The organism is Streptomyces sp. NPDC001787 (genome assembly GCF_040297465.1).
In the GTDB taxonomy this organism is placed as follows: domain Bacteria; phylum Actinomycetota; class Actinomycetes; order Streptomycetales; family Streptomycetaceae; genus Streptomyces.
This window is the reverse complement of the sequence record NZ_JBEOZE010000009.1, coordinates 115344-173014: the sequence shown is the minus strand read 5'-3', so window position 1 is coordinate 173014 and position 57671 is coordinate 115344. Positions and strand designations below refer to the sequence as shown.

The window sequence follows — 57671 nt, the reverse complement described above, 5'->3', positions numbered from 1 at the left end:
TACACCGTCCCCGAGGGCAACCTGTTCGCCCCGGGCACCGCGAAGACCCGCCCGGAGATCTACGCGATGGGCTTCCGCAACCCGTTCCGCTTCACCGTCGACAAGCCCACCGGCATCGTGTACGTCGGTGACTACGGCCCCGACGCGGGTGCCGCCGACCCCGGGCGCGGACCCTCCGGACAGGTCGAGTTCGCCCGGGTGACGAAGGCCGGGAACTTCGGCTGGCCCTACTGCGTCGGCGACAACAAGCCGTACATCGACTACGACTTCGCGACGAAGACCTCGGGCGCGGCCTTCGACTGCGCCGCCCCGAAGAACGAGTCGGCGCACAACACCGGTCTCGTCGACCTTCCCCCGGCCCAGGCCGCCTGGATCCCGTACGACGGCGGCTCGGTCCCCGAGTTCGGCTCCGGCTCGGAGTCGCCCATGGGCGGCCCCGTCTACCGCTACGACGCGGCCCTCGACTCGCCGGTGAAGTTCCCCGAGGCCTACGACGGCGACTTCTTCGCCGGAGAGTTCGGCCGCAAGTGGATCAAGCGCATCGAGCAGGACGGCGAGGGCGCGGTCCAGTCGGTCAACGACATCCCGTGGAGCGGCACGCAGGTCATGGACATGGCCTTCGGTCCGGACGGCGCGCTGTACGTCCTCGACTACGGACTCGCCTGGTTCGGCGGTGACGAGAACTCCGCGCTCTACCGCATCGAGAACGCCACCGGAGGCCGCTCGCCCATCGCCGAGGCCTCGGTGAACAGGACCTCGGGCACCGCCCCGCTGAAGGCGAAGTTCTCCTCGGCGGGCACCGCCGACGGCGACGGCGACGCCCTCACCTACGCCTGGGACTTCGGCGACGGCGGGAAGTCCACGGCGGCCGACCCCTCGTACACGTACAAGAAGAACGGTACGTACACCGCCACCCTCACCGCGAAGGACCCCTCGGGCCGCACCGGTTCGGCCAGCGTCCATGTGACGGTCGGCAACACCGCGCCGACCGTGGACATGGTGTTCCCCTCGGACGGCCAGCAGTTCGAGTTCGGTGACGAGGTGCCGTTCAAGGTGAACGTCACCGATCCCGAGGACGGGGCCATCGACTGCACCAAGGTCGAGGTCAAGTTCACGCTCGGCCACGACAGCCACGGCCACGACATCACCACCGAGCACGGCTGCGAAGGCACCATCAAGACGGCGATGGAGGGCGGCCACGACCCCAACGCCAATATCTACGGCGGCATCTCGGCCTCCTACACCGACGGCGGAGGCGGCGGCCAGGCCGCTCTGACCGGCCGTGACCAGGCGCAGCTCCAGCCCAAGCACCGTCAGGCCGAGCACTTCGGCGCCTCGTCGGGCGTCAAGACGTACGACAAGGCGAGCGCCCGGGGCGGCAAGACGGTCGGCGACATCCACAACGACGACTGGATCTCGTTCAAGCCGTACATCCTGGCCGGCACCACCAAGCTCACCGCACGCGTCTCCTCCGACGGCGCGGGCGGCTTCCTGGAGGTCCGGGCCGGATCGGCGACCGGCAAGATCCTGGGCTCCGCACCGGTACCGGTGACCGGCGGCTGGGACACCTTCCAGGACATCGACGTACCCCTGCGCGGGGCACCGAAGAAGGCCACCGAACTCTTCCTGGTCTTCAAGGGCGGCGCCGGAGCGCTCTACGACGTCGACGACTTCGAGCTCTCCAGCAGCGCCGTGGACAGGACCGCCAAGCGCGTCCTTGTCTTCTCCAAGACCGGCGGCTTCCGCCACGACTCGATCCCGGCCGGCATCACCGCCCTGAAGGAACTGGGCAAGGACAGCAACATCACCGTCGACTCCACCGAGGCGGCCGGCCAGTTCACCACCGCCAACCTGGCGCGCTACGACTCCGTCGTCTTCCTCTCCACCACCGGTGACGTCCTCAACGCCGAACAGCAGAAGGCGTTCGAGAACTACGTGGCCACCGGAGGCGGCTACATGGGCGTGCACGCCGCAGCCGACACCGAGTACGACTGGGAGTTCTACGGCGGACTGGTCGGCGCCTACTTCTCCTCCCACCCCCAGATCCAGCCCGCCACCGTCCGGGCCGAGGACCACGACCACCCCGCCACCGCCCATCTGGACGAGGCCTGGGACCGTACCGACGAGTGGTACAACTACCGCACCAACCCCCGGGACAAGGCCAATGTGCTGGCCACCCTGGACGAGACCACCTACACCGGCGGCACGATGAAGGGCGATCACCCGATCTCCTGGTGCCAGACCTACCAGGGCGGGCGCTCCTTCTACACCGGGCTCGGCCACACCAAGGAGTCCTACGCCGAACCGGCCTTCCGCCGGCACCTGCTGGGCGGACTGCGCTACGCCACCGGTCAGGTCAAGGCCGACTGCAAGCCCGACACCGGCTACCGCTCCCTCTTCAACGGCAAGACGCTCGAAGGCTGGAAGCAGGCGGGCCCCGGCACGTTCCGCGTCACCGACGGTGAACTTCGCTCCGAAGGGGGCATGGGCCTGCTGACCTACCAGGCCAAGGAGCTGAAGTCGTACTCCCTGAAGCTGGACTGGAAGATGGCGGGCGACGACAACTCCGGCATCTTCGTCGGCTTCCCGGAGTCCGACGACCCCTGGTCGGCGGTGAACAAGGGCTACGAGATCCAGATCGACGCCACGGACGCCGCCGACCGCACCACCGGCGCCGTCTACACCTTCAAGTCGGCCAACATCAAGGCCCGCGACCAGGTGCTGCGCCCGCCGGGCCAGTGGAACAGCTACGAGATCCGGGTCCAGGGCGAACGTCTCCAGGTCTTCCTCAACGGGGTGAAGATCAACGACTTCACCAACACCGATCCGGTACGCAGCCTGAAGGACGGCTACATCGGCCTCCAGAACCACGGAGCCGACGACCAGGTGTCCTTCCGCGACATCCAGCTCAAGGAGCTGCCCTCGACGTAGGGCGGCCACCTCTGCCGACGGCGGGCGGGGGAGGCTCACACACCTTCCCCCGCCCGTCGTCCTCCACCCCTCTTCATCCCCCCAGGGAGGCAGCCCCGTGACCGCACATGCCGTTCGTACCGGAGTCTGGTTCATCGGAGCACGCGGCTCCGTCGCCACCACCGCCACCACCGGCTGCGCCGCCATAGCGGCGGGGCTCCACCCGGCGACCGGCATGGTCACCGAGACACCACCCTTCGCGGACGCCGGACTGCCACCCCTGAACTCCCTCGTCTTCGGCGGCCACGACACCATCGACTGCCCCCTGCCCAAGCGGGCCGAGGCACTGGCCGCCGGAGACGTCATCCCGCACGGTCTGCCCTCCGCCGTCCGCGCCGAACTCACCGCGGCCGACGCGGAGATAAGGACCGGCGGACCGCTGCCCGGCGACACCCGCACCGACGAGGAACTCATCACGGCGTTCACCGCCGACCTCACCGACTTCACCCGCCGCAACGAACTGGCCCGCACGGTCGTCATCAACGTCTCCTCGACGGAACCCGCCCCCGGCGCGGACGACCCCGGGCTCCCCGCCAGCACCCTCTACGCCGCCGCCGCGCTCCGGGCCGGCTGCCCCTACGTCAACTTCACCCCCTCCACCGGACTGCACAGCCCCGCCCTCCGGAGCGCCGTCGACACCTGCGCGCTGCCCCACGCGGGCCGCGACGGCAAGACCGGGCAGACGCTGCTCCGTTCCGTGCTCGCCCCGATGTTCCTGCAGCGCGCCCTGCCCGTACGGGCCTGGTCCGGCACGAACCTGCTCGGCGGCGGGGACGGGGCGGCGCTGGCCGACCCGGCCGCGGCGGCCGCCAAGAACGCGGGCAAGGAACGCGTCCTGGCCGACACCTTCGGAACGGCCCCCGAGGGCGAGGTCCACATCGACGACGTCCCCGCGATGGGGGACTGGAAGACGGCCTGGGACCACATCGCCTTCGACGGCTTCCTCGGCTCCCGGATGATCCTGCAGACCATCTGGCAGGGCTGCGACTCCGCCCTGGCCGCACCGCTGGTCCTGGACCTGGCCAGACTGCTGGCCCGCGCCCACGAGGCCGGGCTGACGGGCCCGCGGCCGGAGCTGGGCTTCTACTTCAAGGACCCCGACGGCGGCGCCCCGGCAGCCCTGGCCGAGCAGTACGCGGCCCTGCTGGCCTTCGCCGGACGGCTGCGGGGGCAGCGGTGAAGTGGCGACTGCCGGGCGCCCCGGCAGCCCTGCTGACCGCGGTGACCGGACTGCGGTCCGCCGCTGCCGCGACCGCTGCCGGGGCCGTGCGCGCGGGTGGGACCACCGCGCCCGCAGACAGCCTGTCCGGTGCGGGCGGGACTGCGCCCGCACCGGACAGGCGTACGAGGCCACCCGGTGGCCGGGCCCGTGCGTGGGCGGAACTCCTGCGGGTGTCCGCACTGTTCACGGTGCCCGGCGACGCGCTGGCCGGCACGGCGGCGGCGGGACTGCGCCCCGGCCGGGGCACCGCGCTCGCGGTGGGCGCCTCGCTGTGCCTGTACGAGGCGGGGATGGCCCTGAACGACTGGGCGGACCGCGACGAGGACGCCGTGGACCGCCCGCACCGCCCGATCCCCTCGGGCCGGATCGCGCCCGCCGCGGCGCTGGGCGCGGCCGGTGCGCTGACGGCCGCCGGGCTGGCCCTCGCGGCCCGCGCGGGGCGCCCCGCGCTCCTGGTGGCATCGGGCCTCGCGGCCACGGTCTGGGCGTACGACCTGCGTCTGAAGCACACGAAGGCGGGCCCCGCGGCGATGGCCGCGGCACGCGGGCTCGATCTGCTCCTGGGCGCGACCGCGAGCGCGGGGGCGGCCGGCCACGTCGCCGGACGGGCCCGGGACACCGGTCCCCTCGCGGTGCCGCCGCACCCCGGTGCCACCGCACCGCGCCCCCTCGCCGCCGCCCGCTCCGCGGCGCCCGCCGCCGCGCTGCTCGGGGCACACACCTACGCCGTCACCGCCGTATCCCGCAACGAGGCACAGGGCGGATCCACCGCGGCGCCGCTCGCCGCGCTCGGCGCCACCGCGGCCTTCGGCCTCGCCGTGGCGGGCGGGCGCCACCGGTCCGGGGGACCGCCCCCGGCCCCCGGCCGATCCGGTCCGGGGGACCGCCCCGGCGGGCCGCCCCGCACCTCCCCGGCCCCCGGCTCCGTACCCGCCCCGGACCGGGTGCTCGCCGCCGCCCTCGCCGCCGCCTACCTCCGTACCGCCGCGCCACCCCTCCTGCACGCGGCCCTCAACCCGTCCCCGGCCCTCACCCAGCGCGCGGTCGGCGGCGGTATCCGGGCCATGATCCCGCTCCAGGCCGCACTGGCCGCACGGGCCGGGGCACCGGCCGCCGCACTCGCCGTCATGGGCCTCGTCCCCGTCGCCCGGAAGCTCGCACGGAAGGTGAGCCCCACATGACCCTCCACCTCGGCTACGGCACCAACGGGCTCACCGACCTCCGGCTCGACGACGCCCTCGCGCTCCTGGCCGACCTCGGATACGAGGGAGTCGGCCTGACGCTCGACCACATGCACCTCGACCCGCTCGCCCCGGACCTCGCCGCCCGCACCCGTCAGGTGCGACGCAGGCTGGACGCCCTGGGACTGCGCGTCACAGTCGAGACCGGTGCCCGCTACGTCCTCGATCCCCGCCGCAAGCACGGCCCCTCCCTCCTCGACCCGGACCCCGACGCCCGCGCGGCCCGCACCCGGCTGCTCGTGCGGGCCGTCGACGTGGCCGCCGGCCTCGGCGCGCACGCCGTGCACTGCTTCAGCGGAATCACCCCACCGGACACGGGGGAGGACACCGCCTGGAAACGGCTCGCCGAGGCGCTCACCCCCGTCCTCGAAGCCGCGGAGCGCGCGGGCGTCCCGCTCGCCGTCGAACCCGAACCCGGGCACCTCCTCGCCACGCTCGCCGACTTCCATCACCTCCGTACGCTCCTCGCAGACCCCGATCCCCTCGGACTGACCCTCGACATCGGCCACTGCCAGTGCCTGGAAGCGGCCTCGCCGGTGGAGTGCGTCCGCGAGTCCGCCCCCTGGCTCCGCCATGTCCAGATCGAGGACATGCGACGCGGCGTCCATGAACATCTCCCCTTCGGCGACGGCGAGATCGACTTCCCACCGGTGCTCGCCGCACTCGCCGAAGCGGACTACCGCGGCCTCACCGTCGTCGAACTGCCCCGCCACTCGCACGCGGGTCCCGAACTCGCCCGCACCTCAATCGACTTCCTCCGCGAGGCCATGGCGAAGGGAGCCACCCCGTGCTGAGGTCCCGCGAGGAACTGGAGGGCGAGCTGGGCGGCGCCGCCAGGGCCTGGCTCCACGAAGCGCTCGCCGAGGCCGCGCACGACGCCGCCACCGGCCGGACCCCGGACAGCGGCCCGTACACCGCACCGCCGCCCTGGGAACTGCGGTACGCCGCCGCGGGCCGGCACTGCGGACTCGAACACGCCGACTCCGTACGCTCCCTCCTCCTGACCGAGGCACGGGCCGGCCTGCCGTCCGTGACCCGGCTCTACGAGCAGGGCACCGCGGCGGAACGGCGGGCCGTCCTGCTCACCCTGCACCGGCTGACCCTCGGCGCCCTCGCCCTCCCGCTCGTCGAGGACGCCCTGCGCACCAACGACACCCGGCTGGTCGCCGCGGCCGTCGGCCCGTACGCGGCGGAACACCTCGACCCGCACGGCTGGCGGCACGCCGTTCTGAAATGCCTGTTCACCGAGGTCCCCGTCGAATCCGTCGCCGGACTCGGCCGCCGCGCCCGCGGCGACGCCGAACTCGCCCGCATGCTCGGCGACTTCGCCGCCGAACGCACCGCCGCCGGACGCCCCGTCCCCGCGGATCTGCGCACCGTCCTCGCCCTCGCACAGACCGCGGCCCCCGGGCCCTGTGCACCCGCCGCCCCCACGGAGGAGTCCTGATGCGCATCTTCGACCCCCACATCCACATGACGTCCCGGACCACCGACGACTACCGGGCGATGTACGACGCCGGGGTGCGCGCGCTCGTCGAACCCTCCTTCTGGCTCGGCCAGCCCCGCACCTCGCCCGCCAGCTTCTTCGACTACTTCGACGCCCTGCTCGGCTGGGAGCCCTTCCGCGCCGCCCAGTACGGCATCGCCCACCACTGCACACTCGCCCTCAACCCCAAGGAGGCGAACGACCCCCGCTGCACCCCCGTCCTGGACGCCCTGCCCCGCTACCTCGTCAAGGACTCCGTCGTCGCGGTCGGCGAGATCGGCTACGACTCCATGACCCCCGCCGAGGACACCGCCCTCGCCGCCCAGCTCCAGCTCGCCGCGGACCACGGACTGCCGGCCCTCGTGCACACCCCGCACCGCGACAAACTCGCCGGTCTGCACCGCACCATCGACGTCATCCGCGAATCGCACCTCTCCCCGGAGCATGTGCTGCTCGACCATCTCAACGAGACCACCGTCGCGGCGGCCGTCGACAGCGGCTGCTGGGCGGGCTTCTCCATCTACCCGGACACCAAGATGGACGAGGACCGGATGGTCACCATCCTCCGGAACCACGGCACCGAGAAGATCCTCGTCAACTCGGCCGCCGACTGGGGCCGCAGCGACCCGCTGAAGACCCGCAAGGTCGCCGACGCCATGCTGAAGGCCGGATTCACCGAGGACGACGTCGACCAGGTCCTCTGGCGCAACCCCGTCGCCTTCTACGGGCAGAGCGGCCGGCTCCAGCTCGACACCCCCGCCCCCGACCCGCTCCACGAGGGCAACTCCATCCTGCGCGGCGGGGAGTGAGGCGATGCGCTTCCGCCACCCCGACGGCTCCACCGTCCACCTCTCCTACTGCACCAACGTGCATCCCGCCGAAACGCTCGAAGGCGTCCGTGCCCAGCTGCGCGACCACAGCGAACCGGTGCGCAGACGCCTGGGCCGCGACCGTCTGGGCATCGGCCTCTGGCTCGCCCGGGACGCCGCGCGGGCGCTGATCAACGACCCCGCCGAACTGCGCTCGCTGCGCGCCGAACTGGACCGCCGCGGCCTCGAAGTCGTCACCCTCAACGGCTTCCCGTACGAGGGCTTCGGCGCCGAGGAGGTCAAGTACCGCGTCTACGCACCGGACTGGACCGACCCCGAGCGGCTCGCCCACACCACCGACCTCGCGCGCCTGCTCGCGGCCCTGCTCCCCGACGATGTCACCGAAGGCACCATCTCCACCCTGCCGATCGCCTGGCGCACCCCGTACGACGGGGACACCGCCGCGCCCGCCGCCGCGCGCAAGGCCCTCACCACCCTGGCCCAGCGCCTGGACGTCCTCGCCGAACTGACCGGCAAGTCGGTCCGGATCGGGCTGGAGCCGGAACCGGGCTGCACCGTGGAGACCACCGCCGACGCCATCACCCCGCTCACCGAGGTGGGCCACGACCGCATCGGCATCTGCGTCGACACCTGCCACCTCGCCACCTCCTTCGAGGACCCCGGCACCGCGCTGGCCGCCCTGGCCGCGGCCGGAGTGCCCGTCGTCAAGTCCCAGCTCTCCGCCGCCCTGCACGCGGAGCACCCGCACCTGCCCGACGTGCGCACGGCGCTCGCCGCCTTCGCCGAGCCCCGCTTCCTGCACCAGACCCGGACCCTCACCGCCACCGGGCTGCACGGCACCGACGACCTCGACGAGGCGCTGACCGGCCGGACCCTCCCCGACGGCACCCCGTGGCGCTCCCACTTCCACGTACCGCTGCACGCCCCGCCCGCGCCCCCGCTCACCTCCACCCTCCCCGTGCTCCGGGACACCCTCGCCCGGCTGGTCGGCGGCACACAGCCCCTGACCCGGCACCTGGAGGTCGAGACATACACCTGGCAGGCACTGCCCGCCGAGCTGCGGCCCCGCAACCGCACCCAGCTCGCCGACGGCATCGCCGCCGAACTCACCCTCGCCCGCGACCTCCTGGTCGACCTCGGCCTCAAGGAGCTGCCATGAGCACCCCCGCGAAGGACAGCGCCCCCACCCCGCTCCTCGTCATCGACGTCGTGGGCCTCACCCCCCAGCTCCTCGCCCACATGCCCAATCTCAGGGCCATGGCCGCGTCCGGTGCCCAGGCGCCGCTGTCCACCGTCCTGCCCGCCGTCACCTGCGCCGCCCAGTCCACCTTCCTCACCGGGACCACCCCCGACGAGCACGGCATCGTCGCCAACGGCTGGTACTTCCGCGAACTCGGTGACGTCCTGCTCTGGCGCCAGCACAACGGACTCGTCGAGGGCGACCGGCTCTGGGACGCCGCCCGCCGCGCCCACCCCGGCTACACCGTCGCCAACATCTGCTGGTGGTACGCGATGGGTGCCGACACCGACTACACGGTGACCCCGCGCCCCGTCTACTACGCCGACGGCCGCAAGGAACCCGACTGCTACACCCGGCCCCCGGCCCTCCACGACGAGCTCACCGACAAGCTCGGCACCTTCCCCCTCTTCCACTTCTGGGGGCCCGGGGCCGACCTCGTCTCCTCCCGGTGGATCATCGACGCCACCCGGCACGTCCTCGCCACCCGCACCCCCGATCTGGCCCTGTGCTACCTGCCCCACCTCGACTACGACCTCCAGCGCTACGGCCCCGACGACCCGCGCTCCCACCGGGCCGCAGCCGACCTCGACCGGGCCGTCGCCCCGCTGCTCGCCGACGCCCGCGCCGAAGGCCGCACCGTCGTCGCGCTCTCCGAGTACGGCATCACCCGCGTCGACCGCCCCGTCGACATCAACCGGGCCCTGCGCCGGGCGGGTCTGCTGGAGGTTTACACCCAGGACGGCATGGAGTACCTCGACCCGATGGCCTCCCGCGCCTTCGCCGTGGCCGACCACCAGATCGCCCACATCTACGTGCGCCGCCCCGAGGACCTCGAAGCGACCCGGGAAGCCCTCGCGGACCTGCCCGGCATCGAGCGGCTCCTGGACGACGAGGGCAAGAAGGCCCACCACCTGGACCACCCCCGCTCCGGCGAACTCGTCGCCGTCGCGGAGAAGGACGCCTGGTTCACGTACTACTACTGGCTCGACGACGCCCGCGCCCCCGACTTCGCACAGCTCGTCGAGATCCACCGCAAACCCGGCTACGACCCCGTCGAGCTCTTCATGGACCCCGAGGACCCCTACGTCCGGGTCAAGGCCGCAACGGCCCTCGCCCGCAAGAAGCTCGGCATGCGCTACCGCATGGCGGTCGTCCCGCTCGACCCCTCACCCATCCGGGGCAGCCACGGCCGCCTCCCCACGAGCGACGACGAAGGTCCGCTCATCCTCTGCTCCACCCCCCACGCCCTCCCCGGCCGGGTCCGGGCCACCGAGGTGAAGTCCCTGCTTCTCCGGCTCGCCGGACTGCACTGACAGTCCGCCGGACCCACTCATCCACCAGGTCTCATCAAGGGAGTCACACGACCATGAGCCGCACCCCCAAGGACGTCGAACTCGCGAGCAGACTCAGCCGCCGCAACATCCTGGGCGTCGCCGCGGGAGCCACCGCGGCCACCATCGTCGGCGCCGCCGGCGCCTCGGCCGACAGCCGGGTCCCGTCCGCCGCCGACGGCCCGGGCAAGGGCCACGACCACGGCCACGGCGGCCACGGCAGGGGCCGGGCCGTCCTGCCCCCCGGCCGTCTCGGCATCCAGCTCTACAGCCTCCGCGACAAGATCTCGTCACTGGGCTTCGCCCCCGTCTTCGCCGAGCTGGAGAGGTACGGGTACGACGAGATCGAGTTCGCCGGATACACCCAGGCCACGGGCGGTGCCCTCACCCTCGCCCAGCTGAGGCGGCTGGCCCGGGACCACGGGCTGAACCCCATCGGCAGCCACGTCGGCCACTCCGACGACAACAACCCGGGGGCGTACACCTTCGCCCAGAACCTCACCAAGGTCCTGGACGACGCCCAGGCACTCGGACTCAAGCACATCGGAACGCCCTCCGGCCCCTTCCGGTACGGCTCCACGGTGGACGGCTGGAAGCGCGTCGCCGAGGAGTTCAACACCTACGGCGCCGCCGCCCGCGAGCGCGGCATGAAGTTCTACCAGCACAACCACGCCGAGGAGTTCTCCTTCGCGACCGACAAGCCGGACGTACGCCTCTACGACGTCCTGCTCGCCGAGACCGATCCCGACCTGGTCTATCTGGAGATGGACATCTACTGGGCCTACTGCGCCCAGTTCCGGTTCTCCAGGAGGGCGGACGGCACCCCCGCCCCGCTGGACCCGCTCGCGTACGTCCTCAAGCACCCCGACCGATACCCCCTGTTCCACGTCAAGGACGGTGTCCGCGACGACACCGCGCGCGACGGCTACCGCATGTCGGACGTCGGCGACGGAGACATCGACTACCGGTCGTTCCTGTCCGAGGTCACCCATCGGACCCACCGGGGCCGCACCTACCACCACTGGCAGACCGAGCACGACAACCCGGCCGACTCGATGGCCTTCGCCCGCAGGTCCAGCGAGCACCTGCACTCGCTGCGCGAGGGACGCTGCGGGGACTGACGGCCGGGCGCACACACCGGCACACGGGCCGGTCCTCCCCGTACGCACGGGGAGGACCGGCCCGCCGCGAACCGCTCAGCCGGACCGCCCACCCGGCGGATCCGGCAGTCCCGGCCGCTTCAGGAACAGCGCGAGGAAGGCGGAGGCCACCCCGACGGACCCCGCGATGACGAACGCGCCCCTGTAGTCCCAGGCCCCCACGACCACGGCGCCCATCCCGGAGCCCACGAGCCCCGAGATCAGCTTGGAGCTGTAGACGATGCCGTAGTTCGACGCGTTGTGGTTCTCCCCGAAGTAGTCCGCGGTCATCGCCGCGAAGAGCGGGAAGATCGCGCCCCCGCCGAACCCGGAGACCATGGAGCAGAACAGGAAGAACGGCATGCTGCCCATCGACCCGGAGGCCAGCACCCCGAACTGGGCCGCGCCCAGCACCACACAGACGATGACCAGGGTGCTGCGACGCCCGCAGCGGTCGGAGATCCAGCCGATCACACCGCGCCCGGTCCCGTTGACGATGGCCTTCAGTGACATCGCGGTGGCCACGATCCCGCCCGTGAACCCCATGTCCTTGCCGAACGGCACCTGGAAGGCGATGCCGAAGATGTTGATGCCCGCCGTGCAGAGCAGGCAGAACCACATCATCCACATCACCGGCGTACGGGCGGCCTCCCGCGGGGTGTACTGCTTCACGGCCGGCGGGTTCCTCTCCAGCGCACGCCTGATCCGCGGATCGTCCGACACCGTCAGCGGGTCGACATGGCCGGGCCACCAGTACTTCGGCGGGTCCCGGAAGAACCAGCCGGCGACGGCGACGACCAGAGCGCAGATCACCCCGGCCGTCACGAGAACCGTCCGGTAGTTGCTCAGCGCCAGACCGGACGTGAAGACGAAGACGAACGGCACCGAGCCGTAGGCGAAACCGCCGTTGACCATGCCGGTCTTGCCGCCCTTGCGCTCCGGATACCACTTGCCGACCATGTTCACGCAGGTCGCGTAGACCAGACCGGCTCCGATACCGCTGCACGCCCCGAAGCCCAGATACGCCCACAGGACACCGGGGGCGTACGCGAGCGAGACATAGCCGAGCAGGGTGCCCAGGGCGCCCAGCATCATCGCGTACCGGGCGGGCAGCCGCCCGCTCTCGCGCAACTGCCCGGCCGGGAAGGCGATGGCGGCCTGGAAGAACACCCAGACCCCCATCAGCCAGAAGATGTGTCCGCTGCTCCACAGATGTGCCTCGTGCAGGGTGTCCTCGGCGGATGTGAAGGCGTACTCCGAGGAACTGATGCCCATCATCCCGATCCAGGGGAACAGCACCATGGTCCAGCGCGGCCGGCCCAGGATGCTCCGGTCGCTCCGGCCGATCCGGTAGACGCGCCCGTTGCGGTCCGTGACTTCCCGGTACGGGACGGGCGTGGTGATCCCGGTGGTCCTCATGCCGCAGCGGCCCCCCTCGCGTCGGAAACTCCCGGCCGGCGTCCCCTGTCCGACGCCCTTCGCCCGCGAGCGCGGCCGGCCGCCCGGCCACCGCCCCCGGCACACCGGTGTGCTCCGGGGCACACCGCGCTCACAGCAGACCCGCCGCGCGCGCCCACCGGTACTTCGCCCCGAGCACGGCGACCGGCGTCTCCGTGGTGTACGGGTAGGCGACGACCCCCCGTTCGTAGAGATACGCGCAGGCCTCCTCGACCTCCGTGTCACCGGCCAGCGACGCCACCACCGGCTTCTCGATCCCGCGCTCCCGGAACTCCCGCACCACCCTGGCCGTCAGCTCCGCGAAGACCATCGGGGGAGTGACGACGGTGTGCCAGTAGCCCAGCACCAGCGCGTGGACGCGCGGATCCTCCATCCCCAGCCGGATCGTCGCCCCGTACGTGGACGGGGGCTCCCCGCCCGTGATGTCGACCGGGTTCCCGGCCGCCCCGAACGGTGGGATGAACGCCCGGAACGCCGCGTCCAGATCCGGCGGGATCTCCATCAGGGACAGCCCGTTGTCCACGACCGCGTCCGACAGGAGCACCCCGGAGCCGCCCGCCCCGGTGATGACGAGGACGTTGTCGCCCCGCGGCACCGGCAGGACGGGCAGGGCCCGCGCGTACTCCAGCATGTCGCGCAGCCCCGGCGCCCGGATCACCCCGGCCTGCCGCAGGATGTCGTCGTACACCGCGTCGTCACCGGCCAGCGCGCCCGTGTGCGAACCCGCGGCCCGCGCGCCCGCGCCGGTCCGGCCCGCCTTCAGCACCACGACCGGCTTCTTCGGCACGGTCGCCCGCGCCGCCTCCACGAACGCGCGCCCGTCCTTGAGATCCTCCAGATGCATCGCGACGCACCGGGTGCGCGGGTCCTCGCCGAACCAGGTCAGCAGGTCGTCCTCGTCGAGGTCCGCCTTGTTGCCGAGCCCGACGATCGCCGAGACCCCCATCCCCGTCGAACGGGCGAAACCCAGGACGGCCATCCCGATGCCGCCGGACTGCGAGGTTAGTGCCACCCCGCCCCTGACGTCGTACGGCGTGCAGAACGTCGCGCACAGGCTGTGCCAGGGGGAGTAGTAGCCGTAGATGTTCGGCCCGAGCAGCCGCAGGCCGAAGCGCTCGCCGATCGCCACGATCTCCTCCTGCAGACCCGGTTCACCGGCCTCGGCGAACCCCGAGGGGATGAGCACGGCATTCGGTATCCCCTTGCGCCCCACCGCTTCGAGCGCCGGGGCCACGAGCCCGGCGGGGATCGCGAAGACCGCCACATCCACCTCGCCGGGAATGTCCGTGACACTCCGGTACGCCTTGCGGCCCAGAATGTCGCCGCCCTTCGGATTCACCGGGTGGATCTCACCGGCGAAGCCCCCGTCGACGAGGTTGCGCATCACCGAATTGCCGATCTTCCCCCGCTCTTCGGAGGCACCGATGACGGCGACCGAACGGGGCTCCATCAGCCTGCGCATCGACGCCAGGATCTCCTCGCGGCCGTGGCGGCGCCGGACCTTCGCGCTCTCCCGCGACAACAGCACCCGGACGTCCGCGGCGACGGCACCCTCCGGCGTGGCGATCACGGGATTGAGGTCCATCTCCGCGATCTCCGGGAAGTCGGTGACCAGCAGGGAGACCCGCCGGATCTGCTCCGCCAGCGCCCACCGGTCCACCGGCGGCGCGCCGCGCACGCCGCGCAGGATCTCCGCGGCGCCGATCGAGTCGAGCATCGACCGCGCCTCGCCCGCGGTGACCGGTGCCAGCCGGAAGGTGACGTCCTTGAGGACCTCCACCAGCACACCGCCGAGACCGAACGCCACGACCTTCCCGAACGCCGGATCGGTGACCGCCCCGATGACGACCTCCCGACCGGGCCCCACGAGCCGCTGCACCTGGACCCCGTCGATCCGGGCGCCGGGCGCGAAGGACTCCGCGTTCCCGATGATCCGGCGGAAGGCGGACCGTACCTCCGCCGCGCCCGACACCCCGGTCACGACCCCGCCCGCATCCGTCTTGTGCGGGATGCCGCGAGAGACGATCTTCAGCACGACGGACCCGCCGAGCCGCTCCGCGCACGCCACGGCCTCGTCGGCGTCCCGCGCCGTGGCCTCGTCCGGCACCGCGATTCCGTACGCCTTCGCGAGGACCCCGCCCTCCGGGGCGGTGAGCGCGGTGCGGCCCTCGGCCCTGACCGCTTCGAGCAGCGCCCGGACCCGCTCACGGCCCTCCGGTTCCACCGGTCCTTCCACGGTCAGATCACCCCGTCCGTCTTGAGGGCCCGTAACTCCTCGGCTCCGATGCCCAGTTCACCGCTGTACACCTGCGCGTTGTGCTCGCCGAGCAGCGGGGAGGCGACCACGTCGACCGGGGAGTCGGAGAGCTTCAGCGGGCTGCCGACCGTGGTGAACGTGCCGCGCTCGGGGTGCTCGACGCGTACGACCATCCCGTTGGCGACGAGCGACTCGTCCTCGACGATCTCCTTGGTGGACAGGATCGGACCGCAGGGGATCCCGTGCGCGTTGAGCCGCTCCAGCACCTCCCACTTGGGGAGCGTGGCGGACCATTCCTCGATCAGCTGGAACATCTTGCCGAGCTTCGGCAGCCGGGACTCCGGCGTCGCCCAGCCGGGATCGTCCGCCAGTTCCGGCCGGCCGATCAGCGCGGACAGCGGCCGCCAGCCGGCCGGCTGCACGATGACGTACACATAGTCGTTGGGCCCGCCCGGCGAGCACCTCACCGCCCATCCCGGCTGTCCGCCGCCGCTGGCGTTGCCGCTGCGCGGCACCTCGGCGGCCCCGGCGGTGCCCCGGGCGTTCGGGTACTCGGCGAGCGGTCCGTGCGCCAGGCGCTGCTGGTCGCGCACTTTCACCCGGCACAGGTTGAGCACGGCGTGCTGCATCGCCACATTGACGCGCTGCCCGCGCCCGGTCCGCTCCCGCTGGAACAGGGCGGCGAGAATCCCGGCCACCGCGTGGACGCCGGTGCCCGAGTCCCCGATCTGCGCACCCGTGGCGACCGGCGGCCCGTCCTCGAACCCGGTGGTGGACATCGAGCCGCCCATCGCCTGCGCGACGACCTCGTACGCCTTGAAACCGGTGTACGGGCCCTCGCCGAACCCCTTGATGGAGGCGTAGACGATCCTGGGGTTGATCTCCCGTATCCGCTCCCAGGTGAACCCCATGCGGTCGACGGCACCGGGGCCGAAGTTCTCCACCATCACATCGCTGCGCCGGACCAGTTCGGCCAGGATCTCCCTGCCGCGCTCGCTCTTCGTGTTGAGGGTGATGCTCCGTTTGTTGCAGTTGAGCATCGTGAAGTAGAGCGAGTCGACGTCCGGCAGATCGCGCAGCTGCCGGCGGGTGATGTCACCGCCCGGTGCCTCCAGCTTCACCACGTCCGCACCGAGCCAGGCGAGCAGCTGGGTGGCGGAGGGACCGGACTGCACATGCGTCATGTCGAGGACGCGCACGCCCTCCAGAGCTTTGGTCATGCGGAAGGCCCCTTCGCTACTTGTACATGGTCTGGTTCATCGTTCCGGGGGCGTACGCGTCGGGGTCCACCCAGACGTTGATCAGCGACGGGAGTCCGGATTCGCGGGCCCGCCGGAGCGCGGGGGCGATGTCGGCGGGGTCGCGCACCTCCTCGCCGTAGCCGCCCAGCATCCGGGCGAACCTGTCGTAGTGGACGTCACCGAGGGTGTTGCCGACCCGCTGGCGCGCCTCGCCGTACCTGGCCCTCTGGCCGTAACGGATCTGGTTCATCGAGGAGTTGTTGCCGACGATGCCGACGAAGGGGAGGTTGTAGCGCACCAGCGTCTCGAAGTCCCAGCCGGTGAGGGAGAACGCGCCGTCGCCGAAGAGCGCCACGACCTCCTTGTCGGGCCTGGCCTGCTTGGCGGCCAGGACGAACGGCACACCGACGCCGAGCGTGCCGAGCGGGCCGGGGTCCATCCAGTGGCCGGGGGTGCGGGGCTGCACCACCTGACCGGAGAAGGTGACGATGTCGCCGCCGTCGCCGATGTAGATGGAGTCCTCGGTGAGGAAGTCGTTGATCTCGCCGACCAGCCGGTACGGATGGATGGGGGAGGCGTCGGAGCGGAGCTGCGGCAGCCGCTTGTGGATCGCGGCCCGCTCGGCGGCGCGCAGCTCCTCCAGCCACGCCCTGCGGCGGACGGACCCGCCGTCGATCCGTCCGCCCGCCGCCTCGGTCACCGCCTTCAGCACCAGCGAGGCATCACCGACGATGCCCAGGTCGATGTCGCGGTTCCTGCCCACGGTGCGGTAGTCGAGGTCGATCTGGACGACGGCCGCCCCGGGCGAGAGCCGTTTGCCGTAGCCCATCCTGAAGTCGAACGGCGTGCCCACGATCACGATCAGATCGGCGTGGGAGAACGCGTGGCGCCGCGAGAGCTGGAAGTGGTGGGGGTCGCCCGGCGGCAGGGTGCCGCGCCCCGCCCCGTTCATGTACGCGGGGATGTTCAAGGTCCGTACGAGCTCGACGGCCCGGTCCGTGGCCCGTGTCGTCCAGACCTGGCCGCCCAGCAGGATCGCCGGTCTGTCGGCGTGCACGAGGAGATCGGCGAGCTTCTCGATGGCGGCGGGGTCGCCCGCGCTCCGGGTGGAGGCCCGGTACCGCCCGGCCCCGGGCACCCGTGCCTCGCCCACCGGCACCCTGGCGTCGAGGACGTCGCGCGGGATCTCCAGGAAGGACGGTCCGGGCGCGCCGTGGTAGCACTCCCGGAAGGCCATCGAGACCATGTCCGCCGCGCGCGCGGTGTGCGGCACGGTGGCCGCGAACTTGGTGATGGGCGTCATCATGTCGACGTGCGGAAGGTCCTGGAGGGATCCCATCTTGTGCTGGGTGTGCGCCCCCTGACCGCCGATCAGCAGCATGGGCGACTCGGCGCGGAAGGCGTTCGCGACACCCGTGACGGCATCGGTCGTGCCCGGCCCGGCGGTGACGACGGCGCAGCCCGGCTTCCCGGTGATCCGGGCGTAGCCGTCGGCGGCGTGGGCGGCGACCTGCTCGTGCCGTACGTCGACGACGTCGATGCCCTCGTCGACGCACCCGTCGTAGATGTCGATGATGTGGCCGCCGCAGAGGGTGTAGATGCGCTCGACCCCCTCGGCCTTGAGCGCTCTGGCGACCAAGTGCCCACCGGAGACGAGTTCCTGACCGCCGCGGTCGTCATGGCTGTCCTCGGGCATGGCGATGACCTGTCCCTTCGTGGGGGAACGCGGGAGCCGCTGTGCCGCTCTCGCGGTATATTGCATACAGTCGACGAATACTGTATGAGGCCGTTATCCCGCATCCGCCGGGCGGTGTCCAGAGGGCGGGCGGCAATTCGGCCACCGCCGCGCGACGCGGCGGAGCGGCCGGTCCGGACCCCGTCCGGCCGGGCGCCCGGCGGGCTCCCTCAGCCGATCCCCTGATGGTCCGGGAGCAGTGCGAACGCCCGCTCCGCGGCCTCGGGCGCCGAGCGCTCCACCGCCTGTGCCAGCAGCGCGCGGTGCCTGAGCAGGGGCTTCCTCCGGTCGGCGGGAGCGAGCAGCAGAAGATCGTCGATGCCGGCCAGCAGCCGTCGGGACACCTGCGGGGTGTCCGTCGAGCACCGCCGGATCTCCTCGAACGCGAGGTCCACCAGATCCGTCCACTCCGGCACGTCCTGGACGAGCCGCACGTGCCCCGCGCCGTCCCGGTGGTGCACGGCGCCGAGCGGCAGGTGGACCACGGCCGCGAGGAACTGCACGACGCGGTCGAGGCACTGCACGGCGGTGGTCGGGTCGTTCACGGCGGCCGACAGGGCCCGCAGCGCGATGTCCGAAAGCTGTCGCAGTCCGAACGCGAGGTCCTGGTGCGGGGTGCGCTCCACCCCGACCGACACCGTGTACGCCAGCGCGTGCCGGGGCGGCGCGGCACCGCCGTGGACGGCCAGGACCGGAGTCCCCGGCACCACGAAATCCCCGATCCGCGGGATGAGCCGCAGGACGATGCCCTGTCGCCGCGCGGCCCGCACCAGCCGCGCCACGTTCACATCCCGCAGGACCCCCGCCCGCCCCGTGTGCATCACCCGCGTGGTCTCCGGCGCGAGGGGTTCCCCGGACAGGGGCCCGCGGGGCATCCGCCGGAGCACCCGCAGCGCCTCGCGCGTGATCCGGTCGGTGACCGGGCCCACCTGCATGAGCCGCAGGGTGGCCGACACATAGGCGATGAAGAGCAGCAGGCTCAGCCCGACCATCGCCAGTGTCAGCATGCTCTGCACCAGTGGCACGGAGGTCACCCGGCGGGGGTCGGCCTCGCTCTCGTACGAGGTCAGGACCAGCAGGGAGAACAGGAACGTCGCCAGGAACACCGTCAGGGTGAGCTTGCTGATCCGGCTCCTGACGAAGATCCGCACCACCCGGGGCGTGAGCTGCCCGCTCGCCATCTGCACGGCCACCAGCGAGATGCTGAAGACGACACCGATGAAGGTCATCATCGCCGAGCTGATGGTGGTGACGATCGTCTTCGCGTCCTGCGCGAACGACATCAGGTCGCCCAGCTCGGTGTACGCCCGCTCGTCGCGGAGGTGCGCGACGATCTCCGTGTCCAGCGAGGAGGCGGCCCACCACAGGGCGAAGACGCCCACGAGCCCCAGGGTCGGCGCGAACCAGAACGTGTCGCGCAGATGCTCGCGCAGGGGGGACAGTGCGAGGGGCCTTCGGTAGCCGCGATCACTCATGAACGCGAAGGTAACGGCGCCGGCCCCGCGTGCGGCGGACATCGGCGGGCAACCGGCAAGCCGCACGGCGCACACGGCCGGGGTGACCTTCCGTGACTGCCTGGTGACGGAACGGCCCGAGCGTGCCCCGAAGGCCCGCGGCACCGCACTGACCACCGGATATGCAGGTGAGAGGCGCGCCAAACCCCTGGTATTGTTTTCTTTGTCGCCGCGGGGAACACACCGCGAACGGCAGACACCTTGTCCGGGTGGCGGAATGGCAGACGCGCTAGCTTGAGGTGCTAGTGCCCTTTATCGGGCGTGGGGGTTCAAGTCCCCCCTCGGACACCAGCAGGAGACCCCAGTTCATCTGGGGTCTTTTCGCGTTCCGGGGCCACCCCGGGCGTCCCGGCGCTCGCGGGCGAGTTCGCCCACCCGGGCGCGGACGACGAACCAGCCGCCGACCAGTGCGGCCGCGATCAGTGGCAGGAGCGTCACGGTGGTGCGGCCCACCCCGCCGCCCCACCACATCAGAAGGGCGACGCAGAGCAGGAAGAGCAGGGTGACGAGCTGGGTGTACGGGGCCCAGGGCAGCCGGTACGAGGGGCGTGTGACGCGGCCGTCCAGTGAGCGGTGCCAGAACAGCAGGGAGCAGAGCATGATCATGCCCCAGGTGCCGAGGATGCCGATCGACGCGAAGTTGAGGACGATCTCGAACGCCTGCCCGGGCATGACGTAGTTCAGCCCGACACCGAGGACACCGAAACCCGCGGTCAGCAGAATGCCGCCGTAGGGCACCCGGCCCTTGTTCATCCGGCCGGTGAACGCGGGCGCGGAGCCCGCCAGGGCCATGGACCGCAGGATGCGGCCGGTGGAGTACAGGCCGGAGTTCAGACTCGACAGGGCCGCGGTCAGGACGACCAGGTTCATCACACCGGCCGCCGCCGGAACACCCAGTCCGTCCATGACCGTGACGAACGGACTCCGGTCGGCCGAGTACGAGGTGTAGGGCAGCAGCAGGGCGAGCAGGACCACCGAGCCGACGTAGAACAGACCGACGCGCCACATGATCGAGTTGATCGCCCCGGGCATGATCCTCTCGGGCTCGCGGGTCTCGCCCGCCGCGACGCCGCACAGTTCGACGGAGGCGTACGCGAAGACGACCCCCTGGATCACCAGCAGCATCGGGAGCATGCCGACGGGGAAGATCCCGCCGTTGCCGGAGACGGTGGCGAATCCCGGGGTGTGGCCGTCCACCGGGTGCCGGGTGACCACCAGGACGATGCCGATCAGCATGAAGGCGACCAGGGCGGTGACCTTGACGATCGCGAACCAGAACTCCATCTCACCGAAGTACCTCACCGAGATGAGATTGGCGGCCAGGACGACGGCGAGGGCGGTCAGGGCGAGCATCCACTGCGGGATGTCGCTGAACACGCCCCAGAAATGCGCGTAGGTGGCGGCCGCGGTGATATCGGCGACCGCTGTGGTCGACCAGTTCAGGAAGTACAGCCAGCCGGCCGCGAAAGCGCCCTTCTCGCCCATGAACTCACGGGCGTACGAGACGAAGGCGCCGGAGGAGGGGCGGTACAGGACGAGTTCACCGAGCGCGCGGACGACGAGGAACGCGAAGACCCCGCAGACCGCGTAGGCGAGGGCGAGGGAGGGGCCCGCCCCGGCCAGCCGCCCGCCCGCGCCCAGGAACAGTCCCGTGCCGATCGCGCCGCCGATGGCGATCATGTTGATGTGGCGGGAGGTGAGGTCCTTGCTGTACCCGGCGTCGCCGGCGTCCACATGGGGGGAGCCGCCCGCCGCCGGTGGGGCGGCGGACGGACCGGCCGCGGGGGTGCGGTCATCCATGGACAGGATCCGCCTTCGTGAGGGGAGGGTTGGCGTTCCCGGCCAGGTCCGGCGTGGGGTCGTCACCGTGGCGGGCCCGATGGCTTCGGGCCGGGGAATCCTGTGATTCTGGCAGTGCGCCATGCCGTCGAGGAGTCGATCCGTGGCACTTCCGAGGTTGTGCAGAGGTGAAGCAAGGCGATGGTCACACCGGGGTGCGCCGGAGTGCGGCTATGCCCCGGCGACCAGTTCGGCCAGTGCCGCAGCCAGTTCGCGCAGGCCCGGACCGGCGGCGCCGCCCGGCTCGGACATATAGACATCGCGCCGGATCTCGATCATCAGCGCGCTGACCCGCGGGTCCTTCCCGTAGTGCTTCAGCGGTACATAGGTACCGGGGAAGGGACTGTCGAGCCCCGTCCCGCCGAATCCGGCGAACGCCGACTCGGCGCGGGCCAGCAGCTCCGGCGGGGTGTGGAAACCGTCGGTCCCCAGGCAGACCGGCGGGCGCGGTCCCTCGCCGTGGAGCTCGTAGGGGAGCGGTGCGCTCGGGTACGAGTGGACATCGATCACGACGGCGCGCCCCGCGTCGGCCAGGCGCGCGTCGACCGCCGCGGTCATCGCCTCCGCGTACGGGTGGAAGTAACGGTCGATCAGGGGCTGGGGATCCATGCCGCGCGGGCGCAGCCGCTCGCGGTGCGTGGTGTGGGTGTAGACGGCGCCCATGCCCACGGCCAGCATCTCCTCCCGATCGTCCGGGAACCGTTCCGGATCCACCACGAGCCGGGAGAGACCGTTGACGAACCGCCACGGGGTGAGCGCGCAGCCCGCCGCGGCCCGCGCCGCCAGCTCCGCCGTGTGGGAGTCGGTGATGTGGTCGAGTTCCCGCTCCAGGGCGGCCCGGTCCAGGACGATTCCGTCCCGGACACTCGGCGGCAGCACCCGCGAGGAGTGCGGTACGTGCAGCAGCACGGGTGACCCGGCCGCTCCGGGGATCAGGTCGAACGGGTGGGGAGCGCCCATGGGGAGGTTCCTTCGGCGGGACGGCAGGCGGACGGCGGCGAGGAGCCCGCCCGTGCGGGCCGGTCCTCGCCTCCGTCCGATTGTCCTCCGGAGGGGTTACCGGCCCGAAGCGACCACCGGGTAGTGGTCGGAGAGGTTGGTGTAGGTGTAGTCCTTGCCCCAGCTGGAGACGGTCCAGGGCGCGCTCCGCTCCTCGACCACCTCGTTCGTCCACCCGGAGGGCTTCGCGTGCCCGGCGCGGTGCAGGACGTGGTCGAGGTCCTCCCGGGGGTCGTCGGGGTAGCGCTCGGAGGCGATCGAGTTGTCCCTGGTGTCGAAGGAGTACGGGTGCCCGGTCCGTGCGTCGGCGGCGGTGAGCCCGGCGTCGGTGAGCAGTGAGGCGTACTCGGAGGAGTGGAAGTCGACGTTGAAGTCGCCTGCCACGATGACCTGTTCGGAGGCGGGGATCCGCTTGGCGTCGAGGAAGGCGTCGATCTCCTTGAACTGCCGGCTGCGCATCTGCGCCGCCTGTCCCGCCGTGCACCCGGGGTCCGTCGACTGGGCGTGGGTGCCGACGATGTGGACGGGGGTGCCGTTCACGTCCAGCTCGGCGTAGGCGAAGCCCTTGTTGGAGAACCAGTCGCCGCCGCAGGCGTCCTTGAACACGTACTGCTCCTTGCGGACGATCGGCCAGGTGCTCAGCACGCTCACCCCGCCGTCCTCCGGTGTGGTGGCCGAGTACGATCCGCCGGTCGCGTCCCAGCCGCTCTTGCTCCGGCCCACCACCGGGGTCTGGTACGGGTACTGGGCGGACGCGTTGCGCAGCAGGGCGTCGGAGGCCGAGTTGTCGAACGCCTCCTGGAGCACGACGACGTCGTTGCCCCGGAAGAACGAGGTCTTCGGTATCTCCGCCGCCCGGTGGTCCTGGCCCCAGTTGGGGTACAGGGCCTTGCTGAAGATGAACGCGTTGTAGGACAGCACCCGCAGTGACGGCGTTTCGGCGGCGGCTGCCTGCGGGGTGCCGACCGCCAGAGTGACGGCGGTGAGCGCGGCGGACAGGGTCACGCCGGAGAGGCGGCGGAGCGCGGTGTGCGACACGGGGTCTCCTGGTTCTGCTGAGGGGGTGGGCCGGTGACACCCATCAAAGCAGGGCTGGTTACTCGTCGGTAGACTCGGGATGCCGGCAATCTTGACGTCCGGCCGACATCCGGAGTCAGCGCAGATCGGCGTAGACGATCAGGTTGTCCACGGGGTGCCCGTCCGCGTCGAAGTCGCCGTCACAGGTGATCAGACGCAGTGTGCTGCCCTTGGTGGCTCCGTAGACCTTGTCGGTCGGGAAGGCCTTCTTGTCCACGGTCTCCGTACCGGTGACCGTGAAGTGCACGGCCTTTCCCGCCTTGTCGCGGACGACGACATCGGCGCCCTCGCGGATCTTCTTCAGATCGTGGAAGACGGCCCGGCCGAACCGGGTGTCGTTGTGGCCTATGAGCACGGCGGCCCCGGGCTCCCCGGGAACGGCGCCACCGGTGTACCAGCCCACGGTCATGCCCCGCTCGGCGGGCGGGACTTCGACGGTGCCGTCCGCCTGGAGACCGAGCCGCATGACGGTGCTGTTCACGCCGATGGAGGGGATGGAGACTCCGGCGGGATGGGCCTGCCCGGCCTTCTCCCCCCGCGCACGGCCGCCGGACGGCTCGGACGCCGTGCCCGTGGAGCCGGTGGAACCGGACGACCCCGCGGACGGGGACACGGTGACGGTCGGCGGCGCGGCGTCCGAGGGGGTGGCGGAGCAGCCGGCCAGCGCGACGCAGACGGCGACGGCGGGCAGCAGTCGGGCAGTTCGCCGGAAGGGGCGGTGCGCACGGGACGACACGCGGCGCGTGGCGGAGGCCGGAAGGCGCGCGGGGGAGAGCGGGTGGTGCGTACGGGACACGGGGACTCCAGTCGGCGGGACAACGGCCGACCGTGGCGCCGTCCGGAGAGGACGACGCCACGGTCACTGGTGAGTGGCGGGGCGGATCAGCCGTTGCGGTGGGCCGCGGACCGGCGGCGCAGCACGATGGTGCCCGCGCCCGCGAGCAGCACCGCGCCGGCGGCCGACCCGACGAGAGCGGTGGTGCTGTCCCCGCCGCCGGCGGGGCGTTCACCGGCGGCCACGCCACCGCGGGGCGGGACGGCGGGCCGCGCGGTCCGTGCCTCCTTCACCGCCGGGGCGGGCCGGTCACCCGCGGCGACACCGCCACGGGGCTTGACCGACGGCCGCGGCGCGTCCTTGGCGTCCACGCCGGCCCTCGCAGGGGCGGGCGACGGCGCCTCGACACGCGGGGAGGCGGGCTTGGGCGTGCTGTCCGCGAAGGCCGCGGCCGACGGCGCGAGCACCGCGCCGGCCGCGACGGCGACGAGCACGGCGGCACGCAGGGAGAGACGAGCGGTCATACAGATGGCTCCATTCCAGCTCGGCCCCGTGACGTATCCGGACGGCGGTTCGCACCGGGTACGGGGCATGCGGCCAGGCTGGCGTGAAGTTATGAAGAAGCTGTCAGAGCGCTGTGGTCATCCCATCAGCCCTCCGGTCGGCCGGCTCTCCCGCGCCCTTCTCGTGAGCACCCGCCATGCCGGCCCCTGACACAACGGCCCCCGCCATGCCGGGGCGCGTCGGACCGGCCCCTGTCACGGGCAGCCGGAGTGTGAAGACCGAACCGGCTCCCTCGGTGCTCGCCGCGCTCGCCGTGCCCCCGTGGGCCTCGGTGAGCTTGCGGACGATGGCCAGCCCGAGGCCGCTGCCGCCGGTGCGGCGGCTGCGGGACTTCTCGGCGCGCCAGAAGCGGTCGAACACATGGGGAAGGTCCTCGGGCGCGATGCCGTTGCCCGTGTCCACGACCTCGACGACGAGGTGCTCCCCGGACTCGGAGCCGGACGAACGCAGGGTGACTCGCCCGCCCGCCGGGGTGTGGCGTACCGCGTTGGAGACGAGGTTGCCCACGGCCTGCCGCAGCCGGACGGGATCGGCATCGGCGGTGAGGCCGGGGACGGCGTCCACCGTCAGCGTCACACCCGCGGTGTCGGCCTGCACCTGGTGTGCGGCGGCCACCTGACCCAGCAGCTCCGCTACGCGCAGCCGCTCGGGGTGCAGCCGCAGCACACCGGCGTCGGCCGCGGACAGGTCCTGGAGGTCGTCGATGATGTGCTGCAACTGCACCGCCTCCTCCAGGAGCGAGGAGACGAACGCCGGATCGGGATCGGCCAGACCGTCCTGGGCGGCCTCCAGCCAGCCCCGGATGTTGCTCAGCGGGGTGCGCAGCTCATGGGCGACATCGCTGACCATGGCCCTGCGCTGTTCCTCCAGCCGCGCCCGGTGCGCGGACATGTCGTTGAAGGCGCTGGCCAGCCTGCCTATCTCGTTGTCCGCGGTGACGGGAACCGAGGCCGGTTCCTCGCCGTCGCGCATACGCTGCGCGGCGCCGGTCAGCGCGCGCAGCGGTCGCACGAGGCGGGCGCCCGCGAGCACCGAGGCGCCCACGGTGAGGGCGAGCACCAGGGCCGCGGCACCGGCGATCTTGGCGGTGTTCGCCGGGGAGAGGTCGAAGCCGGGAACCGTGGTGCCGCCCTCGTCGCCGATGAACAGCAGGGCGGGCGAGGCCACATAGGAGCCGAGCTGTTCGCGGCGCGCCGTTCCCACGCACGAGGCGATGGCCCGGTCGCCCTCACTCGTGTGTGCCGTCGGCCGCACGGCGGGGGCGGGCAGTTTCACATGGCCCCCCGGGGGCATGGGCCGGGGAGCGCCCGGAGCTTCGGAGTCCTGGGCCCAGGAGAGATCCTGGTTCAGCCGCACAGCGGCCCGGCCCTGACGTTTCAGGCAGGCGTCGGCCAGCTGGTTGAGGGCCCTGAGCGCCTGCTGTTCGGTGCGGGTGGGTTCCTCCAGCGTCCCCGGGTCGCATCGGGCTTCCCGCACCCGTTCGGGGTCGTTGCCCACGACCTGGATACGGGGCCGGCCGCTCGGTTCCACGACCACGTCCGAGGCGATCCCCGCCCGGCTCAGGCACGCCACCCCCCGGTCGGCGGTCCGCCGCAGCTGTGTACGCTCCGCCGCGGACAACCGGAACGGGCCGACCGCACGCGCGTCGACCCGGTCGTCGGCCGTGCCGGAGCGGCCGGCGCTCTCGGGCGCCAGCACCGTGTCCACGGACAGCGGGTCGACGACCGCGGACGCCTGGGGAGGCAGCGCGGGCGGGGTCCGGCCGGTGGCGGAGTCGGCGAGGGGCTGCCGTCCCTGGGTGGTCAGCGCCACCCTGCGCCCGGACTGTTCGGCCAGCCGCTCCACGGTGGGCCCGACGCCGTCCCAGGTGGAGTTGAGGGCCGCGTATCCCAGCAGCGTGTCGTAGATCCGTGCGTCGGCGGTGAGGTTCTGCCCCTGTTCCTGCTTGATCGCCCCGGAGGTGGTCTGTACGGCCAGCCACGCGGTCGCCGCCACCGAACAGGCCGCCACCAGCGCCGACACGCCGAGCAGCCGTCCGAACAGGCTTCTGCGCAGCGGCAGCCGGTCCGGGCCCCGCCCACTAGCCACGCCGGATTCCCTTGTCGGGGTCCGTCAGCTTGTACCCGACACCGAAGACCGTGAGCAGTCTGACCGGCCGGCGCGGGGTGGGCTCGATCTTCTTCCGCAGGTTCATGATGTGCACATCGACGGTCCGGTCCCCGATGTACCGGTCGAAACCGTGCAGTTCCTCCAGGAGCCGCTGCCGGGTGAAGACCCGGTCGGGCTGGGCGGCCAGAGCGGCCAGGATGCGGAACTCACCGGGGGTGCACTCCACCCGCCCGCCGCCGACCATCACCTCGTGCCGGCCGGGATCCACCGCCAGCGCGCCCACCCGCAGTACCGGGTCCCGCGGAACCGGGGCCGCCCCGGGCCGCCGGGTGCGGCGCAGCAGCGTACGGACCCGCGCCATCAGCTCGCGCGGACTGTACGGCTTGGTCATGTAGTCGTCCGCGCCCAGATCGAGCCCGAGCAGCAGATCGTCCTCCGTGGTGCGGGCCGTCAGCATCAGCACGGGCAGCTCGCGGCACTCGGCCCGCAGCACCCGCACCACGTCCAGACCGTCGGCCCGCGGCATCATGACATCGAGCACGAGCAGGTCCGGCTCCTGGTGCCGTACCTCGTCGAGCGCGGCTAGCCCGTCGCCCACCACCCGCACACAGTGGCCCTCCCGTTCGAGGTAGCGGCGTACCAGTTCGGCCTGCTTCGGGTCGTCTTCGGCGACTATGACGTTTGCGCACACGCGCTCGATCGTAGGTGAGTGCGAAGCGCGGCCCGGAATCCGGGCGTCCGCACCATCCCTCCCGCCGTCACCACCCGTGCTCCGCCCCCGTGTACGAGGACCGGGGCGCGGCAGACCGGCTCCCGCACCCGTCCGGTTCCCGCCTGCCCCATCCCGCGCCCCTCCTTCGCCCGGTCCACCCGGGGCCGAGGCCCGGCCCGGCCGTGCGTTCCGGTGTGGAGCGTCCGACCGGCCACGATGACCAGCCGTCGGCCGCGCGGGCGCGTGCGGTGCGTCAGGCGGCCATCGCCACGGCCGACCTGCCGAGCGCGGAGGGCTTCGCCGCAGGCCGCTCGGCGAAGACCACGATCCGCAGCAGCGCGAACCGTCCGACCCCCGCCAGCGCCGACGCCGACAGGTAGACGGTCTGCTCGACGGGTGCGGAGGGCGTGGGGTCGAGGGCGTACAGGGCGAACAGCGCCCCGGTGGTGAAGGCGTAGCTCACGGCGGCCGTCAGGCCGGACTGGAGGTGGACCCCCCAGCCCCCGCGCCCGCTGCGGAAGGAGACACGGCGGTGCAGTTCGGTCGCCATCACGGTGGAGACGACCGTGACCAGGGCGTTCGCCACCATCATCGGCAGGTGTCCGTTGAGCAGTACGAGCACGCCGCTGGAGGCGACCCCGACCCCGCCGCCGCACACCACGAAGCGCACGAAGGCCGCCACGAGCGGGTGGGCCGGGAGCGGCTGCCGGTGCGGACGGTGCGAGGGGGCGGTCACGGGGTTCCTCCGGAGGGGATGGTGTGCGGTGCGTTGATTCCACCTCAGAATCTATGGACCGGGCGTCCACCGTGCGACCCAAATAGACCCCGACTTCGCTGAGGGTTATCCCCCAGAGGGACCTGGTAGCCAGCTACCCCCCTGTGCCGATCTTGTGGTCAATGATGGGCAGTTGTCGCCCCCGCCCGATCGGAAGCGTTCAGGAAAGGATCCGGCAGACACCCCGAAACTTCACCTAACCTCCTTATAGTGGTGCCGCGTTGATCGTATGGTCGCAACGCGCGAAGCCGTCGCCACTGGAGTCCGTACGATGACGAACCCCTCACCCACCGCGCCCGCTTCCACGGCCGGCGGCTGTCCCGCGGGCGGTGCCCCGGGCGCCGTTCCGCTCGGCGGAGCCGATTCCGGCACCGAGCCCCAGGCCCTCTACCGCACCATGCGGCGCGAGCACGGACCGGTCGTTCCCGTCGAACTGCCCGGAGGCATACCGGCCTGGCTGGTCATCGGCTACCGCGAACTCCATCAGGTCACGAGTGACGGGGAACTGTTCCCCCGGGACGTCTCGCTGTGGAACCAGTGGGGCCGGGTCCCCGAGGACTGGCCGCTGCTGCCGATGGTCGGGCAGCCCATGCCGTCCATCTACTTCACCGCGGGCGCCGAGCACCGGCGGCACGCAGAGATGGTGGGTCCCGCGCTCGAAGGCGCGGATCCCTTCGAAATCCGTTCCCACTGCGAGCAGTTGGCCGACCGGCTCATCGACGGAATCTGCAGCCGGGGCACGGCCGATCTCATCGCCGAGTTCGCCGTACCGCTGCCCGTCCTCGTGCTCGCGCGGCTGGTCGGCTTCCCGGACGCGGAGGGCGCGGACATCGCCCGGGTGCTGGGGGACCTGGCCGACGGCGGAGCCGGGGCCCAGGAGGCGCACGCGCGATTCGGCGAGCACATGCGGCGGCTGGTCGCGGCCAAACGGTCGATCCCGGGGGAGGACGTGACCTCCCGGATGCTCGCGCACCCCGAGCGGTTCACCGACGAGGAGTACGCGCTCGATCTCATGGCCATCACGGCGGCGGGTCACCTGACCACCGCCGACTGGATCGGCAACTCCATGCGGCTGATGCTCACGGAGGACCAGTTCGCCGCCGCCCTGTCCGGCGGGCGCCACAGCGTCGCCGAAGCCATGAACGAGGTCCTGTGGGAGGACGGCCCGACCCAGATCCTCGCCGGGCGGTGGGCGGCCCGGGACACCCATCTGGGCGGGCGGAACATCCACCGGGGTGACATGCTGCTCCTGGGGCTGGGCGCGGCCAACGCCGATCCGCACATCCGCCAGCAGTTCCCCTCGCAGGGAGGCAGGCCGGGGCAGGGCGGCAACAGCGCGCATCTCGCGTTCAGCCACGGTGAGTACCGATGCCCGTTCCCCGCCCAGGAGATCGCCGAGACCATCGCCCGGACCGGCATCGAGATCCTGCTGGACCGGCTGCCCGACCTCGAACTGGCCGTCCCCGCGCGGGACCTGGTCCGCCGGCCCTCCGCGTTCCTGCGGGGGATGACCGCGCTGCCCGTCCGCTTCACCCCCGTACGTACGACAGGAGACCCGTCGTGAAATGCCCGCACGCTGCCGACCGCCAGGCCTCTTCGGGCGGTGGGGCCGTCGTCGTCGACCCGATGGTCCAGGACCTGGACGGGGAGACCGCCCGGCTCCGGGAGGCCGGGACGCTCGCCAGGATCGAACTGCTCGGCGTGCCCGCCTGGACCGTCACCCGGCACGCCGAGGCCCGCAGGCTCCTCGTCGACCCGCGGCTGGTGAAGGACATCGATGTCTGGGAGCTCTGGCGGAGCGGGGCGGTGACCCGGGACTGGCCGCTGATCGGAATGATCGACGCGGGGCGTTCGATGTTCACGGTGGACGGCGACGAGCACCGCCGGCTGCGGACCAAGACCTCCCAGGCCCTCACCCCGCGCCGGCTCGAAGCGCTGCGCCCCGACATCGAGAGGTTCACCGCGGAACTGCTCGACGATCTGGAGGAGCGGGGCAGGGACGGCGTCGTCGACCTCAAGTCCGTGTTCGCCCAGCCGCTGCCCATGCGGGTCGTCGGCATGCTGATGGGGGTGGACGAGGACCGGCACCCCATGCTGATGCGGCGGTACAAGGCCTTCTTCTCCATGCTCACCCCGCAGGAGGAACGCCTCGCGCTGCTGGAGGAGTTGGACGTCTTCTACTACGCCCTGGTCCGGGAGCGGACGGCACGGCCGGGCGACGACCTCACCAGTGCGCTGATCCTGGCCGAGGAGGGCGGGGAGCCGCTCACCGAGGAAGAGGTGGTGGGCAACCTCAAGGCGATGGTGGCCGCCGGGCACGAGACGACCATCGGCCTCATCCTCAATGCCGTACGGGCGTTGCTCGCGCACCCGGACCAGCTGCGGATGGTGCTGGACGGGCGGATCGGCTGGGAGACGGTGATCGAGGAGACGCTGCGCTGGGACACCCCGACCACGCATCTGCTGATGCGGTTCGCCACCGAGGACATCCAGGTCGGGGACCAGGTGATCAAGCGGGGCGAGGGGGTCGTCATCTCCTACCGCGCCATCGGGCGGGACACCGAGCAGCACGGCGCCGACGCCGACGCCTTCGACATCACCCGGCCCACCCCCATCCGTCATATGACCTTCGGTCACGGCCCGCACATCTGCCCCGGCGCGGCCCTGTCCCGGGTGGAGGCGGCCATCGCGCTGCCCGCCCTGTTCGGGCGCTTCCCCGGGCTGAGGCTCGCCGTGCCGGACGAGGAGATCCGCAAGCTGCCCGTGATGACGCAGAACGACATGGAGTCCTTCCCCGTGCTGCTGGGGTGAGCGGACGGCGTCCGACGCCACGACCCACTCGTCCGGGTGAGAGGTCCGGTGGGCGGTACTTGTCGCGGAGTGCTGTATCTGTGCGGCGTAACCGGTCCGAAGGGGTGGAATGGTCCCAACGGGCCTGCGGTCCAACCTGGTTGCGGAAGATCCCGCGTGATAACTTCGCGATCGATCGTGGAAGGTTTACCGGCGCAACGGGGGATGGTCGGTGGTGGCACTCGCGCCGAAAGGACCGCGCGACATCGATCCGCGTCTGGTCGGTGCGCTGGTCGACGAGTTGTGCGCGCTGGACTGCGTGCGCGACCCGGAGCAGTGCATTCACTTCGTGGCGCTGGTGGCGTTCCAGCTCCGCGCCGACATCAACTACGCGCGCAAGACGCCGCGGGTCGACATGCTCTCGCTCGTCATGGACGTCCTCAAGCGTGACGGCGGGCTGGACGCCCTGATCTTCGGCGTCAGTGTCGCCTCCGGTCCCGAGGACTCCGCGCGGCTGGCCAGGCTGGTCGGCAGCTCCTACCCCGCCGAGACGACCGCGGACCTCGCTCCTGTCTTCAGTGACAGCGCCTTGCGGGAGATCGGGCGGCTGCTCGGCGAGGTGCGCGACGCCGACGACGGCCGGCTGCACACGGTGCTCGGCCGCGAACTGGGGATCGACGTGCCCTACGGGCTGTCCCCGATGCAGCGCTTCGACTATCTGCGCGAAGTCAATACGCAGGCCGACGGGCTGCCCCCGGCCCTCGTGCTGGTCGAGGTGATCGCCCATCAGTCCAAGCCGGTGGGCGACAAGTTACGGGAGTGGTCGGACCGCTGGGCCCGGGAGGCGGGCGCGGACGCCGTGGAGGCGCTGGCGGTACGACGGCAGGGGATCGCGAGCCCGTCCGGGGCGGACCCGGAGGTACCGCGCGCCCTCGTCGTGATGGTGGAGCCCGCCGACGACGGATCGGCGGACGTCTTCGTACGGCATTGGGTCAATCCGGCGCCCGGCTACTGGGAGCCGGTGGCCGGTGACGTGGAGCGCACGACCCTGGACACCCTCGCCGTGGCGGTGGACCGGGCGATCGGCAGCGGTGAGGCGCACTGGGCGGATGTCCCGGAGCTGGAGAACGAGCCTCCCGTGCAGGTGGAGTTCGTCCTTCCGTACCCATTGCTCAATCACGACATGGCCCGCCTGGAACTGGGTACGGAGTCTTTCGACCCGCTGCCGATCGGCCTTCGGTACCACATCCATCTGCGGAGCCTCGAACGCATGAGGAATCGCGACCCCGCCCAGCTGAGGCGCTGGCGGGCCCGCTGGAAGCGGCTGAAAACAGCCGGAGCCGCCGAGCCCCACCGCTGGCGTTCCGGAGAGAACGCGCAACTCGACCGCTGGCGTGCCACGCTGGCATCCGAGCCGCGGCTGACCGCCGTCATACTCGACGTGCCCGCTCTGCCGGGGCACGGCCTGGAGGCGCTCACCGCCGCCATCGCGGAGGGAGTGGGCCTGGCCGCATGGGACCGGCGGTCGGACAGCCCGGCCCAGTCGGGTGAGGTACTGACGGTGCTTCTTGGACACAATCCAGCCCAACTGCCGTCAAAAGTACGACAGTTGCGTAAAGGGGCTGAAGAATTGGATGGCGGAAGCCTGCTTCTGGGAAGACATATTGCGTTCTTCTGGGACGACCCCAACAGGCTGGTCGACTGCGAGGAGGAGTTGTCGGCATGACCGAGCAGGACACATCCGCACCACCCGTGCCGCCGCCCGCCTGGAGGGTGTTCCACGCCACCGGGAAGTCGCCCGCCGGGGATCCTCCCGCGCTTCCCGAGCCGCCGCCCTGGCGGGTGTTCGCCGGCAGCCCCGTACAGCCGGAGCCGCCCGACGACGCCCAGGCCACCCGACGCCGCCTCGGCGTCGTGCAGGAGGGCCCCCAACTGCGTGAGGAGGAGATCGACGCGGTCAACGCGGCGCTCCTGCTGCGCCGTCCGCTGCTCGTCACGGGGCCGCCGGGGGTGGGCAAGTCGACCCTCGCCTACCTGATCGCCCATGAGCTGGGGCTCGGCCGGGTACTCCCGTGGAGCATCGTCAGCCGTACGACGCTGCGCGGCGGTCTCTACGAGTACGACGCCATCGGCAGGGCCCAGGCGATCGCCGCCTGGCGTGCGGGCGGCGAGACCGGAGCCGCCGCGGACGGGGCGGGCGCACCCGACCTGGGGGACTTCGTCACCCTGGGGCCCCTGGGAACCGCGCTGCTCGCCCACGCCCGCCCGCGGGTGCTGCTGGTCGACGAGCTGGACAAGAGCGACATCGACCTGCCCAACGACCTGCTCCACGTGCTGGAGAACGGCAGTTACGACATCCCGGAGCTGGTGCGCAGCAGCGTGGGGGAGGTGTCGGTCTTCACCGACGACCCCCAGCGCCGGGCGGTCATCGAGGCGGGCCGGGTCGAATGCGCCGAGTTCCCCGTCGTCGTGATCACGAGCAACGGTGAGCGCGAGTTCCCGGCCGCGTTCCGGCGCCGCTGTCTGCCACTGGAGATGCGCCCGCCCGGCCGGGAACAGCTGATCTCCATCGTCGTCAGCCATCTGCGCCGTCGGCCGGAGGGCGTCTCGGCGCTGGTGGACGAGTTCGAGCAGCGGCTGCACAGCGGCGGGACCCAGTCGGTCGACCAGCTGCTGAACGCCGTCCAACTCACCACGGCCGATGGATTCCAGGACGACGAGGACGGGCGTAAGCTGATTGAGATGCTGCTCCGCGACCTCTCGAAGGGCCGCTGATGAACGGCTTGCCCCGGGAGCGTGCTCCGGACACGCCGTCCACAGCGGGCGGTGACGCCACCGCGCGTGACACGGGCGGTGACACGAGCGGCGACCTGGGCTGGCAGGATCTGGCCGACGCGGCCTGGCTGGCAGCGAGCTGGCAACTGGCCGGACGCGGCTCCCCGCGGGCGGCGGACGTACCGGCGCTCCTACCGGACGGGCCGGAGGCACTGCCCGACGCCGTTCCGCCTCCTTCGGGTGACATGGCGCCGGAGGTGCCGCCCGAGGGGATCGCGGACGGCCAGGAGCCGCGCGAACTCGTCCTGAGCGCGGTCGAGGAGACCCGGACCGCCCGGCCGGACACGGCCGTCCCCACGGTGAAGCCTCCCGTGCGGCGCGTGGCGCCCCTGCGGCTGGCCAGATCGCTGCGCGGGCTGGGGCGGCGTGTCCCCTCGCGGCACCGCAACCGCCTCGACGAGGCGCGCACCGCGGAGTGCGGGCTGAGCGACGGGCTGTGGATTCCCTACCTCCGGCCCGTGCGGGAGCGCGCCTTCGATCTGATGCTCCTCGTCGACAGCGCGCCCACCATGCCCGTGTGGGACAGCACGGTCCGCCGGCTCACCGACGAGGCCGTCCGCAGCGGAGCCTTCCGCGACGTCCGCACCGTCGAGGTCGCGCTTCCCGGGCAGGGGGCGCCGGTGCTGCGCTGGCCCGGTGACCGGCACGCGGACCCGGCCGAGCTGCTGGACGGACGCGGCTCGCGGCTGTTCCTCGTCGTCACCGACGGGCTGGCCCGGGGCTGGGCCGGCCGGGGCGCGGACGAACTGCTGGGCCGGCTCACCTCCGGCGGGCCCACCGCACTCGTCCATCTGCTGCCCCCCTACCTGCGCCACCGCTCCTCGCTGTACCCCTTCCGCGCCGAGCTGGACGCGGCCGGCTTCGGGGCGCTCAACCGGCACTTCGGCTGCCGTCCGCCGCTCGGGGCGTGGGACCGCTCGCGCCGGCTCGCCGACCCGGACGACGGTTCCGTACCGGTCCCCGTACTGAGCCTGCGCGCCGGGTCGTTCCGCTCGTGGGCCGATCTGATCACCGGTGAGCGCGGTGTGCGGCGCACCCTTCCGGTGGTGCTGGCCGGAGCCATGACCAAGGGGGTCGCGGCGCCGGGGCTGCGCAGCCCCCGGATCGACGGACCGCGCGCGGCGGTGGCCGCCGTACGGAAGTTCGCCTCGCTGGCCAGTCCGCTCGCCCGGCAGCTCGCGGTGCTGCTGGCGGTCGCCCCGCTGAGGTTCGACGTCATCGAGGAACTGCGCGACCGGGCCTTTCCCGAGTCCGGCCCCGACCACCTGGCCGAGATCATGATGGGCGGGCTCATCGACTGGGAGCCCGAGGGCGAGGGCGGACCCGACTTCGCCGAAGGGGTGCGTGAGGCGCTGCTGGCGACCGGCAACCGCACCCAGCTGGCCCGAGCGGTGGGGCTGCTGGCCGAGTCGCGGGCCGGGCAGGCGCAGGGCATCAGGCTCAGGGCGGCACTGCGGGACCCGGTGCGGGCCGCGCTCCCGGACGGTGGAGCCGGACCTGCCTGGCTCCGCATCGAACTGGCCGTACTGCGTGCTCTGGGCGGACTGCCGTACAGACACCGTGCGGCTCGCCTGGCCGACCGGCTGCTGCACGGCGAGGGATCTGCAGCGGAGGCGATCAGGGATGATAAAGAGGCATTTGATGTGAATGCTCCAGCTCTCCGGTCGCATCCGGCCGCTTCACCAGGAGGATCTGTGTCGCCCACGACACCCGTAACAGCTGACAAGGATGTCCGGAGGGACGAGCAGAGCATGGACGGCACAGCACCGGAGCTACGATTCGTCCGCACCGGCCAGCCGAAGATCATGGGCAATGTGCCGCCGAAGAACCCCAACTTCACCGGTCGGGAGAGTCTTCTGGCAGCGGTGGAGCGGCAGTTGCAGGAGGACGAGACGACCGCCGTCCTTCCGCACGCGCTGCACGGCATGGGCGGCGTCGGCAAGTCCCAGATCGCCGTCGAGTACGTGTACCGGCACAGCGCCGAGTTCAACGTCATCTGGTGGATTCCGGCGGAGCAGGAGAACCTGATCCTCGGCGCGCTCGCCGATCTGGCCCGCAGCCTCGGCCTGGAGGTCGGACCCCAGGCCAACGCCGCCGTACCGGCCGTGCGCGAAGCGCTGCGCACCGGCAAGCCGTTCGACAACTGGCTGCTGGTCTTCGACAACGCGGAGGACATCGAGGCCGTACGGTCGTACTTCCCCAACGGCGGCCCCGGCAAGATCATCGTCACCTCGCGCAACCGCGAGTGGGAACGGGTGGCCACCCCGCTCAGCGTCGACGTGTTCGACCGCGACGAGAGCATCACCCTGCTGCAGCGCCGGGCGCGCGGCATGAGCGCCGACGACGCCGACCGGCTCGCCGCCGCACTCGGTGACCTGCCGCTCGCCGTCGAGCAGGCGGGCGCCTGGCACGCCGCCACCGGCATGCCGGTGAACGAATACCTGGACCTGCTGGAACAGCGCCGTCCCGAGATCCTTGAGCTCGACCCGTCCCCCGACTACCCGCTGCCCGTCGCGGCGGTCTGGGACATCTCGCTCGGCCGGCTCTCGCAGGACAACCCGGCGGCACGCCAACTGCTGGAGATCTGCGCCTGCATGGCGCCGGAGCCGATCCCGCTGAACATGCTCCGGGGCGGCCGGAACGTCGAGATCACCCCGGAACTCGACCCGGTGCTGCGTGACCCGCTGCTGCTCGCACGCGCCACCCGCGACCTCAGCAAACTGTCCCTGGTACGGCTGGACCACAAGTCCGGCACCCTCCAGATGCACCGCCTGATGCAGAACGTCATCGTGGCCAGGCTCGATGAGGAGGAACGGGCGAAGATGACCCGGGCCGCCCACCTGCTGCTGACCACCGCCAAGCCCGGCGCCCCCGCCTCCCCGGACCAATGGCCCGCCTACCAGGCGATCCTGCCGCATGTGATCGCCTCCGGAGCCGTCGAGAGCTCCGACGCCTGGGTCCGTGACCTGGTCTACGACATGGTGTTCTTCCTCTACTACTGGGGAGCCCACGAATCGGGGGCGGCACAGGCCAGGCTCGCCTGGACCGCCTGGCGCGCCCAGTCCGGCGACGAGGACCTGCATGTCATCCGGGTCACCAAGCTGCTGGGCTTCTACCTCCGGCTGCTCGGCAGGTCCGAGGAGGCGGCGGCCCACAACGAACGGGCGCTCGCCATCTCGCGCGGGGCCCAGATCCCGGACGAGGAACTCATCGACTCCATGTGGCAGATGGCGGGAGCTCTCCGCCAGCGCGGCGAGTTCCAGGCCGCCTGCGACCTCGACGAGGAGGCGTTCACCCGGGCCAGCGACCTGTTCGGCCCGGAGGACCCGGCCACGCTCAGCGCCGCGCACGACTACTGCGTCTCGCTGCGGGCAGGCGGGCGCTTCGTCGAGGCGAGGGAGATCGACGAGGAGACGGCACGCCAGCGCGAACTGCTGTACGGACCGGCCAGCGGCCTCACCCTGAACACGCTGAACGGTCTGGCCATCGACATCCGCGAGAACGGCGACTACCTCGGGGCGCGCGCCCTCCAGGAGTCCAACCACCAGGCCTACGTCACCCACTTCGGGGAGAGCAACGCGGCCACCATCCGTTCCGCGCTGCTCCTCGCCGTGTGCCGGCGCAGGGCCGGTGTGGTCGAGGGCGGGGCCGCGTTCGCGGAGCAGAACCTCGAACGGTTCACCACCCGCTACGGTCTCAACAACCTGGACGCCCTGGCCGCCGCGATCCACACCATGGTCGAGCGGCGGCTCAACGGCGACCTCGCGGGCTCCCGGGAACTGGGGGAGCAGGCGCTCGCCGGGCTGCGCACCGTGGTCGGCGCCCGGCACCCGCACACCCAGTTCGCCAAGGTCAATCTGGCGGCGACCCTGCGCGCGCAGGGCGACATCGACAAGGCCGAGGCCCTGGACATCCAGGCCTGGCAGCTGCTGGAGAGCACCCTGGGCGAGCGGCACGTCAACACGCTCACGGCGGCCATGAGCCGGGCCAACAACCACTACGCCCGGCTCGACTTCTCCCGGGCCAAGGAAGCCGACGCGGGCATCCTGGCCAGGCTCACCGAGAGCGTCGGCGCCGAACACCCCCTGACCCTCGTGTGCACCGCCAACCTGGCCCTGGACCAGCGCGGTCTGGGACAGTCGGCGGAGGCCGACCGCCTCAACGCGGTCGCGATCGAGGGCTTCTCACGGGTGCTGGGGGACGACCACCCCTGGCAGACCGCGGCCCGGCTGCACCAGCGCATCGAATGCGACATCGCCGCGCTGCCGCTGTGAGCGGGTAGCGGAGTGATCGACCTGTCGTAGCGGAGTGTCGTTCCCGGCCGGCCGGCCGAAGGTCGGCGGGCCGGTCCGGGGACCAGGGACCAACGGGGGCGGACCCATGACCACAGTGCTCTTCATCCACGGCACGGGAGTGCGCGAACCGCGTCTCACCGGCCTGCTCGACCGGATCGCCCGGGGCCTGGGCACAGTGGCACCCGGTGTGCCCCTGGCCGCCTACCGCTGGGGCGAGCGGTACGGCGCCGCGCTCGCGGCGGGCGGCGCGAGCATCCCGTCCGGACCGGGCACCGGGACGCACCGGAGCGCCGGGGGTCCCGGAGACCCGGAGGACGTGACCGAGGCCTGGGCCCGGCTGTACGAGGACCCCATGGCCGAACTGGCCCTGGCCGCGGCGGGGGCCGCCGCACACGTCACACCGCCCGGAGTGGCCTTCCCCGACGAGCGGCCCCGGGCCCTGCTCACCGGCCTCGCCGCACGCGGCGAGGAGCGGGCCGGACAGCTCGGGCCGGGGCTGGAGCGGGCCGCCGCCGAACTGGCCCGCAGCCCCCTCCTCTCGCCCGCGGCCGAGGCGCTGGACGCCGGGGAACTGCCCTGGGTGCTGGCCCGCGCGCTGACCGCCACGGTCGTCGCCGCGGCCCTCGACGCCGGTGAACCGGTGCTGGCGGACGGGGACACCAGGGACGCGGCGGTCGAGGCGCTCGCCGCGCGGCTCGGTGCCGTCCCGGCGGGAACGGAGCGCGGCGCGGTCCTCGGCCTGGTCGCCGGGCCCTTCGTCCGCCTGGGCTCCCGCTACGCCGTCCGGCGGCGCCGGGCACTGACGGACGCCGCCCACCCGGCTGCCGGGGACATCCTGAAGTACCTGGCCCGGGGTGAGGAGACGCGCCGGGGACTGCGCGACCTCGTCGCCGCCACCGAACCCCCGGTGGTCCTGCTCGGCCACAGCCTGGGCGGCATCATCGCCCTGGACACCCTGATATCGGGCCCGCTGCCGGGTGTGGAGCTGCTGGTGACCGTGGGGTCGCAGGGCCCGTTCCTGTACGAGACCGGCGCGCTGCCGACGCTCGTCCACCCCGATCCGCTGCCCGCGCACGTCCCTCACTGGCTGAATCTGCACGACCGCCGGGACCTGCTCGGGTACGCCGCCGAGCCGCTCTTCCCCAACCGCGCCCAGGACATCGCGACCGACAGCCGGCAGCCCTTTCCCGTCGCCCACAGCGCGTACTGGAGCGATCCGGCGGTCTACCGCGCGATCGGGGAGCGGCTCCCGTGACCCGGGGAGGGACCGCACCGCACCGGGTGCTCGCCCTGGTGGTCGGGATCGAGCGGTACGCCGCCGGTGACGGCTGGAACCTGCCGGGACCGGTCAGGGACGCCCTGCGGTTCCGTGACTGGCTGCTGGCCCGCGGCGTACCGGAGACCAACATCCTGCTCCACCTCGCTCCGCTGGACGGCGAGGACCCGGGCGTCCCCTTCCGCCCGGCCGACCACAACTCCCTGCGCAACGCCTTCGTCACCGACATCCCCGCCCGCAGCGGCGACGCGCTGTGGGTGTGGTGGGGCGGGCACGGGGTGCTGGACAAGGACGAGCGTCTGCGGCTCTACTGCGCCGACGCGACCGTTCCCGACCGGCGCAACATCGATGTCGAATCGGCCCGCGGCACCCTCAGGAGCGACACGCTCACCGGCTTCGCGCGGCAGACGTGGATGGTCGACGCGTGTCAGACGTTCGACGAACGCCACAACTTCCCGCACTCGCTGCCGGACGAACGGCTCCCGGCGGGGCAGCGGGTCCAGGCCCATGAGCAGGTCCTGATGTTCGCGGCCACCAGGGGGCAGCGCGCGGCCAACGATCCCGAGCGCCGGACAGGGGTGTTCTCGGACATCGTGCTGCGGGAACTCCCCGCCGACCCGGTCCCCGACCCCGATGTCCTGTTCGAGGCGGTACGCGCCCGGCTGGACGCGCTCCGGGCGGCGGGCGGCACCGACCAGCTGCCGACCCTCCACCTGCACAGACCCGGCCGTACCGAGGCTTCCGTCGCACCGCGGGGACCGGCTGAGGCCCGTGCGACGGGGGCCCGGCCGCTGGCCCGGCTCGTCGAAGCGCTGTTGGCCTACCCCCTGATGAACGACCGCGAGGAACGGCAGGCGCTCGTCCGTGAACTGCCCGCCGCCGTCGTCGGGCGGATGCCGAGGCACTCGATGCCGCGGACCGATGTCATCGGCATCGTACGGACTCTCGGGGCGCATCCGGACAGACTGGGAGAACTCTTCGACGCGGTCACCCTGTTCGACGTCGATCCGGAACGTGCCGCCGAACTCCAAGAGGCCATACAGGAGTTGATCGCTTCCCAGCGGGCAGGAAAATGATCGACTGGCGTGATCACACGGGTTTCCGGAAGGGGTCCCGTTCGTCATGATGGAGTAAACGGTGGCATCGTGTGCCACCGCTCGCGAAGGGGGAGCGCGCCTTGTACCAGCCGGTACCCGCCGACCGCACCAATGACCACGTCGAGAGCGACGTCATGGACCTGGCGGCCGTGAGCATCGCCGACCTGCGCCGCCTCCCGGCCCCCGACCCGGGCCCACGGCTGCTGGCGGAGATCCGGCGCGCCCGGGGCAACGCCATGGTCGGCGGTTCCGAACCAGGACGGGCCGAATAGCCGCATCGCCGCGGGACCGCACGGCCGAACGGAGGACACCGGCAGGGAGCCGGCCGCCAACGACAGGGAGCGATGTGTACGCCCCGATCCGCATGCCCGGCCCGCTGTTCGACGAGATCGCCTCGGGCGGCGGTTCGCGCGAGGCCGTCGCGTTCCTGGTCGAGGGCGAGCGGACCCGCCGCCTCCTCTTGCTGCGCGAGCTCCTGGACCGGCTCGACGAACACCCCGGTGTTCTCGGCCCCTTGGAAGCGCCCGCGATCTGGCCCGTGCTGGAGACCGCCGCCGAGCGCGCACCGGACGCCGTGGACGCGCTCCTGCTCAGCCCGCAGGTCGGCAGCTGGCTCGCCCACACCCTGCGCCGTCTGCACGGCACCACCTCGGGGCCGCCGCTGTGGGCGGACGCCGGACAGCTCGCCGCCGTCGCCGCGACGGCGGCCCTGCGCGCCGGGACGGACGCCGCACTGCTGCTGCCCGCGCGCTCCGCGACGCTCAGCCTCCCGGCGCTGGGGCTCATCAGGCTGCCGCACCCCCCGGCGGACGCCTTCCACCCGGTGCACGCGGCCGTGTCCGGGGGAGCGATCACGGTCCGGTGCCGGAAGAGCGGCGGGGGATACGGCGACCCGGTCGTCGTGCGGCCCCTCACCGACCCGGAATCCGCCCGCTGGCAGCCGGTGCACCGACTGCCCGTGGGCGACGGGGCGCGTCACGTCCAGCTGGACGACATCGATCCGTACCGGGACCTGGACGAACCGATCGCCCCCGCCCGCCTGCTCCCCGGGGAACTGGACTCGTGGCAGGCCCTGTTCCGGGACGCCCTGACGGTCCTGCGTCCCGGCGGCGCGGAAGCGGGCGCGCTGCGCCCCGAGGAGATCGGCCGGATCGTCCCCTGGCGCCCGCAGGGCGACGGCCGGCGGCTTCCCGTGCCGGCCGCCGGACTCAGCGCCTCCACCGGCGACGCGTTCGGCTCCATGGTGGTGGCCAGGCCCGGCGACGGGCTGGCGCTCGCCGAGACCCTCGTGCACGAGTTCCAGCACAGCAAGCTCGGCGCCCTGCTCCATCTCTTCCCGATGCTCGACGACGACCGCGAGGAGCGGTACTACGCGCCCTGGCGCTCCGATCCGCGCCATCTGCCGGGGCTGCTCCACGGCGCGTACGCCTTCGTCGGCGTGGCCGGATTCTGGCGGGACCGGATCGGCGACAGGTCCGCCGATCCCGAGGAACTGGCGCCCTTCCAGTTCGCCCTGCGCCGTGTCCAGACCCGTATGGTGCTCCGCACCCTCGCCACGCGGGCGCGGCTCACCGGCCCCGGGCGGCGCCTGGTCGCCCGGCTCTCGCACACCGTGGACGGCTGGCTGCGGGAGCCCGTGGACGAAGCGGCGGTGGCGCGGGCCAGGGCCGCCGCGACCAGCCACCGGGCCGAGTGGCGGCTGCGCAACCTGCGCTGCCCGGAGGGCGAACGCACCGCGCTGCTGGCCGCGTTGGGCTCCGGGGCCGGTCCCGTACCGCCCCGTCCGCCCCTGATCGCCCCGGCGGCCGGGGGGCGTACGCACTGGACCGACGGCCGCGGCAGCCTCTATCTGCGTCCCCGTCCGGCGTCCGCCCCCCGGCGCACGGCCGACGAACTGCTCGCCGCGGGCGACGCGCGGGCGGCCCGCGAGGGGTTCGCGGACGGGGCGCGTGCACACCCGGCCGATCCGCACCTGACGGCGGGCTGGCTGCTCGCCCACGCGCAGATCCACGCCGGGCACCGGCGGCTGCTCGCCCGGCCCGAACGGTTCGCCGCCGTGGCGCGGGAGCACGACCCCGGAAGCTGGGAACGGATCGCCCGGTGGCTGGCACGGACGGAGCCGGGGAGCCGGGCCTCGGACTGAGACCGGGCGGGTCGCCCGACGTGAGGCATGTCACCCGGAGTGAGGATCCCGGCATACATTCCCCCACACCGGGGAGGGGTCCAGGCCGCTGGTGCGACCGCGCCCCCGGTCCGCCGCGCACAGGACGCTCCCGGCCGACCCGCGGGGAGCTTTTCGGGCACGGAAGGCAGAACGCGACATGTCGGCGCTCAGCACCATCCACATCGACGGCACCTGGCGGGCCGCCGGATCCGGCGCGACGCGCGAGATCCTCGACCCCGCCGACGCCACCGTCCTGGCGGTCGTCGCCGAGGGCGGTGTCCCCGACACCGACGACGCCGTCGCGGCAGCGCGCCGCGCCTTCGACGACGGCCCGTGGCCGCACAGACCCGTCGCCGAGCGGGCCGGGCTGCTCCGCCGGGTCGCGGACCTGCTCGGGCGCGACCGCGAGGAGATCGCGCTCACCGAGAGCCGCGACACCGGCAAGACCCTGGAGGAGGGCCGCGTCGACGTCGACGACGTGACCCGTGCCTTCCGCTACTTCGCCGACCTCGTCATGAACGAGAGCGGCGGCCGGGTCGTCGACGCGGGCGACCCCGACGTACACAGCATCGTCGTGCACGAGCCGGTGGGTGTCTGCGCACTGATCGCCCCCTGGAACTACCCGCTGCTCCAGGCCAGCTGGAAGATCGCCCCGGCGCTCGCCGCGGGGAACACCTTCGTGCTCAAGCCCAGCGAGGTCACCCCGCTCTCCACCGTCCATCTGATCCGGCTGCTCTCCGAGGCCGGACTGCCCGACGGCGCGGCCAACCTCGTCACCGGCGCGGGCGACCCGGTCGGGGCCCGGCTCTCCGAACACCCGGACGTGGACCTGGTCTCGTTCACCGGCGGCCTCGCCAGCGGCACCAAGGTCGCGCGGGCAGCCGCCCCCACCGTGAAGAAGGTCGCCCTGGAGCTCGGCGGGAAGAACCCCAATGTGGTGTTCGCCGACGCCTGCGCCACCGAGCAGGGCTTCGACACCGCGGTCGACCAGGCGCTGAACGCCGCGTTCTTCCACAGCGGCCAGGTCTGTTCGGCCGGGGCCCGGCTCATCCTGGAGGAGTCCGTCAGCGAACGCTTCGTCACCGAACTGGCCCGCCGGGCCGACGCGATCCGGCTCGGGCGCGGCACCGAGCCGGGCGTCGAGTGCGGCCCGCTCGTCTCCGCGCAGCAGCTCGCCAAGGTCGAGGCGTACGTCGCCTCCGCCCGCGAGGAGGGCGCGGTCGTCCGCTCCGGAGGCGCCCGCCCCGAGCCCTCCGCCGTGCGGCCGGCGGGTGGCTACTACTACCGCCCGACCGTGCTGGACGGCTGCCACCGGGGGATGAGGGTGGTGCGCGAGGAGACCTTCGGCCCGATCCTCACGGTGGAGACCTTCCGTACCGAGGAAGAGGCCGTCACGCTGGCCAACGACACGGACTACGGTCTCGCGGGCGCCGTCTGGACCACGGACGGGGGACGCGCCCGGCGGGTGGCGGGGCGGCTGCGCCACGGCACCGTATGGATCAACGACTACCACCCGTACCTTCCGCAGGCCGAATGGGGAGGCTTCGGCAAGTCCGGTACGGGGCGTGAACTGGGTCCCACCGGACTGGCGGAGTACCGCGAGTCCAAGCACATCTACCAGAACCTCAACCCGCGCCCGCAGCGCTGGTTCGCCGGCTGAACCGGTCGGGCCGACCGGGTCCGGCCGACCGGTACGGCTGATCCGGCCTTCCGGCGGCCGGACAGGAACAGCGCCACCCGCGCCCGTCCGCACCCGCGCCCGCCCACCGGCCCGCGCGGTGCCCGCACGCACGTTCCCGCGCCCGCCCCGTCACCGTTCCGCGCCCCCACCCCCCACACGCACGTCGCCGTTGTCGCACGAACTTCCCCTCTCGTACGCGCATTTCGCAGAAGGAGCAGTGAAGCCGATGCCCCCGTCCCCCCACAGCACCGCACTCCCCGAACCCGTCGACTACGTGATCGTCGGAGGCGGCACCGCCGGTTCGGTCATCGCCTCCCGGCTCACCGAGGACCCCGAGGTCACCGTCACGCTGGTCGAGGGCGGTCCCACCGACATCGACCGCGACGATGTGCTCACCCTGCGCCGCTGGCTCGGGCTGCTCGGCGGCGACCTCGACTACGACTACCCCACCACCGAACAGCCGCGCGGCAACTCCCACATCCGCCACAGCCGGGCCCGGGTGCTCGGCGGCTGCTCCTCCCACAACACGCTGATCAGCTTCAAACCGCTGCCCGGAGACTGGGACGAGTGGGCCGAGGCGGGCGCCGAGGGCTGGGACGCGGCTTCCATGGACCCGTACTTCGCCCGGCTGCGCAACCACATCGTGCCCGTCGACGAGAAGGACCGTAACGCCATCGCCCGCGACTTCGTCGAAGCGGCACGGACGGCGGCCGGGGTGCCGCGGGTCGACAGCTTCAACAGCGAGCCGTTCCACGAGGGCGTGGGCTTCTTCGACCTCGCCTACCACCCCGGGAACAACAAGCGCTCCTCCGCCTCCGTGGCCTACCTCCATCCGCACATCGAGGCCGGTGACCGCCCCAACCTCTCGATCCTGCTGGAGACCTGGGCCTACCGCCTGGAGTTCGACGGCAACCGCGCCACGGGCGTGCGCGTCCGTGCGAAGGACGGTACGGAGACCCTGCTGCGCGCCGGGCGCGAAGTCCTGGTCTGCGCGGGTGCGGTGGACACCCCGCGGCTGCTGCTGCACTCCGGGATCGGGCCCGCGAAGGACCTGGCGGAACTGGGTATTCCGGTCGTCCACGACCTGCCGGGGGTCGGCGAGAACCTGCTCGACCACCCCGAGTCGGTCATCGTCTGGGAGACCGACGGGCCCATACCCGAGAACTCCGCGATGGACTCCGACGCCGGACTCTTCGTCCGCCGCGACCCCGACTCCCGGGGCCCCGACCTGATGTTCCACTTCTACCAGATCCCGTTCACCGACAACCCGGAGCGGCTCGGCTACGAGAAGCCCGAGCACGGGGTGTCGATGACCCCGAACATCCCCAAGCCGCGCAGCCGCGGCCGCCTCTACCTCACCAGCGCCGATCCCGAGGTCAAACCGGCCCTGGACTTCCGCTACTTCACCGACGAGGAGGACCACGACGGCCGCACCCTCGTCGACGGCATCCGGCTCGCCCGCGAGATAGCGAAGACCGAACCGCTCGCCCACTGGCTCAAGCGGGAGGTGTGCCCCGGCCCGGAGGTCACCTCGGACGAGGACATCAGCGCCTACGCCCGCAGGGCCGCGCACACCGTCTACCACCCCGCGGGCACCTGCCGGATGGGCGCGCCCGAGGACCAGGGGGCCGTGGTCGACCCGCGGTTGCGCATCCGGGGGCTCGACGGCATCCGGATCGCCGACGCCTCCGTCTTTCCGGCCATGCCCGCCGTGAACCCGATGATCGGTGTCCTGATGGTCGGCGAGAAGTGCGCCGAACTGCTCGCGGCCGACGCCCGGACCGGGGGCGAGGGCCGATGAGCGGAGCCGATACCCCCGTCTTCGCCGTCCGGGACCTGTGGAAGGTCTTCGGCCCCCGCGCCGCCCGCGTCCCCGGCGGCGAGTACGCGGCCCTGCCCGCCGCCGAACTGCGCGAGCGCACCGGATGCACCGTCGCCGTGCGCGAGGTGTCCTTCGACGTCCGCAAGGGCGAGGTGTTCGTCGTGATGGGCCTGTCGGGCTCCGGCAAGTCCACCCTCGTACGCTGTCTCACCCGGCTGATCGAGCCCACCGGCGGCACCATCGCCATCGACGGCGAGGACGTCCTCGCGATGGACCGCGCCCGGCTGCGCGAACTGCGCCGCCACCGTGCCGCGATGGTCTTCCAGCACTTCGGGCTGCTGCCGCACCGCAACGTCCTCGACAACGTCGCCTACGGCCTGGAGATCCAGGGCCTGGGCAGGGCCGAGCGCCGGGCCAGGGCAGCCGGACTCGTCGCCAAGGTCGGCCTGTCCGGCCTGGAGGACCGCCGCCCCGCACAGCTCTCCGGAGGGCAGCAGCAGCGTGTCGGACTGGCACGGGCACTCGCCGTCGACCCGTCCGTCCTCCTCTTCGACGAACCGTTCAGCGCCCTCGACCCGCTGATCCGCCGGGAGATGCAGGACGAAGTGGTCAGGCTCCACCGCGAGGAGGGCCGCACGATGGTGTTCATCACCCATGACCTCGGCGAGGCGCTGCGCCTGGGAACCCGGATCGCCCTGATGCGCGACGGCGGCATCGTGCAGCTCGGCACCCCCGAGGAGATCGTCGGATCGCCCGCCGACGACTACGTACGCGAGTTCGTCCGGGACGTGCCGCGCGAACAGGTCCTCACCGTCTCCACCGCCATGCGGCCCCCGGCCGCCGGGGAGGGCGGACGCGGTCCGGCCCTGCGCCCCGACGCCACCGTCTCCGAGGCCATCGAAGCGGTCGCCCGCACCGGTGAGCCCGCCGCCCGGGTCATGGCCGACGGCAGGCTGGTCGGCGTCGTCGACCACGCGTGCCTGCTCGCCGTCGTCGCGGGGACCGGGACACGCGCGGAATCCTCGGGCGGGTTCCCCGCGCGCGACCGAACCCCTGCGGCCCGTGAGGTCCCCTTCGACGGCACCGCCGGAGAGGCCCCGGACGGCGGCCACGAGGTGACCGCCTGATGGCCACCGTCAAACCCGCACCCGTACCCGCGCCCCCGTCCCTCACCGCCACCGGCCCGGCCCCCGGGAGTCCGCGCCGGGGGCCGGTGGCCGCGCTGCGCCGCCGGCCCGCCCTCGCCCGGCTCCTGCTGCTCGCGGTGCTCGCCGTCGTCGCGGTGCCGTTCGTCCACGCCCGCTGGGGCGGGGGAGCCTGGCCCGGTGCGCTGACCGTGGACCTGTCGGCGCCGCTCGGCGAGGTGACCGACTGGATCGTGGGAAACCGTGACAGCCACCCGCTGTTCCTCCACTTCTTCGGCCACATCAGCAACGCGGTCGTGGTCTGCGTACGCGCTGTCTACCTCTTCCTGCTGGCCCTCGGCTGGGCGGGTGTCACCGTGCTGGCCGCCGTCGTCGCCCGGCGCGCGGCCGGGCTCCGGCTCGCCCTGACGGCAGGGGTGTCGTTCCTCGTGTGCGGGCTGCTGGGCATGTGGGTGCCGACCCTCCAGACGCTCGCGCTGATGACCGTCGCGGTGCTCGCCTCCGTGGTGCTCGGCCTGCTCCTCGGGCTCGCGGCCGGGCTCTCGGACCGCGCCTTCCGGATGCTGCGCCCCGTGCTCGACACCATGCAGGTGCTGCCGGCCTTCGCCTATCTGCTGCCCGTGGTGCTCGTCTTCGGCATCGGCGTGCCCGGGGCCGTCCTCGCCACCGTGGTCTACGCGGCTCCGCCGATGGCGCGGCTCACGGCCCTCGGCCTGCGCGGCGCCGACCGGGGGGTCATGGAGGCGGTGTCCTCGCTCGGCGCGACCGGCCGGCAGCGCCTGCTGACCGCCCGGCTGCCGCTGGCCCGCAAGGAACTCCTGCTGGGCCTCAACCAGACGATCATGATGGCGCTGTCCATGGCCGTCATCGCGTCCGTGATCGGTGCCGGGGGCCTCGGCGACCGCGTCTACCAGGCGCTGTCCTCGGTCGATGTCGGCGCCGCGCTCGCCGCGGGCATCCCGATCGTGCTCCTCGCCGTCGTCCTGGACCGTACGACGGAGGCGGCCGGACGGCGGATCGGTACCGCGCCCGCCGGCCCCGCCGGTCTGCGGGGCGCGCGAGGCTGGGCACCGGCCGCCGGGATCACGGTGGCCGTCGTCGTGGCGGGACGGCTCATGGACGGCCGGGTCTGGCCCGAGAGCCTGACCGTGGCCATCGCCCAGCCGGTCAACACCGCCAAGGAGTGGATGGTCGACCACCTCTACACCGGCGTGCCCGTCGTCGGCGGCACCGCCGACTGGGCCGCCCGCTTCACGGACTGGATCCTCAACCCGCTGCGCGGCGGACTGCAGGGCCTGCCCTGGTGGTCGGTGCTGCTGATCGTCGCGGTCCTCGCCCGGACCCTCGGTACCTGGCGGACCGCGGCCACCGCCGTCCTTGCCATGGCGGCCATCGGCGTCCTCGGCGTCTGGGAACCGTCCATGGACACGCTCAGCCAGGTCATCGCGGCCGTCGCCGTCACCCTCGTCCTGGGCTTCTCCGTCGCCGTCGCGGCGGAGCGCGGCGAACGTCTGGAAAGGCTGCTGCGGCCCGTGCTGGACATCTGCCAGACCATGCCGCAGTTCGTGTATCTGATCCCCGTCGTCGCCCTGTTCGGCGTCGGCCGCGCCCCCGCCGCAGCGGCGGCCGTCGTCTACGCGCTGCCCGCCGTCGTCCGCATCACCACCCAGGGACTGCGGAGCGTCGACCCGGCCGCCATGGAGTGCGCCCGCTCGCTGGGGGCCACGCGCGGCCAGCAGCTGCGTCAGGTCCAACTGCCCCTGGCCCGGCCCGCCCTGCTGCTCGCCGTCAACCAGGGAGTCGTCCTCGTCCTCGCGGTGGTCATCATCGGCGGACTCGTCGGATCCGGTGCGCTCGGCTACCAGGTGGTGCTCGGCCTCGCCCAGGGCGACCTGGCCACCGGACTCGTCGCCGGGGCCGCGATCGTCTGCCTCGGCCTGATGCTGGACCGGGTCACCCAGCCCACCGAACGCCGCCGGCACCAGGAGAGCTGACATGACGCGCACCCGAACCCGTACCCGTGCAAGTACCCGTGTCCGTAACCGAATCCGTACCCGTGTCCGTACGTTCGCGGCCGTCTCGTCGGCCGCGGTGCTGCTGGCCGTCACCGGCTGCGGCGCGGCGGACATGACCCGGCAGACATCGCCCTTCGCCGCGCCCGCCGGAATCAGGTCCGTCACCCTCTCCGTGCAGTCATGGGTCGGCGCGCAGGCCAACGTCGCGGTCGCCCAGCGGCTCCTGGAGGACGAGCTGGGCTACCGCGTCGACCTCGTGCAGACGGACGAGGTACCCGCCTGGGACGCGCTCAGCCAGGGCCGCGTCGACGCGATCCTGGAGGACTGGGGGCACCCGGACCAGGAGAAGCTGTACGTCGACGGGAAGAAGACCATCGTGCGCGGCGGGGACCTCGGCGTCACCGGACACATCGGCTGGTACGTACCGAAGTACTGGGCGGACGAACACCCCGACATCACCGACTGGAAGAACCTGAACGCGTACGCGGACGACCTGCGCACCGCGGAGAGCGGTGACAAGGGCCAGCTGATGGACGGTTCACCGTCGTACGTCACGAACGACACCGCGCTGGTGAAGAACCTCGGCCTCGACTACAAGGTGGTCTTCGCCGGGTCCGAGGCCGCGCAGATCACGCAGATCCAGCAGTTCGCCAAGGAGGGGAAGCCCTTTCTCAGCTACTGGTACCAGCCGCAGTGGCTGTTCGACGAGGTGCCGATGGTGGAGGTGCAACTCCCCGCGTACACCGACGAGTGCGGGGCGAAGGCGCCCGAGGACATCGACTGCGCGTACCCGAGGACGCCCCTCCAGAAATACCTCAACGCGGACTTCGCACGGCGCGGCGGCGAGGCGGCCGAGTTCCTCAGGAAGTTCCGGTGGTCCGAGGACGCGCAGAACGAGGTGTCGGCGCTGATCGCCTCGCGGAAGCTCACCCCCCGGGAGGCCGCCGATCGGTGGATCACGGCCAACCCGGAGGTGTGGCGGCAGTGGCTGCCCCGGTGACCGGCCGGTCACCGGGGTGAGCCGGTCGCGGAGGCTAGGGGGGCACGCCCACGGAGGACGTGTCCCCTCGGCCGCCGCGCGGGCGCGGTCAGGGCGGCCCCCGATCCGGCCGGCGGGAGTCAGCGCGCCCGCACCGTCGCCATGACGTCCCGGTCGGGCTGGAGCGTCAGCGTCGGTACCGGCCCGACCGTGCCGGGGTCCACGTCCAGGTCGAAGCGCCGGGCCAGCACGGCCAGGATCAGGACGGACTCGACCATCGCGAAGCGCGTACCGAGGCAGACCCTGGGGCCACCGCCGAAGGGGAACCACGCGTACTCCGCGATCTCGTCGCCGTGCTCCGCGTCCCACCGCTCCGGCCGGAACTCCTCCGGCTCGGGGAACCACCGCGCGTCCCGCTGGGTGGACCACTGGCTGCTCCATACCCTGGTCCCCCGCGGCACCGGTACGCCACCGATCCGCGCGCCCTCCTTGGCCACGCCGGTGACCAGCCAGATCGTGGGGTACAGGCGCAGCGTCTCCTTCACCACCGACTGGGTGTACGTGAGGCGCGCGTAGTCGTCGAACCCGGGCTCGCGGTCGCCGAGCACCCGGTCCAGCTCCTCGGCGAGCGCGGACCGCGCCCGGGGGTTGCGGGACAGGAGGTACCAGGCCCACACCAGGGTGGAGCTGGTCGTCTCATGGCCGCCGATGTACAGCGTGACCGTCTCGTCGCGGATCTCCCGGTCGGTGAGGTGCGCTCCCTTCTCGTCGACGGCGGCGAGGAGACGGCTCAGCAGGTCGGGGCGGTCCTCCTCGCCGACGCGGTGCCGGGCCACGACCCGGCCCACCTCGGCGTCGATCACCGCGGCCGCCTTCTTGATCCTGGCCCGGCCCGGGGTCGGCACCCAGTCGGGGAGCAGCGCGCCGATCCCGCTGAACTCCTTGCCGATCTCGCGCTGGGCGACGTCCATCGCCCGGCCCATCGACTCGGCGTCCGCCGGGGTGTCGACGCCGAAGATGGTGCGGACGGCGATCCTCTGCGTCAGGGCGGCCATCTCCCGCTTGATGTCGACGCGTTGACCGTCCGACCAGGTGTCGGCGAGCTCCACCGTGCTGTCGGCCATCGTCGACGCGTACGACTTCACCTGCTTCGGCCGCACCGAGGGCTGCACCAGGGACCGCTTGCGCCGCCAGTCCGAACCCCGCGCCACCACCACGCCGTTGCCCATCACCGTACGGAAGGCGATGCCCAACGCGGGCTGGTCGAAGGAACGTTCCGTCTCGGTGAGCAGCTCGCCTATGCAGTCCGGGTGGGATATGAACAGGCAGTGGTTCCGGCCGAAACGCCAGCGCACCATGTCGCCGTGCCCGCGCAGACGCTCGAAGAACGCGAGCGGGTCCTTGGCGAACTGCGGCATGCTCCCGAGGAGCGGCAGGCCCTTCGGGCCCGGTACGGGCGCCGGGGTGCGGAAGGCGGCGTCGAGCGCCGTGCCGGTCTCCGTGGACATCAAAGGACTCCGCTCACTGGTGGCGCACCACAGCGGTGCGCGGTGACTCGTCCCCCGTCGAACAGGACGGGGCCGGCGCTCCACCAGGTCGTGGGGCCGGCATGGCCGGCATCCGTCATCGGCCTTGTGGGGCACGCGAGTTGTCGAGGGTATCCGTAGTCCGTCCGATGTTCGAGCGGCCGTCGCGCGGGGGTGTCACGACGACCTGGTACGCGTCCTCGTACACGATCGTGCCGGGCGCGGAGGACTCGATCCGTTCGCACTCCACCCGGTGCTCGGCCAGCAGCGCGAGATAGCCGTCGACCCGCTCGACGAGCTCCACGGCCGTCACCTTGAACCAGGCCGCGGCGCCCGGGTTCACCGCGGGGTCGTAGACGGACGGGTCGGTATCGGACGGGTTGGGGTAGTTGCTGTCGTACCAGTCGTTGCCGGCGCGCAGGAACCGGTACTGCTCCTCGCTCAGCCTGCCCTCCCTGGCCAGGCCGTTGGCGAGGGCGAACACCCCGGGGAAGTGCCCCCTCGGGCTGCGCACGGTGCTCTGGAACCTCACGTACAGCGCCTCGCTCAACAGAACGCTCCCTCCGGGCCGGTGAGTGACGGGCCCCAGGGTAGAGGCGACCGGCGCCGGCCGGGCAGATGTCCCATCCGGCCCGGTGCACCGCGGGGCCGGGAGGACGGGCGGGCGTCACAGACCGACGATCAGCTGAATGCAGACGATCTTGACCAGGATGGCGAGCGCGAACAGCGTCGAGTAGCCGTTGTTGATCCGGCTGTCGCTCGCCCGGCTGTTGGCGTACGCCACGATCGCCGGGTTGCCCACATAGCCGGACAGCAGGCCCATGGTCCGCTCCCGGCTCTGCCCCAGCACCTTGGCGACCAGGACCATCAGCGCGTAGCTGACCACCGCTCCGATCGCCAGTACCGCCACCAGTTTCAGCCCGAACAGCGAGAAGGCGTTCTCCCGGAACGAGTAGCCGGAGGTGAGTCCGACGATCGCGAGGAACAGCAGCAGTCCGATCTGGCGCAGCGTCAGGTTGGCGCGGGTGGGCAGGGTCCACACGAGCGGTCCGGTGCGCCGTCGCCAGCCCAGGACCATGCCCATCACCAGTGGTCCGGCTCCCGTGCCCAGTGCCAGGGTGGTGCTTCCCAGGGTCAGTGACGGGATCCCGATCAGGAAGCCGAGGGCCAGGCCGAGCCCCAGGCTGACCGCGCTCACCTCGCTCACCTTCGCCTCCGTGTCGCCGAGGTAGGCGGTGACCTCGCTCGTCCGTTCGCGCGGCATGACCACCCGGACCCGGTCGTCGAGCTGGAGCACGAGATCGTCGTGGGCGAGCATGTCGAAGTCGCCGCGCCGTACCCGGCTGACGGCAGCGCCGTACCGCTCGGCGAGCCCGAGCCCGGCGACGGTGCGGCCGGCGAGGTCCGGGTTGGTCAGCAGGATCCGCCGGTAGTCCACGGTGCTGCGGTCGTCCAGCAGATGGAGCGGGGCCAGGGAGCCGAGGACGCCGGTCGCGGCCCGCACGTCGTCCTCTCCGCCGACGAGCACGACGAGGTCGCCGGGGCGCAGCCGGTCCAGCTCCCCGGCGACCCGGGTACGGCCCCCGGCCGGCCGGTACTCGCTGGCCAGTACCCGGTGCTCGGTGACCCCCGGAACCTCGGCCCAGACATGGTCGTGGGCCACCTGGACCGTACGGGTGACGAGGGTGGACGGCAGACCCGAGTCCGGGTCGCGGCGGGCGGTCCAGCTGCGGCGGGCCGCGATCGCGGAGACGAACATGATGGTGATGACCACGGCGAGCGGGTAGCCGATGGCGTATCCCACGGCGGGCTCCGTGGGGTCCCGCGAGGCGTCCTGGGCAGCCGCCAGACCGGGAGTGGTGGTCCCGATACCCGCGTATCCGCCCGCGAGGAACGGTCCGCTGATCCCGAACCCGCTGTGGCCGATGAAGCCGACGACGACGGCGGTGACGGCGAGCGCCACGACGGCTCCGGCCATCACCGGGAGCTGGCCGCGCAGTTCACGGAAGAACGCGGGGCCGGACTCCAGCCCGACCGTGTAGACGTACAGGGCGAGCCCCAGCGCGGAGACCCCGGCGGGCACGGCGGCGGCGATGTCCTCGTCGAGCGCTCCGACGAGCAGGCCGACGAAGAGGACTCCGGCGGCACCGAGCTTCACGGGGCCGAACCGCACCATGCCGAGCAGTGCGCCGACCGTGATCACGGAGAAGACGGCCACCCACGGATTGTCCGCGAAGAACTGCCACATCGGTTGTTCCTCCCCGTCTCGAAGCGCCGGAGCCGCTGTCCGGGCCCAGGATCTTCGAGGTCGGCGCCGCCTGCCACTCGGCACAGGAAGGCGCCCCGCCCCCGGAGGGGGACGGGGCGCCGTCGTCGGTCGGCCGGGCGGGCGGTCAGACGCCCGGGGGCACCCGGGACGGGCGACCGCCGCCGCGTGTCAGGGAGTAGCCGAACACGGCCGCGAGCGCCGCGAGCACTCCGCCGCCCGCGGTCCACAGCCAGCGGTCCGTCCACCAGCCGGAGCTCCAGCCGTCGTCCGGTTCGCCGCCCGGCGACACCCGGGGCCCGGACGCGTCGCTGTCGGACGAGGCGTCGTCGGAGGAGCCGTCCGAGGCCTGGCGGGCCAAGGACACGCCCGGCACCAGCGGCTCGGAGAGCGTCCCGTCCACGTCGTGGGCGCCGCCCTTGTCGACCGAGGTGACCTTCATCTCGGCCCCGATCGGCAGACCGAGATCGGTGGCGGGCAGATTGAGGACGGTCAGCCGCACGTAGTAGCTGCCGGGCAGCGGGTCGTCCGCCCAGGGTTCGGACCAGGCCCGCACGGTGCGCAGCACACAGGACAGCTCGACCGAGGCCGCGTCGGCCGCCGCCTTCCTGGTCTGGTGACCGTACATACAGGCCTGACGGCGCCGCAGTCCGTCGTACACATCGATCTGCCAGGTCGACGCGCCGTGCCGGGTGGCACTCTCCGGCAGCGTGACCCGCGCCCTGACGGTGGCGCGCTGTCCGGCGTCGGCGGGGAAGACCCAGTACAGATAGTCGCCCGCGGAGGCGTCGGCGGTGCCGCGCTGCCCCTGCTGGAGCGAGGTGGCGGTACGGAAGGTGGTGCCCGCCTCGGTGGGTCCGGCCGTCCCGGCGCCGTCCTCGTCGGTGCTCGCCGTGGCCGACGGCCCGTCGGCCGCGGCGGCCCCGGCCGAGGTGAGCAGGGAGAGCCCGGCGAGCAGCGCTCCGGCGAAGGCGCGCTTCACACGGTCCGGGCCGCTCGCGCGGTGGTGGGTCCTACGCATCAGTTGGTCCTCCATACGGCGACGCGCCAGCGCGAGATCCAGCCGGTCAGCAGACCCGCGAGCAGACCGGTGAGAACCAGCAGGCCCAGCAGCCACCAGCCCCTGCCGAGTCCGAACGCGGCGGGGTCGGCGGCGTTGTCCGGGCCGTCCACCAGATCCACCGTCAGTTCGACGGGCAGTCCGGGGGCGGTCTTCACGGAGGCGGAGGCCGCCGAGAAGGAGTGGGAGAGCTGGAGACACACGGCCTCGGCGGCCGGTTTCGTGTCGTCCTCGTCCTCCAGCTCCGGCTTGGGGTAGCGCAGTCCGGAGGAGATCACATCCGTACGGCCGGTGCCGGACTCCGAGCCCCGGACGATCTCCCTGCCGTGCACCGTCACCGCCCGGACCAGTACGCCGTAGTCATTGGCGACGGCACGGTCCGCGGCCACGCTCACGGAGGCGCGCAGTTCCTGACCGGGCAGGACGTCCACCCGGTACCAGCGGTGCCGGCCGAACTCCTGGCGGTCGGTGTAGAGACCGGCCTTGAGCCGGGGCGCGGCGGAACAGCTGTCCGCGCCCTCGGTCGCCACCGGGGTGATGACGGGCTCGGCCGCCCGGTCCACCAACTGCGAGACGCGGTCGGAGAGTTCCTCGGTGTGCTGGACAGCGGTGTACGTGCCGCCGGTGGCCTCGGCGATACAGGTCAGCTGCTGCCGGATCTTCGCGTTGGGCACCAGGCCCAGCGTGTCGATGACGAGGTGCACCCCGCGGGCGGCGATGTCCCGGGCGACCTCGCACGGGTCGAGCGGTCCGCAGGTGTCCTCACCGTCGGTGATGAGCACGATCCTGCGGGTCGACCCGCCCTCCCCGAGGTCGTCGGCGGCGCCCAGCAGGGCCGGGCCGATCGGGGTCCAGCCGGTCGGCGCCAGGGTGGCGACGGCGGTCTTCGCCTCGGTGCGGTCGAGCGGGCCGACCGGGTAGAGCTGCTTGGTGTCCTTGCAGCCGACCTTGCGGTCGTCGCCCGGGTAGTCGGCGCCCAGGGTCCGGATGCCGAGCTGCACCTCCTCGGGCACCCCGTCCAGGACGTCGTTGAACGCCTTCTTCGCCGCGGTCATGCGGGACTGGCCGTCGATGTCGCGGGTGCTCATGGAGCCGCTGACGTCGAGGACCAGTTCGACCTTGGGCGGTGCGGAGGCGCGGGGTTCGTCGGCGGCGGCCGGGAGCGCGGTGCCGAGCCCGGCGGTCAGCGTGGCAAGCGCTATGCACACCCCGGCCGTCAGCCGTTTTCTTGTGATCATCGCCGGATCCTATTGAAGATCGGTTCGCATCCCAAAACGGATGGTGCGCGGGGGGACGTCCCTCTTGCGCTCAGCCGCCGAGCAGTGGCTCCGCGGCCCGCTCCAGTACCGAGGTGACCCGCTGCCAGGTTTCCATATCCCTTGGTACAGGCGTGAGTTGACGGTCCGTTGCGGATGGGGTCCGCTCGTTCCAGGAGGCGGACAGGGCCACCGGGTCGCCGCCTCGGGCCGCCGAGGCGGCGAGCGCGGCGGCGCCGAGGGCGACCAGTTCGCCGCTGCCGGGAACGACCAGGGGGCGGCCGGAGAGCCTGCGTACGGTCTCCACCCAGGTCCGGCCCCGGGCGCCGCCGCCGATCAGCCGCAGCGGCCGGGCGGCGACCTCGGGGGAGGCCGGGTCGAGACCGCAGGCCCGCAGCAGTTCGTCGAGCGCCCGCAGAACGGTGACGGCGGCCCCCTCGTAGGCGGCGCCGAGCAGCTGCCGCGGGGTGGTGTCGTGACGCAGTCCGGTGAGCAGTCCGGCGGCGGCGGGGAGGTCCGGAGTGCGTTCGCCGTCCAGATAGGGGAGCAGCACCGCCGCGCCCCCGGGGATGGCGTCCTCGCGGTCCAGGTTCAGCAGGGCGGCGACCTTGTCGACGGCGAGCGTGCAGTTCAGCGTGCAGGCCAGCGGGAGATAGGTGCCGTCCGCCCCGGCGAAGCCGGAGAGGGACGGTGCGACGGGCCGGGTGCGGGTCGCGGCGAAGACCGTGCCGGAGGTGCCGAGGCTGAGGACCGGGTGGTCGAGCAGACCGGCGCCGCCGAGGCCCAGGCCGACGGCCGCGCTCATGTTGTCGCCGGTCCCGGCCGCGACGGCGATCCCCTCGGGCAGCCCCAGCGCCCCGGCGGCGGCCGGGGTCAGGGAGCCGACGCGGGCCGCCCCGGTGGGGGCGACCTCGGGGAGCAGGGCGGGGTCCAGGCCGAGCAGAGCGAGG

Annotated in this window: 42 protein-coding genes and 1 tRNA gene (2 of these 43 cut by a window edge); 24 read left to right on the top strand and 19 right to left on the bottom strand. The window is 72.3% G+C overall.

Annotated elements, in window-relative coordinates; genetic code table 11:
• From ABT170_RS15635 to ABT170_RS15595, 9 genes are all read left to right on the top strand, one after another.
• On the top strand, positions 1–2931 hold the 3' portion of the coding sequence (locus ABT170_RS15635; protein WP_351867689.1) for a ThuA domain-containing protein. The gene continues 777 nt to the left of window position 1, outside the view; 2931 of the gene's 3708 nt are visible here — the last part of the coding sequence; its start codon lies off the left edge, out of view; its stop codon occupies positions 2929–2931.
• A gap of 97 nt (positions 2932–3028) precedes the next feature.
• Entirely contained in the window at positions 3029–4150 is a 1122-nt protein-coding gene (locus tag ABT170_RS15630) for an inositol-3-phosphate synthase (RefSeq protein ID WP_351867686.1), read from the top strand.
• On the top strand, positions 4147–5373 hold the full coding sequence (locus tag ABT170_RS15625) for an SCO3242 family prenyltransferase (protein WP_502970522.1): 1227 nt from the start codon (positions 4147–4149) through the stop codon (positions 5371–5373). Before ABT170_RS15630 ends, ABT170_RS15625 begins: the two co-directional genes overlap by 4 nt.
• Complete coding sequence (locus ABT170_RS15620) at positions 5370–6227, top strand: sugar phosphate isomerase/epimerase family protein (protein ID WP_329946657.1); 858 nt, start codon at positions 5370–5372, stop codon at positions 6225–6227. Before ABT170_RS15625 ends, ABT170_RS15620 begins: the two co-directional genes overlap by 4 nt.
• Positions 6221–6880 carry an EboA domain-containing protein gene (locus ABT170_RS15615; RefSeq protein WP_351867682.1) on the top strand — a complete coding sequence of 220 codons (660 nt, stop codon included), beginning with the start codon at positions 6221–6223 and terminating at the stop codon, positions 6878–6880. The genes ABT170_RS15620 and ABT170_RS15615 overlap by 7 nt, the downstream gene beginning before the upstream one ends.
• Positions 6880–7728, top strand: coding sequence for a TatD family hydrolase (locus ABT170_RS15610; protein WP_351867679.1), 849 nt, complete (start codon positions 6880–6882; stop codon positions 7726–7728). Before ABT170_RS15615 ends, ABT170_RS15610 begins: the two co-directional genes overlap by 1 nt.
• A 4-nt stretch (positions 7729–7732) precedes the next feature.
• Entirely contained in the window at positions 7733–8908 is a 1176-nt protein-coding gene (eboE, locus tag ABT170_RS15605; RefSeq protein ID WP_329946660.1) for a metabolite traffic protein EboE, read from the top strand.
• Positions 8905–10302: an alkaline phosphatase family protein gene (locus ABT170_RS15600; protein ID WP_351867676.1), complete on the top strand. Its 1398-nt coding sequence runs from the start codon at positions 8905–8907 to the stop codon at positions 10300–10302. Before eboE ends, ABT170_RS15600 begins: the two co-directional genes overlap by 4 nt.
• Positions 10303–10355: 53 nt before the next feature.
• On the top strand, positions 10356–11441 hold the full coding sequence (locus ABT170_RS15595; RefSeq protein ID WP_329946662.1) for a sugar phosphate isomerase/epimerase family protein: 1086 nt from the start codon (positions 10356–10358) through the stop codon (positions 11439–11441).
• Between the two features lie 75 nt (positions 11442–11516).
• Here the strand turns inward: ABT170_RS15595 and ABT170_RS15590 are convergent, their stop codons facing one another.
• The 5 genes from ABT170_RS15590 to ABT170_RS15570 form a co-directional block, all read right to left on the bottom strand.
• Complete coding sequence (locus tag ABT170_RS15590; RefSeq protein WP_329946663.1) at positions 11517–12878, bottom strand: OFA family MFS transporter; 1362 nt, start codon at positions 12876–12878, stop codon at positions 11517–11519.
• Positions 12879–13008: 130 nt separating this feature from the next.
• Positions 13009–15141: an acetate--CoA ligase family protein gene (locus ABT170_RS15585; RefSeq protein ID WP_351867809.1), complete on the bottom strand. Its 2133-nt coding sequence runs from the start codon at positions 15139–15141 to the stop codon at positions 13009–13011.
• 14 nt (positions 15142–15155) lie between these two features.
• Positions 15156–16394, bottom strand: coding sequence for a formyl-CoA transferase (gene frc, locus ABT170_RS15580; RefSeq protein WP_351867672.1), 1239 nt, complete (start codon positions 16392–16394; stop codon positions 15156–15158).
• A gap of 16 nt (positions 16395–16410) precedes the next feature.
• Positions 16411–18111: a thiamine pyrophosphate-binding protein gene (locus ABT170_RS15575; RefSeq protein ID WP_329946792.1), complete on the bottom strand. Its 1701-nt coding sequence runs from the start codon at positions 18109–18111 to the stop codon at positions 16411–16413.
• Between the two features lie 209 nt (positions 18112–18320).
• On the bottom strand, positions 18321–19625 hold the full coding sequence (locus ABT170_RS15570) for a DUF2254 domain-containing protein (RefSeq protein WP_351867669.1): 1305 nt from the start codon (positions 19623–19625) through the stop codon (positions 18321–18323).
• A 242-nt stretch (positions 19626–19867) separates the two neighbouring features.
• Between ABT170_RS15570 and ABT170_RS15565 the strand changes: the two genes are divergently transcribed.
• Positions 19868–19955: transfer RNA gene (locus ABT170_RS15565), tRNA-Leu, on the top strand.
• 15 nt (positions 19956–19970) lie between these two features.
• Here the strand turns inward: ABT170_RS15565 and ABT170_RS15560 are convergent.
• The 8 genes from ABT170_RS15560 to ABT170_RS15525 all read right to left on the bottom strand — a co-directional run bounded on the left by ABT170_RS15560 (position 19971) and on the right by ABT170_RS15525 (position 28475).
• Positions 19971–21464, bottom strand: coding sequence for an amino acid permease (locus ABT170_RS15560; protein ID WP_351867666.1), 1494 nt, complete (start codon positions 21462–21464; stop codon positions 19971–19973).
• A gap of 210 nt (positions 21465–21674) precedes the next feature.
• A complete protein-coding gene (locus ABT170_RS15555; protein ID WP_351867663.1) occupies positions 21675–22463 on the bottom strand; it encodes an N-formylglutamate amidohydrolase in 789 nt (262 codons plus the stop codon).
• Between the two features lie 96 nt (positions 22464–22559).
• Positions 22560–23540 (bottom strand): sphingomyelin phosphodiesterase, encoded by a 981-nt coding sequence (gene sph / locus ABT170_RS15550; protein WP_351867660.1) that lies wholly within the window; start codon positions 23538–23540, stop codon positions 22560–22562.
• A 115-nt stretch (positions 23541–23655) separates the two neighbouring features.
• The gene (locus ABT170_RS15545; RefSeq protein WP_351867806.1) at positions 23656–24315 is read right to left on the bottom strand and encodes a class F sortase; all 660 of its coding nucleotides are present in this window, start codon (positions 24313–24315) and stop codon (positions 23656–23658) included.
• 146 nt (positions 24316–24461) lie between these two features.
• Positions 24462–24878 carry a hypothetical protein gene (locus ABT170_RS15540; protein WP_329946669.1) on the bottom strand — a complete coding sequence of 139 codons (417 nt, stop codon included), beginning with the start codon at positions 24876–24878 and terminating at the stop codon, positions 24462–24464.
• A 103-nt stretch (positions 24879–24981) separates the two neighbouring features.
• Positions 24982–27006: a sensor histidine kinase gene (locus ABT170_RS15535; RefSeq protein WP_351867657.1), complete on the bottom strand. Its 2025-nt coding sequence runs from the start codon at positions 27004–27006 to the stop codon at positions 24982–24984.
• On the bottom strand, positions 26999–27718 hold the full coding sequence (locus ABT170_RS15530) for a response regulator transcription factor (RefSeq protein WP_329946671.1): 720 nt from the start codon (positions 27716–27718) through the stop codon (positions 26999–27001). Before ABT170_RS15530 ends, ABT170_RS15535 begins: the two co-directional genes overlap by 8 nt.
• Positions 27719–27992: 274 nt before the next feature.
• Positions 27993–28475, bottom strand: coding sequence for a GtrA domain-containing protein (locus ABT170_RS15525; protein ID WP_329946672.1), 483 nt, complete (start codon positions 28473–28475; stop codon positions 27993–27995).
• 310 nt (positions 28476–28785) lie between these two features.
• On the opposite strand from ABT170_RS15525, the gene ABT170_RS15520 reads away from it, so the two are divergent.
• From ABT170_RS15520 to ABT170_RS15455, 14 genes are all read left to right on the top strand, one after another.
• On the top strand, positions 28786–30078 hold the full coding sequence (locus ABT170_RS15520) for a cytochrome P450 (RefSeq protein WP_351867652.1): 1293 nt from the start codon (positions 28786–28788) through the stop codon (positions 30076–30078).
• On the top strand, positions 30075–31325 hold the full coding sequence (locus tag ABT170_RS15515; protein WP_443034396.1) for a cytochrome P450 family protein: 1251 nt from the start codon (positions 30075–30077) through the stop codon (positions 31323–31325). The genes ABT170_RS15520 and ABT170_RS15515 overlap by 4 nt, the downstream gene beginning before the upstream one ends.
• 214 nt (positions 31326–31539) lie before the next feature.
• Positions 31540–33030 (top strand): VMAP-C domain-containing protein, encoded by a 1491-nt coding sequence (locus ABT170_RS15510; protein ID WP_329946674.1) that lies wholly within the window; start codon positions 31540–31542, stop codon positions 33028–33030.
• Entirely contained in the window at positions 33027–34079 is a 1053-nt protein-coding gene (locus ABT170_RS15505; RefSeq protein WP_351867648.1) for an AAA family ATPase, read from the top strand. Before ABT170_RS15510 ends, ABT170_RS15505 begins: the two co-directional genes overlap by 4 nt.
• Positions 34079–38413, top strand: a complete 4335-nt coding sequence (fxsT, locus tag ABT170_RS15500) for an FxSxx-COOH system tetratricopeptide repeat protein (protein ID WP_329946676.1) — start codon at positions 34079–34081, stop codon at positions 38411–38413. Before ABT170_RS15505 ends, fxsT begins: the two co-directional genes overlap by 1 nt.
• A 106-nt stretch (positions 38414–38519) precedes the next feature.
• On the top strand, positions 38520–39689 hold the full coding sequence (locus ABT170_RS15495; protein ID WP_351867644.1) for a hypothetical protein: 1170 nt from the start codon (positions 38520–38522) through the stop codon (positions 39687–39689).
• A complete protein-coding gene (locus ABT170_RS15490) occupies positions 39686–40786 on the top strand; it encodes an effector-associated domain 2-containing protein (RefSeq protein ID WP_329946678.1) in 1101 nt (366 codons plus the stop codon). Before ABT170_RS15495 ends, ABT170_RS15490 begins: the two co-directional genes overlap by 4 nt.
• A 101-nt stretch (positions 40787–40887) precedes the next feature.
• Positions 40888–41079, top strand: coding sequence for an aldo/keto reductase (locus ABT170_RS15485; RefSeq protein ID WP_329946679.1), 192 nt, complete (start codon positions 40888–40890; stop codon positions 41077–41079).
• Positions 41080–41153: 74 nt separating this feature from the next.
• Positions 41154–42950, top strand: a complete 1797-nt coding sequence (locus ABT170_RS15480; protein ID WP_351867641.1) for an HEXXH motif domain-containing protein — start codon at positions 41154–41156, stop codon at positions 42948–42950.
• 178 nt (positions 42951–43128) lie between these two features.
• Positions 43129–44631, top strand: a complete 1503-nt coding sequence (locus tag ABT170_RS15475; protein WP_329946681.1) for an aldehyde dehydrogenase family protein — start codon at positions 43129–43131, stop codon at positions 44629–44631.
• A 247-nt stretch (positions 44632–44878) separates the two neighbouring features.
• Positions 44879–46453 carry a GMC family oxidoreductase gene (locus ABT170_RS15470; protein WP_329946682.1) on the top strand — a complete coding sequence of 525 codons (1575 nt, stop codon included), beginning with the start codon at positions 44879–44881 and terminating at the stop codon, positions 46451–46453.
• The gene (locus ABT170_RS15465; RefSeq protein WP_351867636.1) at positions 46450–47601 is read left to right on the top strand and encodes a quaternary amine ABC transporter ATP-binding protein; all 1152 of its coding nucleotides are present in this window, start codon (positions 46450–46452) and stop codon (positions 47599–47601) included. The genes ABT170_RS15470 and ABT170_RS15465 overlap by 4 nt, the downstream gene beginning before the upstream one ends.
• Positions 47601–49613 carry an ABC transporter permease gene (locus tag ABT170_RS15460; protein ID WP_351867634.1) on the top strand — a complete coding sequence of 671 codons (2013 nt, stop codon included), beginning with the start codon at positions 47601–47603 and terminating at the stop codon, positions 49611–49613. The genes ABT170_RS15465 and ABT170_RS15460 overlap by 1 nt, the downstream gene beginning before the upstream one ends.
• Before the next feature lies 1 nt (position 49614).
• Positions 49615–50634 carry an ABC transporter substrate-binding protein gene (locus ABT170_RS15455; protein WP_329946685.1) on the top strand — a complete coding sequence of 340 codons (1020 nt, stop codon included), beginning with the start codon at positions 49615–49617 and terminating at the stop codon, positions 50632–50634.
• A 119-nt stretch (positions 50635–50753) separates the two neighbouring features.
• Here ABT170_RS15455 and ABT170_RS15450 read toward each other — a convergent pair whose 3' ends face one another.
• The 6 genes from ABT170_RS15450 to xylB form a co-directional block, all read right to left on the bottom strand.
• Positions 50754–52121, bottom strand: a complete 1368-nt coding sequence (locus tag ABT170_RS15450; RefSeq protein WP_351867631.1) for a cytochrome P450 — start codon at positions 52119–52121, stop codon at positions 50754–50756.
• Between the two features lie 115 nt (positions 52122–52236).
• Positions 52237–52689 carry a hypothetical protein gene (locus tag ABT170_RS15445; protein ID WP_351867628.1) on the bottom strand — a complete coding sequence of 151 codons (453 nt, stop codon included), beginning with the start codon at positions 52687–52689 and terminating at the stop codon, positions 52237–52239.
• A gap of 117 nt (positions 52690–52806) precedes the next feature.
• Positions 52807–54387: an aspartate:alanine exchanger family transporter gene (locus tag ABT170_RS15440; RefSeq protein ID WP_329946688.1), complete on the bottom strand. Its 1581-nt coding sequence runs from the start codon at positions 54385–54387 to the stop codon at positions 52807–52809.
• A gap of 145 nt (positions 54388–54532) precedes the next feature.
• Positions 54533–55426, bottom strand: coding sequence for a hypothetical protein (locus ABT170_RS15435; protein ID WP_351867625.1), 894 nt, complete (start codon positions 55424–55426; stop codon positions 54533–54535).
• Positions 55426–56703 carry a VWA domain-containing protein gene (locus ABT170_RS15430; RefSeq protein WP_351867622.1) on the bottom strand — a complete coding sequence of 426 codons (1278 nt, stop codon included), beginning with the start codon at positions 56701–56703 and terminating at the stop codon, positions 55426–55428. Before ABT170_RS15430 ends, ABT170_RS15435 begins: the two co-directional genes overlap by 1 nt.
• Positions 56704–56773: 70 nt before the next feature.
• Positions 56774–57671, bottom strand: the 3' portion of a protein-coding gene (xylB, locus tag ABT170_RS15425; RefSeq protein WP_351867619.1) for a xylulokinase. 593 nt of this gene lie beyond the right edge of the window; only the last 898 of its 1491 coding nucleotides appear in the window; its start codon lies off the right edge, out of view; it ends in the stop codon at positions 56774–56776.

Excerpts from the sequence above, each read along its gene's own strand:
- eboE (WP_329946660.1), top strand. The coding sequence starts at position 7,733 with ATGCGCTTCCGCCACCCCGACGGCTCCACCGTCCACCTCTCCTACTGC.
- ABT170_RS15560 (WP_351867666.1), bottom strand. The coding sequence starts at position 21,464 with ATGGATGACCGCACCCCCGCGGCCGGTCCGTCCGCCGCCCCACCGGCG.
- ABT170_RS15460 (WP_351867634.1), top strand. The coding sequence starts at position 47,601 with ATGGCCACCGTCAAACCCGCACCCGTACCCGCGCCCCCGTCCCTCACC.
- ABT170_RS15620 (WP_329946657.1), top strand. The coding sequence starts at position 5,370 with ATGACCCTCCACCTCGGCTACGGCACCAACGGGCTCACCGACCTCCGG.
- ABT170_RS15520 (WP_351867652.1), top strand. The coding sequence starts at position 28,786 with ATGACGAACCCCTCACCCACCGCGCCCGCTTCCACGGCCGGCGGCTGT.
- ABT170_RS15475 (WP_329946681.1), top strand. The coding sequence starts at position 43,129 with ATGTCGGCGCTCAGCACCATCCACATCGACGGCACCTGGCGGGCCGCC.
- fxsT (WP_329946676.1), top strand. The coding sequence starts at position 34,079 with ATGAACGGCTTGCCCCGGGAGCGTGCTCCGGACACGCCGTCCACAGCG.
- ABT170_RS15555 (WP_351867663.1), bottom strand. The coding sequence starts at position 22,463 with ATGGGCGCTCCCCACCCGTTCGACCTGATCCCCGGAGCGGCCGGGTCA.
- ABT170_RS15540 (WP_329946669.1), bottom strand. The coding sequence starts at position 24,878 with ATGACCGCTCGTCTCTCCCTGCGTGCCGCCGTGCTCGTCGCCGTCGCG.
- ABT170_RS15465 (WP_351867636.1), top strand. The coding sequence starts at position 46,450 with ATGAGCGGAGCCGATACCCCCGTCTTCGCCGTCCGGGACCTGTGGAAG.
- ABT170_RS15430 (WP_351867622.1), bottom strand. The coding sequence starts at position 56,703 with ATGATCACAAGAAAACGGCTGACGGCCGGGGTGTGCATAGCGCTTGCC.
- ABT170_RS15455 (WP_329946685.1), top strand. The coding sequence starts at position 49,615 with ATGACGCGCACCCGAACCCGTACCCGTGCAAGTACCCGTGTCCGTAAC.
- ABT170_RS15590 (WP_329946663.1), bottom strand. The coding sequence starts at position 12,878 with ATGAGGACCACCGGGATCACCACGCCCGTCCCGTACCGGGAAGTCACG.
- ABT170_RS15440 (WP_329946688.1), bottom strand. The coding sequence starts at position 54,387 with ATGTGGCAGTTCTTCGCGGACAATCCGTGGGTGGCCGTCTTCTCCGTG.
- ABT170_RS15595 (WP_329946662.1), top strand. The coding sequence starts at position 10,356 with ATGAGCCGCACCCCCAAGGACGTCGAACTCGCGAGCAGACTCAGCCGC.
- ABT170_RS15600 (WP_351867676.1), top strand. The coding sequence starts at position 8,905 with ATGAGCACCCCCGCGAAGGACAGCGCCCCCACCCCGCTCCTCGTCATC.
- frc (WP_351867672.1), bottom strand. The coding sequence starts at position 16,394 with ATGACCAAAGCTCTGGAGGGCGTGCGCGTCCTCGACATGACGCATGTG.
- ABT170_RS15570 (WP_351867669.1), bottom strand. The coding sequence starts at position 19,625 with ATGAGTGATCGCGGCTACCGAAGGCCCCTCGCACTGTCCCCCCTGCGC.
- ABT170_RS15575 (WP_329946792.1), bottom strand. The coding sequence starts at position 18,111 with ATGCCCGAGGACAGCCATGACGACCGCGGCGGTCAGGAACTCGTCTCC.
- ABT170_RS15435 (WP_351867625.1), bottom strand. The coding sequence starts at position 55,426 with ATGCGTAGGACCCACCACCGCGCGAGCGGCCCGGACCGTGTGAAGCGC.
- ABT170_RS15505 (WP_351867648.1), top strand. The coding sequence starts at position 33,027 with ATGACCGAGCAGGACACATCCGCACCACCCGTGCCGCCGCCCGCCTGG.
- ABT170_RS15450 (WP_351867631.1), bottom strand. The coding sequence starts at position 52,121 with ATGTCCACGGAGACCGGCACGGCGCTCGACGCCGCCTTCCGCACCCCG.
- ABT170_RS15470 (WP_329946682.1), top strand. The coding sequence starts at position 44,879 with ATGCCCCCGTCCCCCCACAGCACCGCACTCCCCGAACCCGTCGACTAC.
- ABT170_RS15610 (WP_351867679.1), top strand. The coding sequence starts at position 6,880 with ATGCGCATCTTCGACCCCCACATCCACATGACGTCCCGGACCACCGAC.
- ABT170_RS15495 (WP_351867644.1), top strand. The coding sequence starts at position 38,520 with ATGACCACAGTGCTCTTCATCCACGGCACGGGAGTGCGCGAACCGCGT.